Source organism: Pseudoduganella sp. GW821-FHT12E03 (assembly GCF_058807115.1).
Genome location: NZ_JBXAQJ010000005.1, coordinates 1 through 56717 on the forward strand (window position 1 = coordinate 1; position 56717 = coordinate 56717).

The 56717-nt window shown below is 62.3% G+C and carries 53 protein-coding genes and 1 pseudogene (1 of these 54 running past the window's edge); 19 read left to right on the plus strand and 35 right to left on the minus strand.

The genetic code is table 11. The annotated features are described in order from the left end of the window. Positions 1-554 (minus strand): dTDP-glucose 4,6-dehydratase (locus tag AC1RRC_RS13530; RefSeq protein ID WP_493056004.1); only part of this gene is annotated, 554 nt, incomplete at its 3' end. Between the two features lie 98 nt (positions 555-652). Here AC1RRC_RS13530 and AC1RRC_RS13535 point away from each other — a divergent pair. Then, positions 653-1510, plus strand: coding sequence for a symmetrical bis(5'-nucleosyl)-tetraphosphatase (locus tag AC1RRC_RS13535; protein WP_493056005.1), 858 nt, complete (start codon positions 653-655; stop codon positions 1508-1510). Positions 1511-1514: 4 nt separating this feature from the next. On the opposite strand, the gene AC1RRC_RS13540 is transcribed toward AC1RRC_RS13535, so the two are convergent. From AC1RRC_RS13540 to AC1RRC_RS13565, 6 genes are read right to left on the minus strand one after another with little or no spacing between them, the layout of a single operon-like run. Next, positions 1515-2258 carry a lysophospholipid acyltransferase family protein gene (locus tag AC1RRC_RS13540; RefSeq protein ID WP_493056006.1) on the minus strand — a complete coding sequence of 248 codons (744 nt, stop codon included), beginning with the start codon at positions 2256-2258 and terminating at the stop codon, positions 1515-1517. 8 nt (positions 2259-2266) lie between these two features. Next, a complete protein-coding gene (locus AC1RRC_RS13545; RefSeq protein WP_493056007.1) occupies positions 2267-3589 on the minus strand; it encodes a dihydroorotase in 1323 nt (440 codons plus the stop codon). Between the two features lie 3 nt (positions 3590-3592). Then, on the minus strand, positions 3593-4558 hold the full coding sequence (locus AC1RRC_RS13550) for an aspartate carbamoyltransferase catalytic subunit (RefSeq protein ID WP_493056008.1): 966 nt from the start codon (positions 4556-4558) through the stop codon (positions 3593-3595). Beyond that, positions 4551-5075, minus strand: a complete 525-nt coding sequence (gene pyrR, locus AC1RRC_RS13555; RefSeq protein ID WP_493056009.1) for a bifunctional pyr operon transcriptional regulator/uracil phosphoribosyltransferase PyrR — start codon at positions 5073-5075, stop codon at positions 4551-4553. The genes AC1RRC_RS13550 and pyrR overlap by 8 nt, the downstream gene beginning before the upstream one ends. 19 nt (positions 5076-5094) lie before the next feature. After that, entirely contained in the window at positions 5095-5475 is a 381-nt protein-coding gene (ruvX, locus tag AC1RRC_RS13560) for a Holliday junction resolvase RuvX (RefSeq protein WP_493056504.1), read from the minus strand. A 17-nt stretch (positions 5476-5492) separates the two neighbouring features. Then, on the minus strand, positions 5493-6149 hold the full coding sequence (locus tag AC1RRC_RS13565; protein WP_493056010.1) for a YqgE/AlgH family protein: 657 nt from the start codon (positions 6147-6149) through the stop codon (positions 5493-5495). A gap of 149 nt (positions 6150-6298) precedes the next feature. Here AC1RRC_RS13565 and AC1RRC_RS13570 point away from each other — a divergent pair, with 149 nt between their 5' ends. Further along, positions 6299-7804, plus strand: a complete 1506-nt coding sequence (locus AC1RRC_RS13570) for a cryptochrome/photolyase family protein (protein ID WP_493056011.1) — start codon at positions 6299-6301, stop codon at positions 7802-7804. 52 nt (positions 7805-7856) lie between these two features. Here the strand turns inward: AC1RRC_RS13570 and AC1RRC_RS13575 are convergent, their stop codons facing one another. From AC1RRC_RS13575 to AC1RRC_RS13600, 6 genes are all read right to left on the minus strand, one after another. Continuing rightward, on the minus strand, positions 7857-14174 hold the full coding sequence (locus tag AC1RRC_RS13575) for a hybrid sensor histidine kinase/response regulator (protein ID WP_493056012.1): 6318 nt from the start codon (positions 14172-14174) through the stop codon (positions 7857-7859). Between the two features lie 16 nt (positions 14175-14190). Beyond that, the gene (locus AC1RRC_RS13580; protein WP_493056013.1) at positions 14191-16506 is read right to left on the minus strand and encodes a methyl-accepting chemotaxis protein; all 2316 of its coding nucleotides are present in this window, start codon (positions 16504-16506) and stop codon (positions 14191-14193) included. 60 nt (positions 16507-16566) lie between these two features. Next, the gene (locus AC1RRC_RS13585; RefSeq protein WP_493056014.1) at positions 16567-17139 is read right to left on the minus strand and encodes a chemotaxis protein CheW; all 573 of its coding nucleotides are present in this window, start codon (positions 17137-17139) and stop codon (positions 16567-16569) included. A gap of 3 nt (positions 17140-17142) precedes the next feature. Further along, entirely contained in the window at positions 17143-17511 is a 369-nt protein-coding gene (locus AC1RRC_RS13590; protein WP_493056015.1) for a response regulator, read from the minus strand. A 20-nt stretch (positions 17512-17531) separates the two neighbouring features. Beyond that, positions 17532-17933, minus strand: coding sequence for a response regulator (locus AC1RRC_RS13595; protein ID WP_493056016.1), 402 nt, complete (start codon positions 17931-17933; stop codon positions 17532-17534). A gap of 109 nt (positions 17934-18042) precedes the next feature. Continuing rightward, positions 18043-18195, minus strand: coding sequence for a rubredoxin (locus tag AC1RRC_RS13600; RefSeq protein WP_154378443.1), 153 nt, complete (start codon positions 18193-18195; stop codon positions 18043-18045). A 95-nt stretch (positions 18196-18290) separates the two neighbouring features. Here AC1RRC_RS13600 and thiD point away from each other — a divergent pair, with 95 nt between their 5' ends. From thiD to AC1RRC_RS13620, 4 genes are all read left to right on the plus strand, one after another. Next, a complete protein-coding gene (gene thiD / locus AC1RRC_RS13605; protein WP_493056017.1) occupies positions 18291-19274 on the plus strand; it encodes a bifunctional hydroxymethylpyrimidine kinase/phosphomethylpyrimidine kinase in 984 nt (327 codons plus the stop codon). Positions 19275-19307: 33 nt separating this feature from the next. Continuing rightward, complete coding sequence (gene hemL / locus AC1RRC_RS13610) at positions 19308-20594, plus strand: glutamate-1-semialdehyde 2,1-aminomutase (protein ID WP_493056018.1); 1287 nt, start codon at positions 19308-19310, stop codon at positions 20592-20594. Positions 20595-20840: 246 nt separating this feature from the next. Next, positions 20841-21845, plus strand: a complete 1005-nt coding sequence (locus tag AC1RRC_RS13615; protein ID WP_493056019.1) for a hypothetical protein — start codon at positions 20841-20843, stop codon at positions 21843-21845. A gap of 28 nt (positions 21846-21873) precedes the next feature. Beyond that, positions 21874-22377 carry a hypothetical protein gene (locus AC1RRC_RS13620; protein WP_493056020.1) on the plus strand — a complete coding sequence of 168 codons (504 nt, stop codon included), beginning with the start codon at positions 21874-21876 and terminating at the stop codon, positions 22375-22377. Here the strand turns inward: AC1RRC_RS13620 and AC1RRC_RS13625 are convergent. Next, a complete protein-coding gene (locus AC1RRC_RS13625) occupies positions 22374-22937 on the minus strand; it encodes a cysteine hydrolase family protein (RefSeq protein WP_493056021.1) in 564 nt (187 codons plus the stop codon). The two genes, AC1RRC_RS13620 and AC1RRC_RS13625, sit on opposite strands and share 4 nt — an antisense overlap. A 93-nt stretch (positions 22938-23030) precedes the next feature. Between AC1RRC_RS13625 and AC1RRC_RS13630 the strand changes: the two genes are divergently transcribed. Then, positions 23031-23945 (plus strand): LysR family transcriptional regulator, encoded by a 915-nt coding sequence (locus tag AC1RRC_RS13630; protein ID WP_493056022.1) that lies wholly within the window; start codon positions 23031-23033, stop codon positions 23943-23945. 93 nt (positions 23946-24038) lie between these two features. Here the strand turns inward: AC1RRC_RS13630 and corA are convergent, their stop codons facing one another. The 9 genes from corA to mpl all read right to left on the minus strand — a co-directional run bounded on the left by corA (position 24039) and on the right by mpl (position 32700). Beyond that, entirely contained in the window at positions 24039-25004 is a 966-nt protein-coding gene (gene corA / locus AC1RRC_RS13635; RefSeq protein ID WP_493056023.1) for a magnesium/cobalt transporter CorA, read from the minus strand. A 116-nt stretch (positions 25005-25120) separates the two neighbouring features. Further along, the gene (locus tag AC1RRC_RS13640) at positions 25121-25516 is read right to left on the minus strand and encodes a DUF4124 domain-containing protein (RefSeq protein ID WP_493056024.1); all 396 of its coding nucleotides are present in this window, start codon (positions 25514-25516) and stop codon (positions 25121-25123) included. Between the two features lie 25 nt (positions 25517-25541). After that, on the minus strand, positions 25542-26261 hold the full coding sequence (gene mtgA / locus AC1RRC_RS13645; protein ID WP_493056025.1) for a monofunctional biosynthetic peptidoglycan transglycosylase: 720 nt from the start codon (positions 26259-26261) through the stop codon (positions 25542-25544). A gap of 2 nt (positions 26262-26263) precedes the next feature. After that, positions 26264-27082 (minus strand): shikimate dehydrogenase, encoded by an 819-nt coding sequence (aroE, locus tag AC1RRC_RS13650; protein ID WP_493056026.1) that lies wholly within the window; start codon positions 27080-27082, stop codon positions 26264-26266. After that, on the minus strand, positions 27082-27966 hold the full coding sequence (locus AC1RRC_RS13655) for a TonB family protein (protein WP_493056027.1): 885 nt from the start codon (positions 27964-27966) through the stop codon (positions 27082-27084). Before AC1RRC_RS13655 ends, aroE begins: the two co-directional genes overlap by 1 nt. A 116-nt stretch (positions 27967-28082) precedes the next feature. Next, positions 28083-30143, minus strand: a complete 2061-nt coding sequence (locus AC1RRC_RS13660; RefSeq protein WP_493056028.1) for a ribonuclease catalytic domain-containing protein — start codon at positions 30141-30143, stop codon at positions 28083-28085. 6 nt (positions 30144-30149) lie between these two features. Then, positions 30150-30749, minus strand: coding sequence for a chorismate--pyruvate lyase family protein (locus tag AC1RRC_RS13665; protein WP_493056029.1), 600 nt, complete (start codon positions 30747-30749; stop codon positions 30150-30152). Next, a complete protein-coding gene (locus AC1RRC_RS13670; RefSeq protein WP_493056030.1) occupies positions 30746-31324 on the minus strand; it encodes a YqiA/YcfP family alpha/beta fold hydrolase in 579 nt (192 codons plus the stop codon). The genes AC1RRC_RS13665 and AC1RRC_RS13670 overlap by 4 nt, the downstream gene beginning before the upstream one ends. Then, the gene (gene mpl, locus AC1RRC_RS13675) at positions 31321-32700 is read right to left on the minus strand and encodes a UDP-N-acetylmuramate:L-alanyl-gamma-D-glutamyl-meso-diaminopimelate ligase (protein WP_493056031.1); all 1380 of its coding nucleotides are present in this window, start codon (positions 32698-32700) and stop codon (positions 31321-31323) included. Before mpl ends, AC1RRC_RS13670 begins: the two co-directional genes overlap by 4 nt. Before the next feature lie 87 nt (positions 32701-32787). On the opposite strand from mpl, the gene AC1RRC_RS13680 reads away from it, so the two are divergent. From AC1RRC_RS13680 to AC1RRC_RS13710, 7 genes and pseudogenes are all read left to right on the plus strand, one after another. Beyond that, positions 32788-33414 (plus strand): hypothetical protein, encoded by a 627-nt coding sequence (locus AC1RRC_RS13680; protein ID WP_493056032.1) that lies wholly within the window; start codon positions 32788-32790, stop codon positions 33412-33414. Next, positions 33414-33962 (plus strand): TlpA family protein disulfide reductase, encoded by a 549-nt coding sequence (locus tag AC1RRC_RS13685; protein WP_493056033.1) that lies wholly within the window; start codon positions 33414-33416, stop codon positions 33960-33962. Before AC1RRC_RS13680 ends, AC1RRC_RS13685 begins: the two co-directional genes overlap by 1 nt. 84 nt (positions 33963-34046) lie before the next feature. Next, positions 34047-34484 (plus strand): type II 3-dehydroquinate dehydratase, encoded by a 438-nt coding sequence (gene aroQ / locus AC1RRC_RS13690; RefSeq protein ID WP_493056505.1) that lies wholly within the window; start codon positions 34047-34049, stop codon positions 34482-34484. A gap of 101 nt (positions 34485-34585) precedes the next feature. Then, on the plus strand, positions 34586-35053 hold the full coding sequence (accB, locus tag AC1RRC_RS13695; protein WP_493056034.1) for an acetyl-CoA carboxylase biotin carboxyl carrier protein: 468 nt from the start codon (positions 34586-34588) through the stop codon (positions 35051-35053). A gap of 109 nt (positions 35054-35162) precedes the next feature. Further along, entirely contained in the window at positions 35163-36521 is a 1359-nt protein-coding gene (gene accC / locus AC1RRC_RS13700) for an acetyl-CoA carboxylase biotin carboxylase subunit (RefSeq protein ID WP_493056035.1), read from the plus strand. Between the two features lie 19 nt (positions 36522-36540). Further along, positions 36541-37479, plus strand: coding sequence for a 50S ribosomal protein L11 methyltransferase (gene prmA, locus AC1RRC_RS13705; protein ID WP_493056036.1), 939 nt, complete (start codon positions 36541-36543; stop codon positions 37477-37479). 16 nt (positions 37480-37495) lie between these two features. After that, a pseudogene (locus AC1RRC_RS13710) lies at positions 37496-37564 on the plus strand (zinc-ribbon domain-containing protein); the annotation flags it as partial. On the opposite strand, the gene AC1RRC_RS13715 reads toward AC1RRC_RS13710, so the two are convergent. Then, a complete protein-coding gene (locus AC1RRC_RS13715; RefSeq protein ID WP_493056519.1) occupies positions 37556-37783 on the minus strand; it encodes a hypothetical protein in 228 nt (75 codons plus the stop codon). The pseudogene AC1RRC_RS13710 and the gene AC1RRC_RS13715 overlap by 9 nt on opposite strands. On the opposite strand from AC1RRC_RS13715, the gene AC1RRC_RS13720 reads away from it, so the two are divergent. The 3 genes from AC1RRC_RS13720 (at position 37772) to AC1RRC_RS13730 (ending at position 41370) form a co-directional block, all read left to right on the plus strand. Then, on the plus strand, positions 37772-39313 hold the full coding sequence (locus AC1RRC_RS13720; RefSeq protein WP_493056506.1) for a DUF3426 domain-containing protein: 1542 nt from the start codon (positions 37772-37774) through the stop codon (positions 39311-39313). The two genes, AC1RRC_RS13715 and AC1RRC_RS13720, sit on opposite strands and share 12 nt — an antisense overlap. Before the next feature lie 6 nt (positions 39314-39319). After that, a complete protein-coding gene (locus AC1RRC_RS13725) occupies positions 39320-40261 on the plus strand; it encodes a carbohydrate kinase family protein (protein WP_493056037.1) in 942 nt (313 codons plus the stop codon). Positions 40262-40401: 140 nt separating this feature from the next. Further along, entirely contained in the window at positions 40402-41370 is a 969-nt protein-coding gene (locus tag AC1RRC_RS13730) for an IS1595 family transposase (protein WP_493056038.1), read from the plus strand. 9 nt (positions 41371-41379) lie between these two features. Here the strand turns inward: AC1RRC_RS13730 and AC1RRC_RS13735 are convergent, their stop codons facing one another. Continuing rightward, positions 41380-41898 carry a YggT family protein gene (locus AC1RRC_RS13735; protein WP_493056039.1) on the minus strand — a complete coding sequence of 173 codons (519 nt, stop codon included), beginning with the start codon at positions 41896-41898 and terminating at the stop codon, positions 41380-41382. Between the two features lie 69 nt (positions 41899-41967). On the opposite strand from AC1RRC_RS13735, the gene AC1RRC_RS13740 reads away from it, so the two are divergent. Next, complete coding sequence (locus AC1RRC_RS13740) at positions 41968-43257, plus strand: hypothetical protein (protein ID WP_493056040.1); 1290 nt, start codon at positions 41968-41970, stop codon at positions 43255-43257. Positions 43258-43928: 671 nt separating this feature from the next. Here AC1RRC_RS13740 and AC1RRC_RS13745 read toward each other — a convergent pair. From AC1RRC_RS13745 to AC1RRC_RS13790, 10 genes are all read right to left on the minus strand, one after another. Next, positions 43929-45035 (minus strand): ribonucleotide-diphosphate reductase subunit beta, encoded by a 1107-nt coding sequence (locus tag AC1RRC_RS13745; RefSeq protein WP_493056042.1) that lies wholly within the window; start codon positions 45033-45035, stop codon positions 43929-43931. 141 nt (positions 45036-45176) lie between these two features. Beyond that, entirely contained in the window at positions 45177-48050 is a 2874-nt protein-coding gene (locus AC1RRC_RS13750; RefSeq protein WP_493056043.1) for a ribonucleoside-diphosphate reductase subunit alpha, read from the minus strand. 271 nt (positions 48051-48321) lie between these two features. After that, positions 48322-48921 carry a 1,6-anhydro-N-acetylmuramyl-L-alanine amidase AmpD gene (gene ampD, locus AC1RRC_RS13755; RefSeq protein ID WP_493056045.1) on the minus strand — a complete coding sequence of 200 codons (600 nt, stop codon included), beginning with the start codon at positions 48919-48921 and terminating at the stop codon, positions 48322-48324. Continuing rightward, positions 48918-50510, minus strand: coding sequence for a sigma-54-dependent transcriptional regulator (locus tag AC1RRC_RS13760; RefSeq protein WP_493056047.1), 1593 nt, complete (start codon positions 50508-50510; stop codon positions 48918-48920). Before AC1RRC_RS13760 ends, ampD begins: the two co-directional genes overlap by 4 nt. Before the next feature lie 9 nt (positions 50511-50519). Further along, the gene (locus AC1RRC_RS13765; protein ID WP_493056050.1) at positions 50520-52202 is read right to left on the minus strand and encodes a sensor histidine kinase; all 1683 of its coding nucleotides are present in this window, start codon (positions 52200-52202) and stop codon (positions 50520-50522) included. Positions 52203-52223: 21 nt separating this feature from the next. Next, entirely contained in the window at positions 52224-52520 is a 297-nt protein-coding gene (locus AC1RRC_RS13770) for a PP0621 family protein (protein WP_493056051.1), read from the minus strand. Further along, positions 52520-53317 (minus strand): cytochrome C assembly family protein, encoded by a 798-nt coding sequence (locus tag AC1RRC_RS13775; protein ID WP_493056052.1) that lies wholly within the window; start codon positions 53315-53317, stop codon positions 52520-52522. Before AC1RRC_RS13775 ends, AC1RRC_RS13770 begins: the two co-directional genes overlap by 1 nt. A gap of 41 nt (positions 53318-53358) precedes the next feature. Next, positions 53359-54165 (minus strand): ABC transporter ATP-binding protein, encoded by an 807-nt coding sequence (locus tag AC1RRC_RS13780; protein WP_493056053.1) that lies wholly within the window; start codon positions 54163-54165, stop codon positions 53359-53361. Further along, positions 54165-55004 carry an ABC transporter permease gene (locus AC1RRC_RS13785; RefSeq protein ID WP_493056054.1) on the minus strand — a complete coding sequence of 280 codons (840 nt, stop codon included), beginning with the start codon at positions 55002-55004 and terminating at the stop codon, positions 54165-54167. The genes AC1RRC_RS13780 and AC1RRC_RS13785 overlap by 1 nt, the downstream gene beginning before the upstream one ends. 9 nt (positions 55005-55013) lie before the next feature. Continuing rightward, positions 55014-55988, minus strand: a complete 975-nt coding sequence (locus AC1RRC_RS13790) for an ABC transporter substrate-binding protein (protein ID WP_493056055.1) — start codon at positions 55986-55988, stop codon at positions 55014-55016. Positions 55989-56173: 185 nt separating this feature from the next. Between AC1RRC_RS13790 and ffh the strand changes: the two genes are divergently transcribed. Beyond that, on the plus strand, positions 56174-56717 hold the beginning of the coding sequence (ffh, locus tag AC1RRC_RS13795) for a signal recognition particle protein (protein WP_493056056.1). It continues 824 nt past the right edge of the window; only the first 544 of its 1368 coding nucleotides appear in the window; its start codon is at positions 56174-56176; its stop codon lies beyond the right edge, outside the window.

Below are 56717 nucleotides of genomic sequence, written 5' to 3' on the forward strand. Positions count from 1 at the left end.
CAATTCGTCGTCAGGGTCGGCAAGCCATAGGTGTGGTGATACGAGCGCACCAGGTGGTCCGAGGCGGCTTTCGAGGCCGAATACGGGCTGTTCGGCGCATACGGCGTGGTTTCGGAAAACGGTGCATCTTCCGGCCCCAGCGTGCCATACACTTCATCGGTGGACACGTGCAGGAAGCGAAAGGCGGCTTTTTCCGCCTCGGGCAGCGCGCTCCAGTAGGCGCGCGCCGCTTCCAGCAGGCTGAACGTGCCGTTGATATTGGTCTGGATGAATTCGCCGGGGCCGAGAATGGAACGGTCCACATGGCTTTCCGCGGCAAAGTGCACGATGGCGCGCGGCTTGTGTTGCTGCAACAGCGCCAGCACACCGGCCTGATCGCAGATATCGCCGCGCACGAAGATGTGACGGGCGTCGCCCTGCAGTGATTTCAGATTGTTCAGATTACCCGCATACGTCAGTTTGTCGTAATTTAAAACTGATTCGTCCGATTGCGCCAGCCAGTCGAGCACGAAATTCGAGCCGATAAAGCCGGCCCCGCCAGTCACAAATATCATTTAGCACCCTGTGTAGCATGTTGTCATGCTTATTATTCTATGTGATGGCCACGGCAAATCGGGGAAAATAGCGCGAGAAAAACCTTTAAATACTCACTATGACGCAGAAAACGTATGTCATTGGCGACCTGCAAGGCTGCCACGACCAGACCGTGGCGCTGGTCGAACGCATTTTGGCGCAGGAATCGACTGCGCCGTCGATCTTGTTTACCGGTGATTTGATCAACCGCGGTCCCGATTCGCTGGCCACCTTGCGCTATGTACATGCGCTGTCCCGTGACAGCGGCGGCCGTATCGACACGGTACTGGGCAACCACGATTTGCATTTGCTGGCCGTGGCCAACGGCATCCGCCCGGCCCACCCGTCCGATACGCTCAGCCATATCCTGGATGCGCCGGATGGCGCCGCGCTGCTGGACTGGCTGCGCACGCGCCCGATGGCAATCTTGCGCAACGGCCATTTACTGATACATGGCGGCGTGCTGCCGCAATGGGACGCGGCGCAAGTCATGGCACTGGCGGCCGAAGTCGAAACCGTGCTGCGCGGCCCCGGCTGGGTCGGTTTCCTGGCGCAAATGTATGGCAACCAGCCGGACCGCTGGGATGCCGGACTGGCCGACATGGCGCGCTTGCGCTGCGTGGTCAATGCCCTGACGCGGCTGCGCTTTTGCACGCAAGACGGCATCATGGATTTCAAGATGAAGGAGTCCGCCCAGGCGGATCCGGATTCCGGGCTAATGCCGTGGTTTGACGTGCCGGGACGCGGCACGGAAGACGTGACCGTGGTGTTCGGCCACTGGTCGGCGCTGGGCCTGCTGCTGCGGCCCAACCTGATTGCGCTCGATACGGGATGCGTGTGGGGCGGCTACCTGTCCGCCGTGTGCCTGGACGACCGCTCGCTGATCCAGCAGCAATGTCCCGAATACCGCGAGCATTCGGGCAAGAAAGCTTCGTAACGTCTCAGGCCGCGGCCGCGTTGCGCACGCCCAGCGCGCCGGCCACCGCATCATGCGCGGCCTGTGCCAGTTCCCGGCGGTGCGCCCCTGCGGCGGGCATCGCGGGCAGGCAGTGCAGGCGCGCCCGCACCGGTTTGCCGCCCAGGATCGCCACCACGCTTTGCGCAAACGTCATGTCGCCGATGAATTCGACCGACGGATGCAACTGCCCGGCATCGTTCACATAGCTGAGCGCAAATGGCTGCACCATCACTGCCGCATCGATGGCCGCTTCAAACAGGTTGGCGTGGAATGGCAGCAAGGTCCCTTGCGGCGCCGTGGTCCCTTCCGGGAAGAAGGCCACGCGCTCACCGGCCTGCAGGCTGTGCACCAGGCCCTTGAAGATATGACGCAGGTCGCGGCGGTTGCCACGCGCAATGAACACGGTGCCGGCCTTGTCGACCAGCCAGCCGGCCAGCGGCCAGGAACGGATCTCCGCCTTGGCCACGAAGCGGCAAGGGTACAGCGCATCGATGACAAAGATATCCAGCCACGACACATGGTTGGCGACGATCATCGCATGGACCAGCGGCTCGCTGCTGCCCGGCGCCATGTCAACGGTCACATTGCAGATCCTCAGCAACTGGCGCGACCAGCGCCGGATATGGCCATTGCGCGCCTCCGCGCCGATCCACGGAAAGATGACGGCGCACACCAGCATGCCATACAACATATGCACGACCAGGCGCGCCAGACGCAGATACAACATGGTGCCTCTTAACTCAGGTTGCCCGCATTGCGTGGGTTGCGCTCAAACGCCACATGGCCAGCCACGATGGTGGCCTGGACCTGGCCAGCCAGTTCGTAGCCGAGGAATGGCGTATGCTTGCCCTGCGAGGCCAGCGCCGCGCCTTCCACGGTCCAGCGCGCGCTGGGGTCGAAGATGCAGATGTCGGCCGGGCTGCCGATCGTCAGCCGGCCCGCATCCAGGCCGGCCACACGCGCCGCGTCATGGCTGATGCGCGACAGCGCCAGCGCCAGCGCATCGCCCTTGCCAGGCTGGGTGGCCGCGTAATCCTCGGCCCATTTCAAGGTCAGCGACAGCAGCAACTCCAGGCCGGTGGCGCCGGGCGACGCTTCCGCGAACGGCAACAGTTTTTCATCGTCGTCGACCGGCGTGTGGTCCGAGCACACGGCATCGACCGTGCCATCGAGCACGGCGGCGCGGATCGCGTCGCGGTCGCGCTGGCTGCGGAATGGCGGCGTCACGCGCGCATTCGGGTCAAAGAAACCGATGTCGGCGTCGGTCAGGTGGACGTGGTGCACGCCGACGTCGCACGTGACCGGCAAACCTTCCGCCTTGGCGGCACGGATCAGGTCCAGGGCGGCGGCCGACGAAATCCGGCACAGGTGCACGCGGGCGCCGGTCGAGCGGATCAGTTCAAAGATCGTATGCAGCGCAATGGTTTCCGCCATCACCGGCACGCCGGACAAACCCAGGCGCGATGCCAGCGGACCGCTGTGCGCGACACCGCCACGGCCGATGTAAAAGTCTTGCGGGCGCAGCCACACGGTGTAGCCGAAGGTTTTGGCGTATTGCAGCGCGCGCAGCAGCACATTGGTGTCTTCAATCGGCATTTCCGCCTGCGAAAAACCGACGCAACCCGACTCGGTGAGCTCCGCCATTTCCGTCAGCGCCTTGCCCTTCAGGCCCATGGTCAGCGCGCCGAGCGGGTGCACGTGCGCCTGGTTCAGGCGTTTGGCGCGGTGCTTCAGCATTTCCACCAGGCCCGGTTCATCGAGCACCGGATCGGTATCGGGCGGACAAACCAGCGACGTCACGCCGCCCTGCATTGCCGCCTGCATTTCCGAATCCAGGGTCGCCTTGTATTCATAGCCTGGCTCGCGCAAACGGGCGGACAAGTCCACCAGGCCGGGCGCCACCACCAGGCCGGCCGCGTCGATGGTGCGCGCCGCCGCAAAGCCGGCCGGCGCCGCGCCGAGGGCGGCGACTTTACCGTCCACGATAAACAAGTCCTGTACGGCGTCGATGCCGTTGGCCGGGTCGATCACGCGGCCGTTTTTAATGTGTAAGCTCATGCCTTAACCTTGATTCCCAGCCAGAATACTCATCACCGCCATGCGGACCGCGATACCGAACGTCACCTGCGGCAAGATCACCGCCTGCGGACCGTCGGCCACTGCCGAATCAATTTCCACGCCGCGGTTCATCGGCCCCGGGTGCATGACGATCGCATCCGGCTTGGCCAGCGCCAGGCGTTCCGGCGTCAGGCCATAGCTCTTGAAGTATTCCTGCACGGACGGCAGCAGCGCGCCGTTCATGCGTTCATTTTGCAAGCGCAGCATGATGATCACGTCCACGCCCTTCAAGCCTTCATTCATGTTGGTGAAGGTGCGCACGCCCATTTGCTCCAGGCCGCCCGGCAGCAGGGTGTGCGGGCCGATCGCGCGCACTTCCGGTACGCCCAGGGTGGTCAGCGCGTGGATGTCGGAACGGGCCACGCGGCTGTGCAAGATGTCGCCGACAATCGCCACCGTCAGGTTGGTGAAATCCTTCTTGTAGTGGCGGATGGTGTACATGTCCAGCAAGCCCTGGGTCGGGTGTGCGTGGCGGCCATCGCCCGCGTTCACCACGTGCACATGGTTTTGCTTCGTGTCGATCAAGTGCTTGGCGATCATGTACGGTGCGCCCGATTGCGCATGGCGCACCACGAACATGTCGGCATGCATGGCCGACAGGTTGTCGATGGTGTCGAGCAGCGATTCGCCCTTGCTGGTCGACGAAGCCTGCATGTTCAGGTTGATGACGTCGGCCGACAGGCGCTTCGAGGCAATCTCGAAGGTCGTGCGGGTGCGGGTCGAGTTCTCGAAGAACAGGTTGAACACGCTCTTGCCGCGCATCAGCGGCACTTTTTTGACTTCGCGGTCCGACACGCCGACAAAGGACGACGCGGTGTCCAGGATATGGTTGACGATCGATTTCGGCAGCCCTTCGATGGACAGCAAGTGCTGCAGTTCGCCGTTTTTGTTCAGTTGCGGATTAAGCATGGTTTTCTTCAATGGTGAGCGTGAATTGTCCGGCGTCGCCGCGCTGCAGGCGCAGCGCTTCGCATTGGTCCACCTGCACGGTGGCCGCCACGAAATCCGCCGCGACCGGCAACTGGCGCCCGCCCCGGTCCACCAGCGCGGCCAGCATGATGCGCGCCGGGCGGCCGTAGTCGAACAGCTCGTTGATGGCCGCGCGCGTGGTGCGGCCGGTATACAGCACATCGTCGACCAGCAGCACGGTGGCGCCGGCCACATCAAACGTGATGTGGGTCGGTTTGACTTCGGCGGGCAAGCCCTTCTTCGCGTAATCGTCGCGGTAGAACGACACGTCGAGCACGCCGCAGCGGTCCGTCATGCCAAGGTCATGGGCCAGGCGCTCGGCCAGCCAGGCGCCGCCGGAGTGGATGCCGACGATGCACGCATCGTGCGCGCCGGTGAGGCCGGTCCGGACTTGCTGCAGCAAATTCGCGTACAGCGCTTCCGCATCCAGGCCGGATGGTTTCATTGGATTGGACATGGTCGAATCTCGGTGGATATCAGATGGTTTCAAAATACTGTTGCAGGATGATGGCGGCCGCCTTGTCATCGATGATCTCGCCCCGTTTGGCGTGAATCACGGCCGACGAATAGCGCTCGTCCACCAGTTCCACCGGCAAATTGAAGCGGCCATGCAGCTGGTTGGCGAACTTGCGGCAGCGCGCCGTCATCTCATGCGGTGTGCCGTCAGGATGGCTGGGCAAGCCCACCACGAAGCGGGTCGGGCCCCATTTTTCAATCAGTGCGGCAATTTCAGCGAAACGCACATCATTGGCTTGCGCGGAAATGACCGCCAGCGGCGCCGCCTGGCGGATCAGCGTGTTGCCCATGGCAACGCCAATCCGCTTGAGGCCAAAGTCAAAGCCCAGGATGGTGTCGATCGTCACAGCCGGACCACTCACGCGTGCCCGGCTTCGGAGGCCAGCATCAGCGGGTCGAAGCCCAGCAGCTTCATGGCGGCCATATACCGTTCTTCCACCGGCACGTCGAACAGGATGCGGGTATCGGCGCCGACCGTCAGCCAGCCATTGCGACTGATTTCATCTTCCAGCTGGCCCGGGCTCCAGCCCGCGTAACCAATCGACACCAGCATGCGCGATGGCCCGGTGCCACGGGCAACCGCTTCCAGCACGTCGATCGAGGTGGTGAACGCCACTTCTTCGGTCACCGTCAGCGACGAGGAATAGCGCGCGCCCGGCGTGTGCAGCACGAAGCCACGGTCGTCCTGCACCGGGCCGCCAAACATGATGGGTTCATCGACCACGCTGCGCGGCACATCCGACGACAGTTCCAGGTCGACCCGTTCAAACAGCGTTTCCATCGTCATGTCGGTGGGCTTGTTGATGACCACGCCCAGCACACCGTTGTCATTGTGTTCGCACACATAGACGACGGTGCCGCCGAAGACCTGATCTTGCATCGATGGCATGGCAATCAGGAAATGGTTGGCCAGGTTTAGCGCAGGTCCCGGCGCGGCGGCAGGCGCCAGCGGATCAGCGGGGTCTTGCAGCAAGCCTGGCGTGGGCAGAGGATGGCCGGCTTTAGTTTTCTTCATACGCGTGCTCTCTCTGCAGTTCAGGGGAATTTGAATTGATGGACTTTAAGGTAATATCTCACGGCTTGTCGGAGCAGCCACACGTTCAGCGTGGCATGATTAGCTGACAGTTTACTATGAATTGCCGGAATTGCCGCTATAGCCACGTAATGCCTGCCACGCCGCCCCCTGATAATCCCCGCTTTCATGCCCCGTCCAGCAGTGCGCTGGTCTGGTTCCGCCGCGATTTGCGCAGCTTTGACCACGCCGCCCTGCACCATGCGCTGCGCCAGTGCGAAACCGTGTTTTGCGTTTTCATTTATGACAAGGAAATCCTCGACACCTTGCCGCGCGCGGACCGCCGCGTGGAATTCATTCATGCCTGCATAGCGGAACTGGCGGCGGAATTACAACACATGGGCGGCGGACTGATCGTGCGCCACGGGGCCGCCCGCGAGGCGATTCCCCGGCTGGCGGCCGAACTGCGGGTGGACGCGGTGTTCGCCAACCATGATTACGAACCGCAAGCCATGGCTCGTGATGACGCCGTGGCAACCGCGCTGGCGGCCGCTGGCCGCTCCCTGTCCACCTTCAAGGACCAGGTGGTCTTTGAAAAAAGCGAGGTGCTGTCACAGTCCGGCACGCCGTTTTCCGTGTTCACGCCCTACAAGAATGCGTGGCTGAAACGCCTGCAGGCGGATCCGGCCAGCGTGGCGCCATGGCCGGTCGAGCCGTACGCGCACAAGCTGGCGCCGCTGCCCGGCGGTTCACCGTCATCGCCGCCGACACTGGAACAGCTGGGGTTTGAGCCCACCAACCTGGCGCAACTGGCGATCCCGGCCGGCATGCGGGGCGGCGCGCAACTGTTCGAGGACTTCCTGGAGCGCATTGCCGAATATGGCGTGGCGCGCGATTATCCGGCCATCAAGGGGCCGTCGTATTTGTCGCTGCACCTGCGCTTCGGCACCGTATCGGTGCGCCACCTGGTGCGCACGGTTGCGGAACTGTCGGCGCGCGGCCAGGCTGGCGAAGGCGGCGCCGTGTGGCTGTCGGAGCTGATCTGGCGCGAGTTTTACATGATGATCCTGTTCCACCATCCACACGTGGTGCACGCCGCGTTCAAGCCCGCTTATGACGCGATCGCATGGGAGAGCGGGCCGCTGGCCGATGACCTGTTTGCGGCCTGGTGCGAAGGCCGCACCGGCTATCCGCTGGTGGACGCGGCGATGGCGCAACTGAACCGCACCGGCTATATGCACAACCGCCTGCGCATGGTGACGGCGTGCTTTCTCATCAAGGACCTGGGGATCGACTGGCGGCGCGGTGAAGCGTATTTTGCCCGGCACCTGAATGACTTCGACCTCGCGGCCAACAATGGTGGCTGGCAGTGGGCTTCATCGTCCGGCTGCGATGCGCAGCCCTACTTCCGCATTTTCAACCCTGTGACCCAGTCGGAGAAATTCGACCCGGAAGGCAAATTCATCAAGCGCTACCTGCCGCAACTGGCGGCGCTCGATCCCCGCGAAATCCATGCGCCGTGGCAGACGCCGCGCATGGTGCTCGAAGCCAAAGGAGTCACCTTGGGCCACAATTATCCGCAGCCGCTGGTGATGCATGACGAGGCGCGCAAGCGCACGCTGCAGCGCTATGCCGTCGTGAAGACTCAACATCCGTAGGGCGGTTTTCGCCGGAGGCGAAAGCCGCCATGCATGCACCGCCAACGGTGCTTCATGCGGCCTGCTGGGCCAATAAACTTTCTATCGCCCCCAGCAACACCGGTTCCTGGAACGGCTTGCCGAAATACGCATTCACGCCCAGCTGCATCGCATAGTTGCGGTGCTTGTCGGCACTGCGCGACGTGATCATGATGATCGGGATTTCCCGTGTACGTTCATCGGCGCGGACGTTGCGGGTCAAATCAAAGCCATCCATGCGGGGCATTTCAATATCGACCAGCATCATGTCCGGCAATCCGTCGCGCAACTGTTCCAGCGCATCGATACCATCCTTGGCCAGCACCACCTGATAGCCTTCCCGTTCCAGCAAGCGCTGCGTGACTTTACGCACGGTCAGCGAGTCGTCCACCACCATGATGATGCGCCCCGTGGCAGCGGCCACCTGCAAGCCGCCCGCTGCCGCTTCAACGCGCAATTCGGGGTGCTCAGCCAGGTGGCGCGCCAGCGCCAGCGGATTGAGGATCAGCACGATTTCACCGGAACCCAGCACCGTGGCGCCCGCAATGCCAGCCATGCGCGCCAGTTGCGGTCCAATATTTTTAATCACCACTTCACGGTTACCCAGCACTTCATCCACTTGCAGCGCCAGGCGTTCATCACCCGCTTTCAGCAACAGCACCGGCGAAGACCGCTGCGCGGCCGGCTGCGCCTGCGCATCGCCCAGCATGGTGGGCAGGTAGTGCAGCGGCGCACGCACATCCTGCAATGCCACGTGTCCGTTGCCACGCGCATCCGCCAGCGCGCTGTCCTTCATCTGCAACACCTGCTCCACCAGCGTCGACGGTATGGCAAATGGCCGGCCGCCGGCACGCACCAGCACCACCTGGGTGACAGCCAGGGTCAGTGGCAAACGGATCGTGAAACACGCGCCCTTGCCCCGCTCACTGGCGGTATCGACACGCCCGCCCAGCAATTGCGCCTCCGAACGCACCACGTCCATGCCGACGCCGCGCCCGGCCTGTTCCGTCAGCGTTTCCGCTGTGGAGAAACCCGGTTCGAAAATCAGGCCGGCCGCTTCCGTATCGGTGATGGCTTCCCCGTCGTTCAGCAAGCCCACGCTGCGCGCCTTGGCCCGGATCCGCTCCAGGTCCAGCCCGGCGCCATCATCGGAAAACGCCAGCACCACTTCATTGCCCTGCTGGCTCACCTGGATCAGCAATTCCCCGGTTTCATCCTTGCCGGCCGCCTGGCGCTCCGCGCGCGGCTCCACCCCGTGCACAATGGCGTTGCGCAGCAAATGTTCAAACGGCGCCGCCATCCGCTCCAGCACACCACGGTCGATTTCCACCGCACCGCCCCGGATATCGAGATTGACGCGCTTGTCGGTTTCCTTGGCCGCCAGGCGCGCCACCCGGAACAGGCGCTCGGAAATACTGGCAAACGGCACCATCCGCACGCGCATCAAATCCCGCTGCAGTTCACGCGTCATGCGCGCCTGCTGCGTCAGATCGGTGCTGGCGGTATCGACACTGCGTAACAGGCTTTCATGGAAAGACGCCACGTCGTTGACGCTTTCCGCCATCATGCGCGTCAATTCCTGCAAGCGCGTAAAACGGTCGAATTCCAGCGGGTCAAATTCGCGGTCGCTGGAAATCGACATGCGCGACGCGATCTGCGACTCCGCCTGCATTTCCACTTCGCGCAACTGGCGGCGCAGGCGCGCCAGGTTATCGGAGAAATCATTCAGCGACGTCCGCAGCGAATCCACTTCATTTTCCAGCCGCGAGCGCAGGATCGACACTTCACCGGCCTGGTTGACGAGGCGGTCCAGGATATCGGCCCGCACGCGCACCAGTTGCGTGCGCGATGCGCCGTCGTCGTCCTGGGTGGCGGCAGCCGGCGCGTTGGCCGGTGCGGCCGCAGGCCCATGCGCCGGCGCCGCGGCTTCGGCCGTCACCGGTTGCGCCACTGCGGCGGCGGGCGCCGGTTGCGGATGTTGCAGCTGCTCGAACAGCACCAGCGCATGGTCGTAATGCGTCAGCAGCTCTTCAAACGCATGGGGCGTCGCGCTGTTGGCGTGCACCATGTTTTCAATATGCGTTTCAATTTCATGCGCATGCTGGCCCAGGCGCATGGCGCCGGCCATGCGCGCGCTGCCCTTGACCGTATGCAGCACGCGCTGCAGCATGTGGGCGTGGCTGAAATCGGCGGGATTGCGCTGCCAGGCGCGCAAGGACTGCCCAATTTGCGGCAACAGGTCGGCGCCTTCTTCCAGGAATACTGGCAGCAAATCCGGATCGATTTCGTCGGTATAGCTGCCAGGCGGCGCCACCGCCAGTTCGGCCGGGGCGTCCGGCAGCGACAGCACTTGCACATCAGGCGAGACGTCGTGCGGCAAGGCCGCCAGCACCTCCGGCAGGGGCGCGAATTCCGGCGTGAATTCCGACGCTGATTCCGGCGCCGGCACATGCCCGGCGCTCAGCACCGCCAGTTCCGGCACCTCCGGTTCCAGCTCCGCCAATGCCTGCAATTGTTCGTCCAGCGCGGGCAGGGATGCAACAGGTTCGGCCTCCGCAGACGCCGGTTCATCCTCGGGTGCCTCGGCCGGCACATCCGTCAGATCGCCCAGTCCATCCATCGGCTCGATCACTGGCGCGATTGCCGGCTCGATTAGTGGCTCGATTAGCGGTTCGATTAGCGGCTCAATGGCCGGCTCAATGACCGGCTCATCGGCCAACGCGAATTCCGCAGCCAGTTGCGGCGCCGGTGGCGTACCATCCCGCACTACCTCTTCATGCAATACCTCGCCCGGCAGTACCGGCTCCGGATCACCGTCACCGGCCATTGGCGCCGGCAACTCCGGCGCGGACGCGAGCCATTCCTCCTGCGCTTCCGGCGCGGGAGCAGGCGCGGCAACATGCGACAGCGGCGCGGCAAAGGCATCGTCGAACGCGGAGTCAAACAAGTCGTCGATATCATCATTGACGGGCGACGCCGCCTTCGGTTCCGGCGCCCGCGTCAGCACGGGTTCGCGGTTGATGAAGTCCGACTCGGGCGGCGGATTGCCGGACAAATCGTTGTAGGCCGCCACAAACAGGGCGTCGAGCTGCTTGGCCAGGGCGGCATCGCCGCCGCCAGCCATGCCGGCATCCGTGGCTTCCCCGGTGGTGGCGCCGGCAGCGGCTGTAGCATCAGCAGCAGCGTCCGCCGTCGCATCGGCAAACACCGCCGCCATATGCGCATCGAACGCGCCGTCCGGTGCTTGCAGCCGTGCCAGCTCATCGCGCATGCGCAGCAGGGCCTGGATCAGTTCCGGCTGATCCGGCGCCACGTCCCCCTGGGCAAAGCCCAGCAGCATCTGGTGGATGCGTTCCACCGTAAAATCAAGCAAATCGTGCTGGGTCGGGTCGAGTTGCGGCGCCGGCGCATGCAAGCCTTCCAGCGTGGTTTCCAGGGCATGGGCCAGGTCGCGCAGCGCCGTGAAACCCACGGTCGCCGAGGTGCCGGCCAGGGTATGGGCCGCCTGCAGCGCTTCAGCGCTGACCGGGCGGCGTGCTTCATGGCGCCATTCACCGAAGTCGCGCGCCAGCACACGCGCCAGTTCATCGGTCTCGGCCAGGTAAATGTTATACAGCGGCAGCGGGATCGTCAGTGCTCCCACATGCTTGACGTCGTCGTCTTCCGGCGGCAGCAGCGGCGCCACATTGGGATGAAACTCAATCACGTCCGCACTAGGCGCAAGCGGCGCCGCCAGCGGGAAGGCAATCACCTGTCCCAGCTCATGTCCGTGTTCATGTTCGTGTTCGTGTTCGCCGCCGCCATCGCGCTCCACGGCAGGCGGCGTGAAGTCCACGATCTGCGCGCCGGCTTCCACCTGTTGCTCCTCCGGCGGCGCATCCATGGCGTCTTCGGCGAGGCCGGCCGCCACGTCCACCGTGTCGGCCAGGCTCTCCACCGTACCACCGGCGACATCGCCTCCCGCCTGCGGCGCGGCATCGCCCGCTTCGCCCGCATCTTGCGCTGGCTGCGCTGCTTGCACTTCTTGCGCTTCCGGCGCTTCATGCGCTTCATGCGTTACCGGCGCGCCAGGCGCCGCCGGCGCATCCTGCGCGGCCACGGCGTCCACCGCGTCCGCCATCGCAAACGGCCCGCCCTCCTGCACGCGCGCAGCCGCCGCCGCCAGCGCATCGGCATTGCGCGGCGAGACGCCATCGGCGACCAGCTCATCGACCCACGCCGTCAAATCCCGCGCGGCGCGCTCCAGCAAGCCAAACAGGGCTTCCGTAGCGGAACGCTCTTCGGCCAGCCACGTATTCATGGCGCGTTCGATGGCCGCCGCCGCGTCGGCGAACTGGTTCAGCCCCACCATGCGGCCACTGCCCTTGAGCGTGTGGAACGAGCGGCGCAGCATCGTCAAATGGTCCAGCGATCCGGCCTCCGAACGCGGCTTGGCCAGGGTGACGTTGACGAACACCAACACTTCCTGCGCTTCCGCGATGAAGATATCGAGCAATTCCTCTTCGATGGCGGCATCGCTCGGCACCGCGGCCGCCACTTGCGGCGCGGGGGTCGGGGGCGACGTGGGCGACGCGACTTCCTCATCGAGCACCGGCACCGGTGCGCTGGCGGCAATTTTCTTGAACGGTACGGCGCGGAAGGCGCCCTGCGCCGTATCAAACGCATAGCGCTCCTTGGCGCCGGAGGGATTTTGCGCCAGCATGTCGACAAAGAAGCCCAGCGCGCCGACATTTTGCGCGATCTCATCCAACTGGCGTGGTTCCTGCGCCGGATCGCCCTGTGCGACAGCCAGCCGGGCGATTTCCTTGCGCACATGCTCGGTGGCGAATACCGCGTCTTCCTGGTCCAGGATGGCCAGCGCGCCATGCAGCTGGTGCAGCACGCTGTCCAAGCCGCGCAAGGCCGGCCGCAGCGACGGGTCGCCGTAATAATCGTCCAGCACCTTTTCCACCTGGCGCAGGCCGGTCTTCATTTCCGCCGCCAGCGCCGCCACCGTGTCGTCCTGCTGCAATTGATGGGCAAGGCCGATCTGCCATTGCGCGGGCAACGGGGCGCCATTGCCATCGCCGGCCAGCAGCGCCTGCAGGCGCGCGCCGATGGTATCGGCGTGCGCCGGGAACGTGTCGGGCAGGTGGCGGATATGTTCCAGTCCATGCTCGGCAAACAGCAGCGCCGTCGTCATTTCCAGCGACAGCGCTTCGCTGCGCCCGACCGCCACCGCCGCATTGGCCACTTGCGCCAGCTGGCGCATCAGGGTGGCCAGCGCGGCCGCGCCCAGCTTGTCGCAAGCCACCGCCACCACGGCCAGCGCCTGGCCGAAAGCCGCATCGAGCTGCGGGTCGATCACGGCGTCCTGCAAGCGCTGCCACGCGGTCTTGGCTGCCGCCATGGCTTCCTTCGCACGCGCCAGCGCTTCGGCATCGATGCGGCCATAGCGCTTTGCTTCCACATCGGCCGGCACCGTGCCTTCAACCCCGAACACGCTGCACAAATGGTGCGCCAGCGGCGACACCTGATCGTGATCCGCCCCAGCAATGAAGAACAGCGCTTCGCGCAGCATGGTGTCCGGCAGCGCCGCCTCCCCCTGCGCCATCCGGCGCATTTGCAGGTTGATCAGGCCAAACAGCTGTTTGACGTAACGGCCATGATCAAGCTGGCCGGCGGCAGCCAGTTCAGCAAACGCTTGCTGCGCCAGCCAGAAGGTGCGCGCCTTCGGTTCGCCTTGCGCCTCGGCCACTTGCGCCACCGCGTCGCGCAGCGCGCCCGCCTGCGCGGTTTGCCCATCGCGTTCGGTCGCTTTCATGTACGGCAGCAGCGCGCGCTCGAAGCGCTGGCGGTACGCCGTGTAATCGGGCGCGGCCGCCGGCGCGGCGGCCGGCATGCGCGCCAGCGCGGACAGGTCGGGGAAGAACAGGTCGGCCGGGTGGATCCGTTCGGCCCCCAGCATTTCCTGCACCGCGCGGTAATACGGGAACAGGCGCACCGGCTGGAATGGCGCACCAGCCAGCAACTCTTCCAGGAACTCGATCACCGCCTGGTACAGGTTGGCGACCGTGCGCGCATTGTCCGCGTTGCACTTGAGCGCGCCGGACTTGAAGCGATCCAGCGCTTCCTCTGCCACCTGCGTCATCAGGGTCACGCCATCGACATCGACAATTTGCAGCGCGCCGTGCGCCTGGTGCAGGTGCGAGCGCGCATGCTGCAGCGCGGTCGACTGGTCATCGTGTTCCCGTCCGCCCGCCTCGAACAGGGCGGTACGGGAGCGCCCCAGCGCTTCGCGGATTTCCGCCATCACCCACGACAGGGGGCCGGTATCGAACTGCGGCGCGCTGGAAGTTTCGAGCTTGGTCATTGCTTGTTCCATGTGTTCAGGATGCCGTGATGCGGAAGCGCGACACCGAGTTTTTCAGTTCCTGCGCCAGCACCGACAGCTTGTGAATCGACTGCGCGGTCTGCTGGGTGCCGTTTTGCGTTTGCTGCGTGACGGACAAAATGTGGCGGATGTTTTGTGCCACACCGGTGGCCGACGTGGCCTGGGTGCCGGTGGCGTACGAGATGCCCTGGATCAGTTCCGCCAACCGGTTCGACACATTCGAAATATCGGACAGCGCGGCGCCGGCCGCGTCGGACAGGCGCGCCCCTTCGACCACACCCTGGGTGGATTTTTCCATCGCCGCCACCGCGTCATGGGTATCGGCCTGAATCGTGCGCACCAGTGCGCCGATCTGCTTGGCCGCTTCGGCGGAGCGTTCCGCCAGTCGCTGCACCTCTTCCGCCACCACCGAGAAACCACGCCCCGCTTCGCCCGCCGCCGCGGCCTGGATGGCCGCATTCAGCGCCAGCACATTGGTCTGTTCGGTAATGTCGGAAATCAGTTCCGTGATTTCGCCAATCTCTTGTGACGATTCACCCAGGCGCTTGATGCGCTTGGACGTTTCCTGGATTTGTTCGCGGATTTCATGCATGCCCTTGATGGAATTTTCCACCGCAGTGGCGCCCTGCTCCGCCGCCGCCACCGACTGGCGCGCCACGTCGGCCGACTCGGAGGCCGAGCGCGACACATCGGTAATTTCATTGGCCATTTTCACCACGGTGGCGCTGGCGTCCTGGATTTCACGCGATTGCTGCTGCGACGCCAGCAGCAGGTCGCTGGAAATGCCGTGCGCCTGCGCCGACGCCAGCCGCACCTGTTCGGCCGTGGTGGTCACGCGTCCCACCAGGCCGCGCAACTCTTCCACCGTATAGTTGACCGAATCGGCAATCGCGCCCGTGATGTCTTCCGAGACGGTGGCCTGCACCGTCAGGTCGCCGTCCGCCACTTCCTGCAATTCATTCATCAGGCGCAAAATCGCGGCCTGGTTCTGGTCGTTCATGGCCTTCGCTTCTTCTTCCTTGCGCTGCGCCTGGATCTGCATGGCTTCCGCTTCCTGGCGCCGGCGTTCCGCGCTGCGGGTACGGTTTTGCGAATCCTGCAGCAGCACGCGGCCAATCGCCGCGGCAGTCATCAGGGTCAGCATGCCGCCCGCCACCATCAGCCAGAACGTCACGTTCAGCGCATCCTGCTGCGAGCGGTATGTCGCCAGCAAACCACCCAGCAGGCCGCGCAATTCTTCATTACCGGCAAAGATGGTGCGTTCGGCGGTCTTGGCCGTGCTGAACTTGTCGAGGCGGTCGAGGATCGACGCCACCAGTTTCTGGTATTCCTCGAACTGGCTTTTCAATGTCGTGACGCGCTCGCGCAATTCGCTGTCGCGGATGGCCGGCACCTGCTCGCTGCCATTGAGGAACGCATCTAGCGTGGTGCGGAAGACGGTGGTGTCGCGCCCCAGCTGGAACGCGGTTTCCGAGGAAATGCCACCGGCCGTGATGTATTCGCTGGCGCTGCGGCTCATGCGCTGCGTCAGCATGGCCAGCTTGCCCAGCGCCGCCACTTCGCGCGGCGCCGCGCCACGCTGCAAGCGCTGCGCCTGCAAATCCTCCACCATCGCCAACAGTTGCGGCGACAGGCGGTCCAGCTGCTTCAGGGTTTTATCCATGCCGCGCAATTCGGCGGCCAGCGACAGGATCGCGCCGGCCGCCTGGTCCGATGCCTGCCATTTGCGGCGAGCGGCCGCCACGGCCTTGCCCTGCTCCGCATAGGGCGGCGGAATGCTGGCGCCCTGGAACTCGCCGCCCTCCATCATCAGGCTGAAATCGCGGTTCAATTCCCTGCGGCTTTCCTCCAGCTGGCGGAACGCTTCTTCATTGCCCTGCACCGCGTTGGGCGCGGCCTTGCCGATCCGCTGCGAATGCATCAGCGCATCACTGGCGATTTGCGTTTGCGCGGAACGGATATTGTTGCTGCGGATATTAAAACCCACGGCGGCGACACTGAGCAGCATGGCCAGCGCCAGCACGGTGGACAGGATGCTGAGCTGGCGCTGCGCCGGCAAATCGCCGATCAGCGGCAGGCGGATGCCGGGTCCGGCGTCCGCGCCCGGTCCCTTGCCCTGGCGGCGCAGCGCATCGCGCAAGCGCAGCGGCGCGGCGCCCTCGTCCGGTCCAGCGGCATCGGTGGTGGCTGGCGCTGGCGCCGCCGGGGCGGCGGAGGGAGCGTAGCTGGCAAACTCGGAATCCGGCGCAGCGGACGGCGCCGGCGCTTCTGCCTGCGGTGAACGCGACAACAGCTTGGTGAACAATCCCATTACGTCCTCGTCTTATCCTCGATTGCAATGTTTGCCATAGCGCGGCCAGGCGGCGCAAGCCTATCGGCCGACCTGCAAAAAGCGTTCATCGTGCACCAGCAGCGCCAGGTCCAGCCGCGTCCAGCGCTGTCCGTCCTGGTCGGTGTAGCACTGCGCGCACCACGGCGACACGGCAGGATCAACGGCATCCGCCTGCATCGCGTCCACGTTGCGCAAGCCCAGCACGCGCGACGCCAGCAGCGCGCCATTCAAGCGCAGTGCTGGCGCAAACGTGACAATACGGCAGTCGCCGGTCCGCGCCACCGCGGCTTCACCGCAATAGCGCGCCAGGTCCACCACGCCCGTCAGGTTGCCACGGATATTGGCCAGGCCCAGATACCAGTCATGTGCCAGCGGCACCGGCGTGACCGGTTGCAGCGGCACGATTTCCGACACTTGCGTCAAGTCGAGCAGGCAGCGCAGATCGCCCAGCTGTATGCCCAGCTGGCGGCCGGACGCCAGCGCGCCGCTTTGGGCGGCATGCATACGCTCCAGCAGTTGCGCCTGATAACGGCGCAGCCGGTTGCGCCGGTCGGCGCCTTTTGCTTCGGCCGGCGCGGCCACGGAAGTGGAATCGCTGAGCGCGCTGCTCATCGGTCAGCCGCCGAGCGCGGCTATCTTGGCCAGCAACTCGGCCGCATCGACCGGCTTGACCAGGTAATCCTTGGCGCCCTGGCGGATGCCCCAGATGCGGTCGGTTTCCTGGTTCTTGCTGGAGCAGATAATCACCGGCACATCCTGCAAGTCCGGGTCGCGCGCTATCGAGCGGGTGACCTGGAAGCCGTTTGCGCCGGGCATCACGACATCCATCAGGATCAGTTCAGGCTTGTCCGTCTTGATGCGCTCGAGCGCCTGTTCGCCGTTTTCGGCCGTGGTGACGGTAAATCCGTTTTTGACCAGGATATCGGTCAAGTAGTAACGCTCGGTCGGGGAGTCGTCGACTATGAGGATGCGTTGTATGGCCATGTTCCCCTCGCTAGGTTCAATCAGGCGCCAGCCGGGCCCGCGGTATGCTCACGCACGGCGGCCAGCAGGCTGTCCTTGGTAAATGGTTTGGTCAGATAGGCGGCAGAGCCGACCATGGCGCCGCGTGCGCGGTCAAACAGGCCGTCCTTGGAAGACAGCATCAGCACCGGCGTCGTATGGAATTTGGCGCTCTTCTTGATCAGTGCGCAGGTCTGGTAGCCGTCCAGGCGCGGCATCAGGATGTCGCAAAAAATCAGGTCGGGGTGATGGTCGTTGATCTTGGCCAGCGCATCAAAACCATCTTCCGCCAGCACCACCTGGTAGCCGGCCTGGCCCAGGAATATCTCGGCCGACCGCCGAATGGTGCTGCTGTCGTCGATCACCATGATCTTCAAACCTGTCGCTTGCGGCGTCATTGTCATATTCGCTCACCGGTATACGTATCGACACGATAGCATAGGGCGCCACGATTTGGCACGGCAGTGTTGCTGCGCAAACAATGCCGGCGTAGGCAATGACGTCGCAATGACGTCAGATCGCCACCATTTCGAAGTCGTCCTTGCGGGCGCCGCACTCCGGGCAACTCCAGTTGATCGGCACGTCGGCCCAGCGCGTACCGGGCGCGATCCCTTCTTCCGGCAAACCGGCTTCTTCATCGTAGATCCAGCCGCAAATCAGGCACATCCATGTCTGTAATGCCTGCGTCGATTCATTGCTACTCACGTTGTCCCACCTTCTATCAAGTAAAATGCCGAATCAGGTATCTTAATCTACCCGCCGTGCAAAACCAAACTTCTCCCCTGCTCCTGACATTCGGCGCCATCGACCCCGTTGGCGCCACCGGTGTGACAGCCGACCTGGCCGTGTTTTCAGCCCTCGGCTGCAATGGCCTGGCGGTGACCACCGCGTTGCTGATCGGCGACAGCGCCGGCGTGGAGGATATGCAGGAAGTCGATCCGGACTGGGTGGCGGACCAGGCCCGCGTCTTGCTGGAAGATGCCGCCGTGGCGGCGTTCAAGATCGGCGCGCTGCACGACCTGGAACAGGCATCGGCCATCGCGGAAATTGTGTCCGACTATCCGGATGCCGCGCTGGTGCTCGATCCCTTTGGTTCGCGCCTGCCCGATATCGGCGACGATGTGGAGGAAATGCTGACCATTGTGCGCCAGTTGCTGGTGCCGCAGGCGTCCGTGCTGGTGCTGTCGCGCGATGAACTGGCGCGGCTGGCGGAAACCTGGCAGGAAGGCGACCGTGAAGGTGATGACGGCGCCGAGGACGAGGACGACGAGGATGCCGGCGACGAAGACAATGGCGAACCGGACGACGAGGCGGAGGACGGTCGCCCCGCCCCTCGCGCCGCCCCTGCCGGCCGCGTCCCGCAACCGCCCGGCGGCGAGATCGCCGCCGAGGAAGAGGAAGCGGCCGACCCGGTGGAAGCCGATGCCCGCCACCTGATCCGCCTTGGCTGCGAATTCGTGCTGGTCACCGGCACCATCGGCGAAGGCGACGGCGGCCGCGCCAACACTTTATATAGTGCGGAGGGCGTGGTGCGCCATGATTGCTGGCGCCACCTGCCCGGCCCGTTCATCGGCGCCGGCGGCACGCTGTCGGCAGCGATCGCCGCCTTCCTCGCCCAAGGCGCCGACACTCCGCAGGCAGTGCGGCTGGCCCAGGATTACACCGATGGCGCACTGGCGCATGCCCAGCGCTATGGCATGGGCAAGCTGGTGCCGAATCGCACCTATCGCATGCACACCATATAATTTTTTCAAAAGAAACAACACAAGAGACTGACTATGACTGAATCCAGGAACGATACCCTGTTTGCGCGCGCACAGAAAACCACGCCGGGCGGCGTGAATTCGCCGGTGCGCGCTTTCCGTTCGGTGGGCGGCACGCCGCGTTTTATTACGCGCGCCGAAGGTCCATATTTCTGGGATGCCGACGGCAAGCGCTATATTGATTACATTGGTTCGTGGGGCCCGGCCATTGTCGGCCACGCCCATCCGGAAGTCGTGAAAGCCGTACAGGAAGCCGCCACCCGCGGTTTATCGTTTGGTGCGCCAACCGAAGCTGAAATCGATATGGCGGAAGAAATCTGCCGCCTGGTGCCATCGATTGAACAAGTGCGCCTGGTTTCTTCCGGCACCGAAGCGACGATGAGCGCATTGCGCCTGGCGCGTGGCGCCACCGGCCGCGATAAAATCGTGAAATTCGAAGGCTGCTATCACGGCCATGCGGATTCCTTATTAGTCAAAGCCGGCAGCGGCTTATTAACGTTTGGTAATCCAACGTCGGCCGGTGTTCCGGAAGACTTCGTCAAACATACGCTGGTCCTCGATTACAACAATATTGCGCAAATTGAAGAAGCCTTTGCGAATATGGGCAATGAAATTGCCTGCGTGATTGTGGAACCCGTTGCCGGCAATATGAATTTGATTAAAGCCACGCCGGAATTCCTGCAAGCCCTGCGCCGTTTGTGCACGCAATATGGCGCGGTATTGATTTTCGATGAAGTCATGTGTGGTTTCCGTGTCGGCTTGAAAGGCGCGCAGGAATTGTATGGCATCCAAGCCGATTTAACCGCGCTGGGAAAAGTCATTGGCGGCGGTTTGCCGGTGGCGGCCTTTGGCGGCCGCGCCGATTTGATGGCGAAAATGGCGCCACTGGGCGCCGTATATCAAGCCGGCACCTTGTCGGGTAATCCCGTGGCCGTAGCGGCGGGCATGACGACCTTGAAACTGATCCAGCAGCCAGGTTTTTATGAGCAGCTGGCGGCATCGGCGAAACGCCTGGTGGAAGGTTTAACGGCAGCGGCCAGGGAAGCCGGCGTGACATTCTGCGCGGATGCCGAAGGCGGCATGTTCGGCCTGTATTTCAGCGCCACCCCGCCTAATAACTATGCGGAAATGATGGCGGGTGACCGTGCGAAATTCAATACCTTCTTCCATAAGATGCTCGATGAAGGCGTTTATTTTGCACCGGCTGCGTTTGAAGCCGGCTTCGTTTCGATCCAGCACGATGACGCGGTGATTGACGCGACCATCGAAGCGGCTCGCAAGGTATTTGCCACGCTCGATTGATCGTTTAAAGTATGCGGTCCCCGGCGTCAATGCCCGGTATCTGCGACAAGTAAAAGCCGGGTTTTACCCGGCTTTTTTATTACTCGTCCTTCCCAAAAATAATTCCAAAGAGCAATGTCATGCCCTCAAAACGGCGGTTTTTTGCCCTTTTTATGCCAGATATTAGCGTGATCACGCTAGAAACCGGCATTTAATCCGTACCGTGCAACCGGCCGCCACCCATGTTATGATTTCCGCAACTCAACGATGGAGATGGCAATGCAACGGTATTGGAATCGCGACACATGGTTTATCGGCAGCATCCTGTTCTTGGCGGCCAGCTATACCGTGGCATTCCGCCGGGTTGATATGCCGGACTGGACTTTGCTGATCGATTTTTCATTGTCCTTGCCGCTGCTGCACTACTTCCTGTTCCGTCCCACATTCAAACAATGGCTGTTCCGCTGGGCACAATTAACGGGCTTGGGCATCTTGCTTGGCCGCTTTATTATTCCGGAATCGGCACGCGTGATTTGGCCCTGGCTGGAAATGGCGCGCAATGCCACGCTGGGCCTGATAATTCCCCTGGAATTGGGCGCCATTGCCTTGATTGCTTACGGCGTTTGGAAGTTAATGCAACTGGGCGGCGATATCGACACCGCACTGCAGGCCGGTATTGAAAATAAACTGGGCAAAACGATTTCCACCCGAATGGCGTCTTGGGAGGCGCGTATCTGGCTGTACGCTTTATTCAAACCAAAAAACCCGCGCTATACCGGCGACCAACATTTCAGCTATGCGAAACAACATGGCAATGCATCGAACCAGCTGGGCTTTATTCTTGCCATCCTGATTGAAATGCCGCTGGCGCATTTGCTGCTGCATTTCATGTGGTCGCCAAAAGCTGCATGGATCGCCAGCGTCCTGTCGGCATGGGGATTAATTTACCTGGTGGCGGAATATCGCGCAACCTTGATGCGTCCCGTGTCCATCGACCATGAAAAACTCTATATCCGTTGTGGCGTATTGGCGGCCGATGCGATCATTCCATGGCATCAAATCAAAGCCGTTGAAAAAATCACCGCGCCGGTGCGGCGGCAACCGGGTGTGCGGCTTTATAAACAATTGGGCGAATTCAATGTGGCGATCCATTTGCAGCCCAACGTCATGCTGCCGGATTCATTCGGCCGGGAACAACCGGTGGCAACAATCTGCCTGGCCCTGGATGAACCCGATGACTTTATCCATAGGGCAAGTGTGAAAGTTGGATAGAATTTAACAGTGTTGAAACGGATACACTATGCGGATGTTACTGATTGCCGAAAAACGCTCGAGCAGCGATAAATACGATGTCCTCCGTTTCATACGCAATAACGGCAGCACCAGCGGTGCGCAAATGCCGCGCCAGGGTATCTTGCCGCACGACTTAATTCATTTCATCGTGGAGTCCGCGCTGCCACTGCGCCATGGCTTTTTAAGCCAAGTGGCGCGCGGCGCCGACGCGGAATATGTGGTGCAGCAAGTGCACGGCTATGACCAGGCCAGGGTCGATGAAGAAGCGGCGCAAGTGGAAGCCATCGTGGAAGGCTTGCAAACCCAGCTGTGGGCCGGCGGCTTCGACCATGACACGTTTATCGCCGCGGCCGACGCCGCGTGCGCGGCGCGCGGCAAGCGCGCCTACGATTTAACCGGTGTCGATGTCCGCGCCAGCCTGTATGAACGGGCGCTGGCCCTGTTCCACCAGTGGCAGGACACACCATTCCACAAGTCGCTGTCGCTGGACTTCAATCCGCGCCCGGTTTAAGCCAGCCGCGCCAGCACGGCAGCAGTCTCCACCACTTCCGCGAATTCGCGATGCAAGCTGGCCAGCGCCGTGTCATGCATCAGTTCGGCCGGGTAATGGCGGCCATCCGGCCCGGTACGCTCAAACGTGGCGGTCGCGTCGGACACGATCAGCGCGGTAAACCCCAGGTTGCCGGCCATGCGTGTCGTGGTCGAGACGCAATGATCCGTCGTGATGCCACAAATCACCACCGTGGTGGCGCCCTGCACCCGCAGCCGCTGCTCGAGGCCGGTACCGATGAATGCACTGTTAACGTCCTTGTAAACGATCGTCTCGCCGGGCGCCGGCGCCGCTTCCGGCTTGACGCAAAAGCCCGGCGCATCCGGATGGAACAGGCTGTCCGGGCGGCGCGAACGGTGGTGCACATGGATCAGCGGGCGCCGCGATGCCCGCCATGCGGCCAGCAAGTCCGCGATGCGTAGTTCCGCATCGGGATTATTGCGCCGCCCCCAGGCGGGATCATTAAAGGCTTGCTGGACATCGATCAGGATCAAGACGGCATCTTGCGGCAATGTATTCATATCATGCTCCTCAAAACACCATTGTTCCCTGCCGGCCGCCGCCGTCCCAACTGAAATGCCGTATAGTTGGCGCACCATACATGAAGGATTTCGATGACCAAGGCGAAATTAAACCAACTGGAAATGCTGGCGGCCGTTGCTGACCATGGCAGTTTTGGCGCCGCAGCCGCCGCCCTCGATTGCACGCAATCGCGCATCAGCCACGGCATCGGCGAATTGGAAGCGGCGCTGGGATTCCGCGTGCTGGAACGGTCCCGCACGGGTTGCACGCCAACCGAAGCCGGCCAGCGCGTACTGGCCGCCGCCCGCCAGATCCTGCAATTGGCCGCCACCCTGCCCGGCCTGGGCACGAACAGCACACTGTTGACCGGCCGGCTGCGGTTGGCCAGCTTTCGCAGTGTGAGCACTCACTTATTACCACCAGTGCTGGCGGCGCTGGCGCTCGACCATCCTGGCATCCGCATCGATGTCGACGACAGTTTCAAAGAGCGCGACGCGCTGGCACAGGCGCTGCGCGAGGGCCGCGCCGACGTCGCCATCGCGCAATTGCCGGTGGGGAGCGGCCTGGCCACGCGGCCATATGTGGCGGATGACTATGTGCTGGTGGCGCCGTTGTCGCTGGCGCTGCCCGCCCCGTTTGACTGGTCCCGGCTCGACGGCGTGCCCTACCTGCAGCTCGATTGCGCCGGCGCCCGCGACATGGCCGCCCGTTGCCGCGATGCCGGATTTACCGCCCGGCCCGAGCGCACCCTGGCGACCGACAGCGCGATTGCCGCCTTGATTGCCCGCGGCCTCGGCTATTCATTCCTGCCGCGCCTGGCCATCCACCCGCTGCCCGATGGCGTGCAAGTATTGCCACTGCCCGTGGCCGCGCGGCGCCAGTTCGTCATTGCAGCCTTGCCGGAAATGGCACGGCAACCGGCCTGCGCGATGGTGATGCGCTACCTGGCCCAGGTGCGCCTGCAACAAGACAGCACCGCACACCGCGCCGGATTATTGGCCACGTAACGCACGCATACACGCACGCACGCACGCGACATTCTGCTCGACATTATGGGGCCTGGCCCCAAAAGCACTATCGTTCGCCACGGAGGCGATAGCTTATTTCAGCCAGCCGCGGTGGCGGAAGTACAGGAAGGGGGCGATTGCGCTGGTGACCATCAGGCCCCAGGCCCACGGATAACCGGCGGCCCAGTGCAACTCCGGCATAAAGTCGAAGTTCATGCCATACACGCTGGCGATCAAGGTCGGCGGCAGGAAGGCCACGCTGGCCACGGAGAAGATCTTGATGATCTTATTCTGGTTAATGTTAATGAAGCCGACCGTGGCGTCCATCAGGAAGTTGATCTTGTCGAACAGGAACGAGGTGTGGCCATCGAGCGATTCAATGTCGCGCAAAATCTGCCGTGCTTCTTCGAACTGCTCGGAATTGAGCAAGCGGCCCCGCATCAGGAAGCTGACGGCGCGGCGCGTATCCATCATGTTGCGGCGGATCCGGCCATTCAAATCTTCCTCGTGCGCGATCGCGCTCAGCGCATCGGCCGCGTCCTTGTCGGTGAATTCCTTTTGCAGCACGCGGAACGACACTTCTTCCAGGTTTTTATAGATGCCTTCCAGCGAATCGGCCGAATATTCCGCATCGGTGGCGTACAGATCCAGCAGCACGTCCATGTAATCGGCAATCGAGCCGGGACGCGAACGGGCGCGCATGCGCACCAGGCGGAACACCGGTAAATCGTCCGTATGGACGGAGAACAGCATCTTTTTCGCGAGGATAAACGCCACCGTCACCACGCGCGACGGGCCATCGTCTTCTTCCAGCAGGAAGTCGGTGCGCAAGTGCAGGTCGCCGTTTTCCGCTTCGTAATAACGGGCCGAGGCTTCAATATCCTTGACTTCGTCTTCGCCCGGCAAAATCACGCCGTAAATGGCCTTGACCCAGTTGCGCTCATCGTCGTTCGGGTCAGTCAGGTCCACCCAGACCGGTTCGACTTTTTCGAGATCTTCGCGGGTCTCGATCGGAACCTGGTTGAGCCGGCCATTTTGTAAAACGAAGACATTGATCATAGGCACTCTCAGGCAGGGATCAGACGCGGAAGCGCAAAAAATGAAACAGCGCAAGTGTACTCGGAAAGCCCTTTTTCCGGCCACCCTTATGCGTTTATTTTTCAGATGTTTAGCCGCTATTGCGTGGCTTTTTCAATCATCTTTTCCCGCATGGATTCCGGCCCGGAAACCGCCGGATCCGGCTTCGGCGCCTTCGGTGCTTCAATCCCCCGGGTTTCCTGGACGACAACCTTTTTCGTGGTGGGATTGGCCGGCAGGCATTCCGTATCCGAAAATACGGTCTTGCCGTCGATCACGCAGCGACGCAGTGCGGCCACCGCCGGCTGCGCGGCCTTGGTCCCCTGCTGCACCACGGCATCGGCGCCGGTTTTCTTCAGCAATTTGTCCGCGCCCTCGGCGAACAAATTGCGTTCCTTTTTCATGGAAAACAGGGCGGCCATCACGATGGCGGCCAGGCCTGCCATGATCAAGGCCACGGCAATGAGGCTGATACCACGCTGGCGTTTCAACATCGCGCGCCTCCTGAAGTGAGATGCCCTATGGTAACTCAGCCGACCCCATTCGTTTGAGAATCGTCGCGGTACGGCGCGCCAGGTAATTGCTGTCCCGGTGCGAGTCGTAATAGCGGGGATTCGGCAACATCACGGCCAGTTTCGCGGCCTGCGCGGCGCCCAGGCCGGACGCGCTGACACCATAGTAATGGCGCGCGGCGGCTTCCGCGCCAAAGATGCCTTTACCGAACTCCACCACGTTCAAGTAAATCTCGAAAATGCGTTCCTTGTCCATCAGCGCTTCCAGCATATAGGTGATGATCAATTCCTGGCCTTTGCGCAAATAGCTACGCGATCCCGACAGGAACAGGTTTTTTGCCAGCTGTTGCGTGATGGTGGAGCCGCCGGACACGACCTTTTTCTTTTTCGTGTTCTTTTCGTAGGCTTTTTGCAGCGCGTCCCAGTCCACGCCTTCATGGTCGGAAAAGTTCGCATCTTCCGACGCGATCACGGCCCGTTTCAAGTTGCCGGAAATGCGGTTATAGGGCACCCATTGCTGGCGGATGTTGGCTTTCGGGTTCTTTTCCTTCAGCACCGCCTGCTGTTCCCGCATGAACGCCGTCATGGTCGGGTTATGGTCCACCCACCACCAGATCTGCACCAGGAAATACAGTTGCACGCCGAAAAACAGCAAGGTCGGGATAATAAACAGCCATTTCAGCCAGCGTTTCCAGCCACCCGCCGCCCCTTTGCCTGATTTCGCCATGGTTACAGCTTCGCCCGCAACTGCGCCAGCACATCCGCCGTCCGCGGACGCACGCCACGCCACGCGGCAAATGCTTCGGCAGCCTGTTCCACCAGCATCCCGAGGCCATCGCGCACGATCGCACCGTGTTCTTGCGCGAACTGCATGAAGACCGTCGGCTCCTTACCGTACATCATGTCCAGCGCCAGGGTGCCGGAACCGAACACGGCGGGCGGGACGGGCGGCAAGTCCGACGACAGGCTGGCCGAAGTGGCGTTGATGACAATGTCGTAAGCGCCTTCGATTTCCGCGAAACCGCAGGCGGACAACGCCGCGCCGGCCGACAGCGCGGAAAATTGCGCCACCAGCGCCTGCGCCGTCGCCACCGTGCGGTTGGCAATCGTCAGGGCCGCCGGATGGTGTTCCAGCAGCGGCAGCACGACGCCGCGCGCCGCGCCGCCGGCGCCCAGCAACAGCACGCGCTTGCCCGTGACGGGCACGCCGGCATTGACGACGATGTCGTTGACCAAGCCGGCGCCATCGGTGTTATCGCCGACGATGCCCTGTTCCGTAAACAGCAGGGTGTTGACCGCCCCGGCCGCCTGCGCACGCATGGTCAGCGCGCCAGCCAGCTTGTGGGCTTCGAGTTTGAACGGCACCGTCACATTGGCGCCCTTGCCGCCCTCGGCAATGAACGCCTGCACCGCGCCGGCGAAACCGTCCAGCGGCGCCAGCCGCTTGTCGTAGGTCAGTTGCTGGCCGGTCTGCGCGGCATAGGCGGCATGGATTTCCGGCGACTTGCTGTGGGCAATGGGGTTCCCGAATACACAATACTTATCCATTACTGCACGGTCCCGCTGCTCAAGTTGGTTTCCATCTTGTCTTCCCTGGTGAATTTGAAGCGGGTGATGATCACCCACAGGTCATCCCGTTCGCTCGACAGCATATTCGGCGGGAACTTGCCGAACGGCGCCGCGCGGCGCACGATCGCCATGGCCGCCGCATCGAGGGCGTCATTGCCGGAACTTTTTTCAATACGGACGCCGCCGTCTTTTTCATAAATACTGCCATCCTGGAACACCGGGATATACACCACCAGTTCGCCATACAGCTTGCGGCCGTTTTTGGCAGGGAAGTTCAGCGTTCCCATTTCCTCGATGCGTTTTTGCATCGTCTTGTAGTAGCTGGCATACCCCACTTCCCGCGTCGATGGCGTGATGAAGGTTTTTTTGGGGCGCTTGTTCTGGTCTTCGATGACTTGCGTGATTTCCGCCGCGCGCCGCGCAATGGCCTTGCTGCTGTCCAGCAAATCCGCGCCGGTCGGCAGCGGATCGGGACGCTCGCGTTCCGTCATCGGCGCGGCCGAGAACGGCGACTTTTGCACCTGCGTCAGCAGGTTTTTCTGTACTTCTTCCAGCTCGGCGATACGGCGCCGCGTGGCTTTCACGCTGTCGCCCATCTCGTTCTTGCGCATGTCCGGCAGCGGCGATTTGGACCGTCCCGCATCGGCATTGCCGCCGCCATCGAGGTTGGCTTGCGCCAGCGCATCGGCCTTCAACGGCGCCTTGGCGTGCTTGGCGTTGACCAGGATGACTTCCAGTCCCGGATCGGCCGGCTCCACCTTGAAGTTTTTCGGCGACACGAAATGCACCGCCAACAGCAAGCCGTGCACCACCAGCGAAATGCCGGTGGCGAGGTACAGCAAGCGGTTTTGTTGAAAAGACATCACGCGGGAACCGTTACGAACTGATTCAAAGATTGCTGATTCTACGATAAAAGCCCATGCCCTCCGATGTCACACCCTGGGGTCTGACCCCGGGGTGTGACATCGCGGACTAAGCCTTATGGGGCCGGTGCTTCGCCCTGCTCCGCCACTTCTTCCTGCACGCCGGCAGCGGCGGCCGGATCGGCCGGTTCCACCGCGACGGCATCGTCGCCGGTTGCCGCCGCATCGGTGCCGGTTTCCTCTTCTTCCTCAAAGTCCAGTTCGCCTTCGGCGGCCGGCGCCACCACTTCCAGCAAACGCGCTTCCAGGTCGAGGTCGACTTCATCCCAGCGCAGCACATCGAGCCGGGCCTGCGCGCCGCGCGCCGCCGGCGGCATGCCCGGCAAGCGGATCACCAGTGGAATCTCGGTCAGGCGCAGCACTTCATCCTTCAACACCACCGCATCCACCTGTTTCGCATTTTCCTGGCCCAGCCAGCGCAGGCACCAGTAGCGTTCCATCGTGCTCTGGAAATCGTTGTAGGCCGCATAGGCGGCATCGAATGCCGACACGATCGCGAACAGGTTGGCGTCCTTGTGCTTGAACGGCGCAACGAATGGCGCGGCCACGCCTTTTTCCGCCACGGCCAGGATTTGCCACTGGTTCACCAGGTCCGTATAGCGGCGCAGCGGCGAGGTGCTCCACGCGTACTGGTCCACGCCCAGACCCTGGTGCGGCGCCGCCTGCGTCAGCATACGCACCTGCATCTTGGCGGCCCAGCCGCCCACGCCCTGGCCCTGGCTGCGGTAAATGCCCGGCACGCCATGGTCGTGCATGTACTTGCCCCACGTGCTGTTGGCAAAGATCATCAGCTCGGCCACGATCTTGTCGAGCGGCGCGCCACGCTTGCGGCGCGCGATCGTCACGACATCGTTTTCCACGTAGAAGTTGAAGTCCACGCGGTTGTTTTGCTCCGGTTTCAGGCCAAACGCTTCGCGTTTTTTCATGCGGCCCGCTTCCAGGTTCAGCGCCCACTGCCACAGCAAGCCCAGCTCCGCCTTGCGCGGATACTCGCCGGCGCCGCTGGCCAGGGTTTCTTCATTGACCAGGTCATCGAGGTCGTTATGGCGCAAGTTGTTCGCAATAGGAACCATTTCGGCGCGGGTTTCCGTCGCCAGCACCGACCAGTCGGCCGGGTCCAGGGTCGCATACAGCGACAACGCCGGGCACGTCTTGCCTTCGGCCAGGGTGAACGCTTCCACCACGGCATCGGGCAGCATCGTGATCTTGTCGCCCGGCATATACACGGTCGACATGCGGCCCCGCGCGATCTTGTCGATCGCATCGTCGGGACGGATGCCCAGGCCCGGCGCGGCAATGTGGATACCCACGCGCACCTTGCCATCGTCCAGGTGCACCACGGAGAAGGCATCGTCGATCTCGGTGGTGGTCACGTCATCGATCGAGAACGCTTCGACCGAGGCCAGCGGCAAGCCGGCCGGCGCGATTGGCACCGCCACGTCCGGGAAGCCGGCGCCTTTCGGGAAGTTCTCGAACAAGAACTTGTTCATGTGCAGGTCCTTGGGCGACGCCACGCCGCCCACCGCCAGCATCAGGCGCTGCGGGCTCTGGTGCATTTCGCTGCACGCCGCGTCGAGCGCCTTGAATTCAATGGTGTTCTTGTCCGGCTTGTACAGCAATTGCTGCACGATATTCTGCATCGACGCCGGCAAGGCGCCGGCCTTCAGCTCTTCCACGTACTGGGCCTGGATCACGGCTTGCTGTTTCTTTTTCTCGATCCCGGCCAGCGCGGCGCGCAGCGATTGCTCCGGCGCTTTCTTGTAGCGGCCACGGCCTTTCTTGTAGAAATAGATCGGGGCGTTATGCAGCGCCAGGATCAGGCCGGCGGCTTCGGCCGCGTACGGCGCATGGCCAAAGTATTCCGCGCCCAGTTCGGCAAAGCCGAACTCGTCTTCACCAGCCACTTCCCACAGGAATTCCAGGTCCACGTCAAGTGCAATGCCTTTCGCCTGTTCCATCAACTCGGCCGGCGCCGGCTTTTCATACTGCAGCAGGATATCCTTGGCTTTGACCTTGCTGCGCTTGCCGCTGGCCATTTCCACCTGATAGGCCTCGCCGGCGTGCGACAGGACTGTGCCGACTTTGAAGTCGCCGGATTCTTCGAAAAATACGTTCATTATGTTTTATGCAGCTTTCTTCAATTCGATCTTTACGCCGCCAGGCACGACCAAGTCCAGCACTTGCGGCAAAAATACTTCCGTCACCAGCAGCACACCGCGATGGCGCCGGTATAAACAGCGGCGCGCATACAGCATCTCGCCTTCGCCCAACACCACGCCGGCCGCCGCGCAGGCGCGCATGGCCAGCGGGTGCGTGGCGCGCAGGCGCGCATATTCGAGGTCGCCACGATGCACTTGCGGGTCGCCAAACAGGGTCGAGCCCAGCGACTTTTCCCCCAGCGCGCTGAACGCGGGCCAGTCGCTGGCCGTGGCCGTGGTCGGCACCACCGTGTGGCCAAACACCACCGGCACGCCATCGCAGCGCAGCAGCACTTCCCGTTCCACCACGCGGCTGGAACGGTGCAGGCCGACCGCATAAGCCTCATCGGCCAGGCACAGCGCCGGCTGCTGGTGCAGCTTTTGAACGCGGAATGCCGTGCTGTGCGCTTTCAGCTTGGCCGTCAGCGAGCCGCCGCCCGTCAGCCAGTGCCGCAGCGAACCGGGCGCGTTGACGGTATTCACATGGGCGCGCCAGTGCGCCATCCGCAGCGAACGTCCTTTCATTGGACTCCGTCCACGCGGCAAAAGCGCAGAACCTCGTCAACATAGCCGGCAAATTCACTGATCGCATGGTCGCTGCCGGCAATCACCTGCTGCCGCGCCCCCGCATAGTGCGCCACCATGTCGCGGTAATCCAGCACTTCATCGCCGGTGGCGGCGATCAGGTAATAGCGCTCGGGCCGGGTAATGCGCGCCACTTCCAGGGCGCGCAATTCCTCGATATAACCGGGCTTGAATTCGAACGGCTCATCCGAGTGGTATTGCGTGGTCACGCCGACATAGGGCGCCAGGTCCAGGCGCGGCACGATGGCGGGATTGAGTAACACGGCGCGGCAGCCGAGGCGCTCGGCCAGCCAGGTCGCATAATAGCCGCCCAGCGACGAACCGATCACCGTCAATTGACCGGCCGACACACCGTCCACCAGCGACAGCGCCAGCGCCATGGCCAGGCGCGGCGAGGCCGGCAACTGCGGACACAGGTAGTCATCGGCCCGGCCCAGTGCTGCCATGCGTTCCCCCACCAGCCGCGCCTTCATCGACGACGGCGACGAGCGGAAACCATGCAAATACAGGATCATTGCGCGAGCGCCTCCAGCAGCTTGCCGTGCACGCCGCCAAAGCCTCCGTTGCTCATGACGACAATATGGTCGCCCGGTTGCGCTTGCTTGACGATGGCTTGCACCATCGCATCGAGATCATCATACGCGCCAGCCTTGCCGCCCATGACCGCCAGGGTCTGGCCCAGGCTCCAGCCCAGCGCCTTTTCACTGCCGAAGCCGAACACCAGGTCCGCTTCCGCCAGGCTGCCCGGCAGCGCTTCTTTCATCGCGCCCAGTTTCATCGTATTGGAACGGGGTTCCAGCACCGCCAGGATACGCTCAGCCTTGCCCTGCGCACGCAGCTTCTGGCGCAGGCCGCCCACCGTGGTGGCGATCGCGGTCGGATGGTGCGCGAAATCGTCATACACCGTCACGCCATTGACCACGCCGCGCACTTCCATGCGGCGCTTGACGCTGACAAAGCGCGCCAGCGACTCGGCCGCCTGGGCAATCGGCACCCCCACGTGGCGGGCGGCGGCAATCGCCGCCAGCGCGTTCGCGCGGTTATGCCTGCCGGTCAGTTCCCAGCGCACGGTGCCCGCCTGTTCGCCCTTGAACAGCACATCGAAACTGCCATCGTCATGTTCCGTCAGCGCCCAGTCCGCGCCGGCGCTAGCGCCAAACGATTCGCGCTCGCTCCAGCAGCCACGTTGCATGACACGGCCCAGCGCCGCTTCGTCGGCATTGAATACGACCTTGCCGATGCCGGGCACGGTGCGCACCAGATGGTGGAATTGGGTTTCAATCGCGCCCAGATCGGGGAAGATGTCGGCGTGATCGTATTCCAGGTTATTCAGGATCGCGGTTTTCGCGTGGTAGTGCACGAATTTGCTGCGCTTGTCGAAGAACGCCGTGTCATATTCATCCGCTTCAATGACGAAGAAGTCGGAATCGGCGCCGTTGCCGGTCAATCTGGCGGAGATGCCGAAATTCATCGGTACCCCGCCAATCAGGAAGCCGGGCGCATAACCGGCATCTTCCAGGATCCACGCCAGCATGGCCGAAGTGGTGGTCTTGCCATGGGTACCGGCCACCGCCAGCACCCATTTATTGCGCAGGATGTGCTCCCCCATCCACTGCGGACCGGACACATACGGCAAGCCCCGGTTCATGATTTCTTCAATCAGCGGGTTGCCACGTGATACAACGTTGCCAATTACATACAAATCAGGATTCAACGCCACCTGTTCCGGCCCGAATCCCTGGATCAGTTCGATGCCCTGGGCTTCCAGCTGGGTGCTCATGGGGGGATACACGTTGGCGTCGCAACCAGTGACGCGGTGCCCCGCTTCTTTGGCCAGCACGGCCAGGCCGCCCATAAAGGTGCCGCAAATACCTAATATATGAATATGCATGTTGAGGGTGCGCAGAACGAAAAGCAAAACAAGTATGCGATTTTACCCGACCGGTGCCTAGTATCGGTTCAGAGTATCATCACGGTCATGATGCCTACTCCATTAGATGAAGTCCAACAGCTGCGTGCGGAAATCGCCGCCACCGCCGCCCGCATGGTGGCGCAGGATGGCGCCGACTATGGCACGGCACGGCGCAAGGCGGCGCGCCAGGTGCTGGGCGATGGCGATGGCCCCTCCAATGTCATGCCGGACAATCAACAAATTGAAGACGAAGTCCGGCAATACCATGCACTATTCCATGCCGACACCCACGATGCGCTGCAATTCCGCTTGCGCAGCGCGGCGCTGCAAGTGATGGAAATGCTGGCGCGCTTCAACCCGTTCCTGACCGGCTCGGTGCTCAACGGCAGCGCCGGACCGCATGACGACATTCATTTGCAATTGTTTGCCGACAGCGCCAAGGAAGTGGAAATCTTCCTGCTGAACCAGAATTTAAATATCGACATTTCCGAAGCGCCGCATTTCAAGGGCCCCCGTTTTGGCACGGTCGAACGGGTCAGCTTCCTGTGGCAAAAGGAAGGCGTGCACGCGGAACTGTATGAAATCGACGACTTGCGGGGCGCCGTGAAAACCCGGGGCGATGGCCGGCTGATGCGCGCCGACATCGCCGGCGTACGCGCCCTATTAATATCCCATACTCATCCAACCATATAATGTTGAAAAAGAATCACACGATTTACGCGGCCATCGCGCTGGCGTTTGCCGCCGCCGGCGCCTGGGTCAGCGTCCAGAAAACCCCGCCCCCGCCGGTGGCGCCAGCCACCGCCAACAGCGCGCCCGCCCAGCCGGCGGATGAATTGTTCCAGCAACAATTGAAGGATGCCAAAGGTGTCCAGCAAGCGCTGGCGCAATGGAAAGGCAAGGCGCTGATCGTGAATTTCTGGGCCCCGTGGTGTGGTCCCTGCGTCGAGGAAATGCCGGAATTATCAGCGCTGCAGGGGGAAATCCGCAGCAAGAACGTGCAGGTGATCGGCATCGGCATCGACAGTCCGTCGAACATCGCGGAGTTCGCGGAAAAGAACAAGATCGACTATCCGGTATACGTGGCGGGCCTGAGCGGTACGGAACTGTCGCGCAAGTTCGGCAATGCCCAGGGCGGGCTGCCATATACGGTATTGCTGGGAGCCGATGGCAAGGTCGTCAAGACCTATCTGGGCCGCTTGAAGTTCGGCGAGTTGCGTGCAGATCTTGCAAGGATGTGAGAACTTAGACAAGATATTTTTACTTGCCAAGGGTCGCTGTTGACGGCAAAATGCGGAACTTTTGTGGAAAACGGTGTCAAGCGCATGGCAATTAACATCCTGCTGATGAATGGCCCCAACCTGAATTTGCTGGGCACGCGCGAACCAGGCGTCTATGGTGCGAGTACCCTGGCGGATGTGGAACAGGCCGCACAGGCGCAAGCCGCAGCAGCGGGAGCCCAGCTTTCTTGCTTCCAAAGCAACCATGAAGGCGCATTGATCGACCGCATCCACGCTGCCCGATTGGAAGGCGTGGACATGATCGTGATCAATCCGGGTGGCCTGACCCATACCAGTGTGGCACTGCGCGATGCGCTCGCTGGTGTGGCAATACCGTTTATCGAAGTCCACATTTCGAATATTTATCAGCGCGAAGAATTTCGCCATCATTCTTTTCTCAGCGCGATCGCGCAAGGAACGATTTGCGGCCTGGGCGTGGACGGATATCGCCTGGCCATCGACTTTGCACTTAAAAAACGCTAATCTACGCTAATCTACGCGATCCGCGCGCTATTTAATCGCGGTGCACCCACAAGGCGTCGCTGCCCCATAATCACAAATCAGAACATTCCAGGGAGTCTCAGATGGATCTACGCAAGCTCAAGACATTGATCGACTTGGTCGCTGAATCGGATATCGCAGAACTCGAAGTGACCGAAGGCGAGAGCAAGGTACGCATCGTCAAATCCTCCGCCATGCCGCAAAATCAGGTCGTCATGATGCCGTCGCAAGGCATGGCGCCGCAATTTGCTGCTCCTGCCGCCCCCGCCGCCGCAGCGCCAGCCGCCGCGGCCGTCGCCGCAGCCGCGGAACCAACCGGCCACGTGGTGAAATCGCCGATGGTCGGCACCTTCTACCGCTCGTCGTCGCCCGGCGCGGCCGCGTTTGTGGAAGTAGGCCAGTCCGTCAAGGAAGGCGACACCCTGTGCATCATCGAAGCGATGAAACTGCTCAATGAAATCGATGCCGACAAAACCGGCACCATCACCCAGGTCCTGGTCGAGAACGGCCAACCGGTCGAGTACGGCCAACCCCTGTTTGTGATCGGCTAAGACGGCGACGCGAGCCGCGCGCAGCACTGCCTGCGCGGCGGCCCGTCCAGTCCGTTTCGCACGTCCCCTACATCCGGAGCTGCCGCTCCCCACAAACACAGAACCTGCCATGTTTGAAAAAATCCTCATTGCCAATCGCGGTGAAATTGCGCTCCGTATCCAGCGCGCCTGCCGTGAAATGGGCATCAAGACGGTGGTAGTCCACTCCGAAGCGGACAAGGACGCCAAATACGTGAAGCTGGCCGATGAATCGGTTTGCATTGGCCCGGCGCCTTCGCCGCAGAGTTACCTGAACATGCCTGCGATTATCAGCGCGGCGGAAGTGACGGATGCTGAAGCGATCCACCCGGGCTACGGCTTCCTGGCGGAAAACGCGAACTTCGCGGAACGCGTGGAGAAATCCGGCTTCGTGTTCATCGGCCCGCGTGCCGAATCGATCCGCATCATGGGCGACAAAGTGTCGGCCAAGCAAGCGATGATCAAGGCCGGCGTGCCATGCGTGCCAGGTTCCGAAGGCGCGTTGCCGGACGATCCCAAAATCATCGTGCAAAGCGCGCGCAAGATCGGCTATCCGGTCATCATCAAGGCGGCGGGCGGCGGCGGTGGCCGTGGCATGCGCGTGGTGCACACGGAAGCGGCGCTGATCAATGCGGTGCAAATGACCAAGGCGGAAGCTGGCGCGGCGTTTGGCAATCCGGAAGTCTACATGGAGAAATACCTGGAGAATCCGCGCCACATTGAAATCCAGATCCTGGCGGACGAGCATAAAAATGCCGTGTGGCTCGGCGAGCGCGACTGCTCGATGCAGCGACGCCACCAGAAAGTCATTGAAGAAGCGCCGGCGCCAGGCATCCCACGCAAGCTGATCGAGAAGATCGGCGACCGCTGCGCGGAAGCATGCCGCAAGATCGGCTACCGTGGCGCGGGCACGTTTGAATTCCTGTACGAAAACGGCGAGTTCTATTTCATTGAAATGAACACCCGCGTGCAGGTGGAACACCCGGTGACGGAAATGATCACCGGCATCGACATCGTGCAAGAGCAGATCCGCATCGCCGCCGGCGAAAAACTGCGTTTCCGCCAGCGCGACGTGATGCTGGCCGGCCACGCCGTCGAGTGCCGCATCAATGCGGAAGACCCGTTCAAGTTCACCCCGTCGCCAGGCCGCATCACGTCCTGGCATGCGCCGGGCGGTCCGGGCATCCGTGTGGACTCGCACTCGTATGCGGGCTACTATGTACCGCCGCACTACGATTCGATGATCGGCAAGGTGATTGCCTACGGCGCCACCCGCGAACAGGCGATCCGCCGCATGCAGATCGCGCTGTCGGAAATGGTGGTCGAAGGTATCCAGACCAACATTCCGCTGCACCGCGAACTGATGGTCGACGCCCGCTTCATCGAAGGCGGCACCAACATCCACTATCTGGAACAGAAGCTGGCGGCAATGCCAAAAGCTGGCAACTAAGTAATAAGGCAGGCAAGCAATGAACTACGTAGAAATCGTCATCGAGGTCGCACGCGACCACGCCGAAGCGCTGTCCGACGCGCTGATGGAAGCGGGCGCCCTGTCCGTTTCGGTTGAAGATGCCGATGAAGGCACGGCGGATGAAAAGCCGCTGTTCGGCGAACCGGGTATGGAACCGGAAGAAGCCGCGTGGGATCACTCGCGCGTGGTGGCGCTGACGGCGGAAGACGCCGACCAAGCTGCCATCGTCGCGGATGCCGCCGAAGGCATCGGCCTGGCCGACGTACCGAAATACACCTTGCGCGGTGTGGAAGAACAGGACTGGGTGCGCCTGACGCAATCGCAGTTCGACCCGATCCACATCGGCAAGAACATCTGGGTGGTGCCAAGCTGGCACGAAGCCCCGGACCAAAATGCGCTGATCCTGGAACTCGATCCAGGCCTGGCATTCGGCACCGGCAGCCACCCGACCACGCGCCTGTGCATGGAATGGCTGGAAGCCCATCCGGCGCCGGGCAAGGCCGTGCTGGATTACGGCTGCGGTTCCGGCATCCTGGCCATGGTGGCCAAAAAGCTGGGCGCCGGCGCTGTGGCCGGGGTCGATATCGACCCGCAGGCGATTGATTCGGCCCGCGACAATGCCGCACGCAACCAGGTCGCCGAGATTGAATATTTCCTGCCAAATGACTTCGCGCAGTCGGCGCACGCCGACGCGCGCTTCGACATCGTGGTGGCCAACATCCTGTCGAGCCCATTGAAATTGATGGCGCCGATGCTGTCCGGCCGCGTGGCGGACGGTGGCGCGTTGATCCTGTCCGGCGTGCTGGCGCGCCAGGCCGAGGAAGTCGCGGCGGCTTACGCGCCGTTCATCAAGCTCGGCGTCTGGGCCGAGCTTGATGGCTGGGTTGCGCTGCATGGTGTGTTGGGCAGCGACACCATCCCGCCAGCACGGGTTTAAGTCCGCTTCGTCGCCGATGGCGCTCGCCACCAAATGCCCCCATTGCAACACGACGTTCCGGGTCGCGCACGACCAGTTAAAGTTGCGCGGGGGCATAGTCCGCTGCGGCGCCTGTAATGAAGTCTTCGACGGCAATGCCGCGCTGGTTGAACCAGTGCCGCGCACGCCCGTCATTATTGATCTCCCCGAAGCCATTCACGATACGGCCCCGGTAACGGCGGGTGGCGTCGCCGCTGCACACGCCGGCCTGGCGCCGCTGGACGGCGCTGGTGATACCGGTACCGGCGATGACGTGGCACGTCATGTGGCTGCGGAGGCGGAGGCGGATGCCGAGGCGGCGGCGCTGGCCGAGGCCGCGATGGCGGCGCGGGATGCCTGGACTGCGCCGGAGGCGGGGGGCGAGCAGGAAGCCGGGCTGGCGCCGGTGGCTGACACCGCGCGGGAACCTGGCTCGGAAACTGCACGCGAACCTGCTCACGATCTTGCGGATCCCCCGCAGCCCGCACCGTCGCCGGCGCTGGCAGCGAACCTCGCACCTGAGCCTACGCATGACACCGCGCCGGATACCGCATCGGCGCGGGAAGCGGCGCCTTTGCCATCGGCCGCCGCGCCGGAGCCGGACCTCGACTTTGACCTGGACTTGAACGGCGACGAACCGCCCGCCACTGCCGCACCCGTGCCGCCGGCCGCAACACAATCGGGCCACGCTGCCGCCGATGCGGCGCCAATTCCGGATGACGCCTTCGATCTCGACTTCGATATCGACGGGGAACATGCCGCACCGGCGCCGGCTTCGCCTTGGGAGGCCACGGCAGCGCTGCCGCCGGATGCCCTGGCCGATGCTCCGGCCGATCCGCTGCACGATCCTCTAGCCGACCCCGCAACCGATCCGTCGGCCGGCCAGCACCGCTTTGACGGCCGCCGCGAACCCACGCTGGATATTCCGGACGACCACGTGGCGGCCGTCGCCCTGCACGACAGTTTTGAACTCGATGCCTATCCCCATGTGCACGACAGCGAGTTGCACAGCACCGATGAGCACGCCCATGCGGCCGATGCCGGCGTCTGGCGCAACCGGGATGAGGTACACCATCTGGGTGAGGCGCCGGCAGCGGACGACGCCGCCATGCCGCACAGCCTCGCCAACGATGGCCGCCCTGCGGCGGACACCCTGGCAGCAGCACCGGCGCCGCTGCCAGATGACGACGACGCGGACGACGATATCGTCACCTTGTCCTCCTCCGCCGCCGCGGCAACTGCGCTGGCGCCGGAGCCCAGCGCTCCCGCCACCCCGGTCTCTGCGCGCGAGCCGGACGAACCCGGTTTCGTCAAACGGTCGCGCCGCCAGGAACGCTGGGGCAAGGCTTCGCGCATCGCCATGGCGTGCGCGCTGCCGCTGCTGCTGGCCGGTCTTGCCTATCAGGCCGTGGCCACGTTCCGCAATCCGCTGGCGGCCGCCGTGCCGGCCCTGAAACCGGCACTGGTCTCGGCCTGCGCAGTGATGGGCTGCAAAGTGGAACTGCCCTCGCAGCTCGATGCGCTGTCGATCGAACAGGGCGAGTTGCAAACCATGGCGGACAATATCTTCAGTTTCTCAACGTCGCTGCGCAACCAGTCCGCCACGGCACAAAGCTGGCCGCACGTGGAACTGATTCTCAACGATGGCGCCGACAAACCCGTGCTGCGCCGTGTCTTTGCGCCGCGCGACTACCTGCCGGCCGGCGCCGATGCCACAACCGGCTTCCTGCCCCGTTCCGAGCAACCCGTTAAGCTATATTTCGAATTGTCCCGTGTGAAAGCATCGGGTTACCACATCGCGGTTTTTTACCCCTAATCCACTATGAACCAGACTTCCCTGATTTGCGGCTCGCTCGCGATTGACTACATCATGCAGCACGAAGGCCGCTTCGGCGACACCCTGCTGGCCGACCAGCTGCATAAAGTGAACGTGTCTTTCCTGGTGCCGACCATGCGCACCGAATACGGCGGCTGCGCCGGCAACATCGCCTATAACCTGAAAATGCTGGGCGGCGACGGCCGCATCGTCGGCGTGATGGGCCAGGACAGCGGCCCGTACCTGGCGCGCCTGCAAAAGCTGGGCATCTCGACCAACAATATCCTGGTCAAGGGTGACTCGTACACCGCGCAGTGCTTCGTCACGGCCGATATTGAAAACAACCAGATCAACGCGTTCCACCCGGGCGCCATGTCGTTCGCCCATGAAAACCCGGTCGCCAACGCCGGTCCCGCGCGCGTCGCCATCATTTCGCCGGACGGCCACCTGGGCATGCTGAAACACGCGGCCGACCTGGCGGAACTGAATATCCCGTTCCTGTTCGACCCGGGCCAGCAAATGCCGATGTTTAATGGCGAACAGTTGATCGACTTCATCAACAAAGCCACCTACGTCACCTGCAACGATTACGAAATCGAACTGTTGATGACGAAGACCGGGCTGTCGCTGCCGGAAATCGCATCGCGCCTGGAAGCGCTGATCGTCACGCGCGGTGAAAGCGGGTCGGAAATCTATACCGACGGCAAGCGCATCGATATTCCTGCCGTGGCGGCGGAAGCCGTGCTGGACCCAACCGGTTGCGGCGACGCGTACCGCGCCGGCCTGCTGTATGGCATCACGCACGACCTGGGCTGGGAAACCACCGGCCGCCTGGCAAGCCTGCTGGGCGCCATCAAGATCGCCCACAAAGGCGGCCAGAATCATGTGCTGACCAAAGACCAGCTGGCTGCCCGCTTTGAAGCGGCGTTTGGCTACAAGTACGAATAAGCGCTTGCGCAGAGGCGCGCAAACGAGAAGGGCAGCTTGAATAAAGCTGCCCTTTTTTATTGGCGCTGTCTGCAACAATCGTGGAACTTCTCCAACCGCCCCCGGTCCAAGGAATCGGATCCCGGGATTGGAGGCGCATCATGGAAATGCAAAGTTTCGGATTGCTGCTGGCGCAATTGCCGCAACTGACGGCACGCCAGTGTGCGCTGCTGCAGGCGCAACTGGGGCAAGGCGATGCCCGGCAACAGGTTGGGCGCTTGCTGGATGAGGCGGCGCAGCCGCAGCTGTGCTGTCCGCGCTGCCACGCCGGCCACTGGTACCGCCATGGCCGCGAAAGCGGCCTGCAGCGTTACCGCTGCCGCGCCTGCGGCAAGACGTTCAACTCCCTGACCGGCACCCCGCTGGCGCGCCTGCACCATAAGGAGCGCTGGCTGGCCTACCTCGACAGCATGCTGGCCTCGCACACGGTGCGTCAGGCGGCGGCGCGCCTTGGCGTGCACCGCAACACCAGCTTCCGCTGGCGCCACCGCTTCCTGGCGCTGCCCCGGACCGACCGCGCGCCGCTGCTGCATGGCATTGCCGAGGCCGATGAAATGTTCTTGCTGGAATCGCAGAAGGGATCGCGCCACCTGTCCCGGCCGGCGCGCCGCCGGGGCGGCAAGGCGCACTGGTGTGGCATTTCACATGAGCAGGTGTGCATCCTGGTGGCGCGCGACCGCAATGGCCGCACGCGGGACTACGTCACCGGGCGCGGCCCGCTGACCACCACCAGCCTGCACCAGTGCCTGTTGCCCGCGCTGGACCCCGACATCCTGCTGGTCACGGACGCCAACGCCGCGTATCGCGCCTTTGCCCGCGAGGCCGGCATCAGCCATGAAGCGGTCAACCTGCGCGCCGGGGTGCGCACCCGTGGCGCGCTGCATGTGCAAAACGTCAATGCTTACCACAGCCGCTTCCGCAACTGGCTGCATCGCTTTCATGGCGTCGCCACGCGCTACCTGCCGAATTACCTGGGATGGCGTTGCGTGCTTGATGCGCGTCGTATCGACACGCCCGAAGGCATGCTTAAAGCAGCGATCGGGCACTTTCCACGGTTCGTGGTGACATAGCCTTTTTATTTACCAGCGGCCGGTAAACAGCATGCCCAGCACTTGCTGCGCTATTTGCAGCAGGATCAGCGCCACCAGCAACGACAAGTCCAGGTTGCCCACCAGCGGCACCACGCGGCGGATCGGACGCAGCAGCGGCTCGTTCAGGGCCCGGATGAATGGCGCCAGCGGCGCGTGCGGATTGACCCAACTGAAGATCGCTTCAATCACCAGCAGCGCCATGAAGCCATACAGGATCCATTCCAGGAAGCGCTGCAGGGCCATCAGCAGCACCGTCTGCACCGACACCCCCGCGATAAACATGACGGACGTGGCCAGGAAGACGATCAGGAAGGCGCCGATCAGGCTGGCCCAGTCAAAGCCGCCGACACCCGGAACAATCCGGCGCAGCGGCCGTACCAGCCAATCCGATAATTGAAAAGTGAATTGCGCCACGGACGATGGCGGACGGACACGAATAGCTTGCATCCAGAAACGCAGTAACAGCACCGCCCCCAGCAAACCGGCGATGGTGTTAACAATCAGCATGACGATACTCAGCACAAAGTCCCTCCGATAAATAAAAAAGCCGCCGTGCGATTCTCTCACACAGCGGCCTTGGCCCATAGGGGAATCAAGTTCCCCTGGTTAAATCAGGATGGGCGGGTGCTGGTCGGGAATGGCCATGCGGCCGCCGGGGTCAACACGGTTTTTGCGGCAGGCGCCGGAGCGGCGACGGCAGCGGCTTTAGCTTCTTCTTTAGGCGCTTCGGCTTTTGGAGCGGCGGCGGCCTTGGGAGCGGCTTTTTTAGGTGCAGCTTTTTTAGGAGCTGGTTTTGCAGCGACAGGTTTGGCAGCGGCTGGTGCTGGTGCGGCGGCCGGTGCTGCAGCCGGTTTAGCCGCGGCTTTTTTTGCTGCTGGTTTCGCTACTGCTTTCTTGGCAGCTGGTTTAGCGGCTGGTTTCGCTGCTGGTTTAGCGGCAGCTTTGGCGGCGGGTTTCGCAGCAGCTGGTTTCGCGGCGGCTGGTTTAGCGGCAGCTTTCTTGGCAGCTGGCTTGGCGGCTGGTTTCGCAGCGGCTTTTTTGGCAGCTGGTTTAGCGGCCGGCTTTGCAGCGGCTTTCTTCGCGGCTGGTTTGGCAGCTGGTTTGGCAGCGGCTTTTTTCGCTGCTGGTTTAGCGGCGGCTTTCTTCGCTGCAGGTTTAGCGGCTGGTTTGGCGGCGGCTTTCTTGGCAGCTGGTTTGGCTGCCGGTTTGGCAGCAGCTTTTTTGGCGGCTGGTTTGGCTGCTGGTTTAGCGGCGGCTTTCTTGGCAGCTGGTTTCGCTGCTGGTTTAGCGGCGGCTTTCTTGGCTGCCGGCTTGGCTGCTGGCTTGGCTGCCACTTTTGCGGCGGCTTTCTTTACAGCGGGTTTGGCCGCTGGTTTAGCGGCTGCGGCCTTCTTCGCTGCTGGCTTGGCTGCCGGTTTGGCGGCGGCGGCTTTCTTCACTGCTGGCTTGGCTGCTGGTTTGGCGGCGGCCTTCTTCGCTGCCGGCTTCGCTGCTGGTTTAGCAGCGGCTTTGGCGGCTGGTTTCGCTGCCGGTTTAGCGGCGGCGGCTTTCTTTGCTACTGGTTTGGTTGCGGTTGCTGCTTTCTTTGCAGCTGGAGCAGCTTTGTCCGCTGCCGGTTTTTTTGCTTTTGCTGTAGCCATTTTGGTCTCTCCTTCATCTAGAGATGAGAATTACGCACAAGATTTAAACCCGTCCGGCAAAGGGCCGGGCGAATTATTCATCGGCACAAACGATACGTTTGCGCTAATGAATTCGGCATCAGCTGAACTGCTGCAACTCCTCACGTTTGCAGCGCTTCAGCCCTCGAGGCCGCCATGCGCGATCGGCTTGCGGCGGCCTGCTAAATCTTGTTCTTCGATTGCGTGAAATACGGGCGGGTTCTCAGCTCCTGGATTTCACTTCATTCGACTTCACGGTTTACCTGTTTTATTTTTCAAAGAAAAAACCGCCCGGGCCCGATTCTATTCAGGCGAGGCGGCCAGGTAAAAACGTCGTGGTCTTGTGCATACTTGTGCGTGCTCTGTATCCCATTTTGTTGATCGTTTTGCGGGTACATCTGGTTCAAAAAACCTTCAGTGATAATTCACGCAAATTCAAGTTCGTAAAGTACACGAAAACCTTATTAATGCGCAACCTGCACGATACGATTTCGCATGCTTTTTTTAGGTATAAGCGCTGTAGCGCACGATAGCAAGGTAAAACAGCATCTGAATTAGAAAAAAGAAGAAGCGCCTCATCGCGTTAGAAGTACCGCATGCGCCTGCTGATACTGTGTTGAATGGATCGCCACCACATCCACCTGCAACCAGAAACACCTTATGGAATAAGGCGCGCTTCAAAACAAGCAAATGCGCGGCGCGGTCCGCGCCAAAGAAAACCTGCGTGCATTCACATGTGTAATGCGAAGTACGAGTACATTGCGGTCCACGCACCGCGTCTGTTGCGCAAGCGCTGCATGCACGCAAAAGAAAAAGGCCCGATGATCGCTCATCGGGCCTTGCTTGCCGCGCCGGCATACGCCGGCGTGCGTTGGATGATTAGTCCCAGTTCAGCGCGCCGCCAGTCTGGTATTCGGTCACACGGGTCTCGAAGAAGTTACGCTCTTTCTTCAAGTCGATCATCTCGCTCATCCAAGGGAATGGATTTTCCGGCTGGTCGAACAGCGTCTCCAGGCCGATCTGGGTGGCGCGGCGATTGGCAATAAAGCGCAGGTAGCCTTTGAACATGGCGGCATTCAGGCCCAGCACGCCGCGAGGCATGGTGTCTTCCGCGTAGCGGTATTCCAGTTCCACCGCTTCCAGGAACAGCGCCTTGATTTCTTCCTTGAAGGCGGCGGTCCACAGCAGCGGGTTTTCCATCTTGATCGTGTTGATCAGGTCGATGCCGAAGTTGCAGTGCATGGACTCGTCGCGCAGGATGTACTGGTACTGTTCGGCGGCGCCGGTCATCTTGTTCTGGCGGCCCAGCGCCAGGATCTGGGTGAAGCCGACGTAGAAGAACAGGCCTTCCATCAGGCAGGCGAACACGATCAGGGACTTCAGCAGCTTCTGGTCGTTTTCAATGGTGCCGGTGGTGAAGGCCGGATCGGTCAGCGTGTTGATGAACGGGATCAGGAATTCATCCTTGTCGCGGATCGATTTGACTTCGTGGTAGGCGTTAAAGATTTCCTTTTCGTCCAGACCCAGCGACTCCACGATGTACTGGTAGGCGTGGGTGTGGATCGCTTCCTCGAAGGCCTGGCGCAGCAGGTACTGGCGGCATTCCGGCGCCGTGATGTGGCGGTAGGTGCCCAGCACGATGTTGTTGGCGGCCAGCGAGTCAGCCGTCACGAAGAAGCCCAGGTTGCGCTTCACCAGGCGGCGCTCGTCTTCCGACAGGCCGTTCGGGTTCTTCCACAGTTCGATGTCGCGCTGCATGTTCACTTCCTGCGGCATCCAGTGGTTGGCGCAGCCGGCCAGGTATTTGTCCCAGGCCCATTTGTACTTGAACGGCACCAGCTGGTTGACATCGGTCTTGCCGTTGATGATGCGCTTGTCGTCGGCGTTGACGCGCAGCGCGATCTGCTCGGCGTTGGCTTCGGCGGTCGGGCCGGCGGCGGGTTGTGGTTGCGCGGCTGGCGCGGCTTCGTCATCCCAGGACAGCATGATTTCGTTTCCTTGTGCTGATAGGTGGATGCCTGGCCTAAAGGCCCGGCACCCGGCTTATCGATTTAGACAGAAGACCGCGCCCTTGGGCGCGGTCTGATTAATTCAATACTGGCAATAAATTAGCAACTTCGCGCCAGCTTATTGGCAGGCTTCGCATTCCTCGAAGCCGTCGTCGCCAGGGCGCAGGTAGCAGGCGGCGCCGTCGGCCACGTCACCGGTGCTGGCCGGCACGGCCGGGGCGGCAGCGGCGGCCACGCTGGTGTCCACTGCCACGGCGTTCAGCGCGCCGGTCTTGGAAGTGGATTTCTCCATGTGCGAGGCGGCGATGGTACGCAGGTAGTACGTGGTTTTCAGGCCACGCAGCCAGGCCAGCTTGTAGGTCTCGTCCAGTTTCTTGCCTGATGCGCCGGCCATGTAAATGTTCAGCGATTGCGCCTGGTCGATCCACTTCTGGCGGCGCGATGCGGCTTCCACCAGCCAGGTTGGCGACACTTCGAACGCGGTGGCGTAGATGTCGCGCAGGTCTTGCGGCACGCGGTCGATCTTGGTCAGCGAGCCGTCGAAGTATTTCAGGTCGGCGATCATCACTTCGTCCCACAGGTCGCGCGCCTTCAGGTCGCGCACCAGGTAGGAGTTGATCTCGGTAAATTCACCGGACAGGTTCGACTTCACATACAGGTTCTGGAAGGTCGGTTCGATACAGGCCGACACGCCGATAATGTTGGAAATCGTCGCGGTCGGGGCAATCGCCACGCAGTTCGAGTTACGCATGCCGAACTGCTTGATACGGTTGCGCACCACCGACCAGTCCATCGATTCGGACTGATCCTGCTCCAGGTAGCCGCCGCGCTCTTCGGCCAGCAGCTTGATCGAATCCTGCGGCAGGATGCCACGGTCCCACAGCGAACCCTTGTACGATGCGTACTGGCCACGCTCTTCGGCCAGCTCGGTCGACGACAGGTAGGCGTAGTAGCACACCGCTTCCATCGACGTATCGGCGAACTGCACCGCTTCGTTCGACGAGAACGGCACGCGCATCATGTGCAGGCAGTCCTGGAAGCCCATGATGCCCATGCCGACCGGACGGTGGCGCATATTGGCGTTGCGGGCTTTTTCGACAGCGTAATAGTTGATGTCGATCACGTTATCGAGCATGCGCATCGCGGTGCGGATGGTTTTTTGCAGTTTCACGTGGTCCAGCTTGCCCTCTTTCATGTGGGCAGGCAGGTTGACGGAACCCAGGTTGCAGACGGCGATTTCGTCCGGACCGGTGTTCAGCGTGATTTCCGTGCACAGGTTCGAGCTGTGGACCACGCCCACGTGCGACTGTGGCGAACGGATGTTGCATGGGTCTTTGAACGTGATCCATGGGTGGCCGGTTTCAAACAGCATCGACAGCATCTTGCGCCACAGGTCCAGCGCCTCGATTTTCTTGAAGACGCGGATTTCGCCGGCGGCGGCACGCGCCTCGTAGCCGGTATACGCTTCTTCGAAAGCCTTGCCGACCTTGTCGTGCAGGTCCGGCGTTTCGGACGGCGAGAACAGCGTCCATGCGCCTTTCTCCATCACGCGCTTCATGAACAGGTCGGGAATCCAGTTCGCGGTGTTCATGTCATGGGTACGGCGGCGGTCGTCGCCGGTGTTTTTACGCAGGTCCAGGAACTCTTCAATGTCCATGTGCCAGGTTTCCAGGTAGGCGCAGACCGCGCCCTTGCGCTTGCCGCCCTGGTTGACCGCCACGGCGGTGTCGTTGACCACTTTCAGGAACGGCACCACGCCCTGCGATTTGCCGTTGGTGCCCTTGATGTGGGCGCCCAGTGCGCGCACCGGGGTCCAGTCGTTGCCCAGGCCGCCGGCAAACTTGGCCAGCAGTGCGTTTTCCTTGATGGCGTCGTAGATGCCTTCCAGGTCGTCCGACACGGTGGTCAGGTAGCACGACGACAGTTGCGAACGCAGGGTGCCCGAGTTGAACAAGGTCGGGGTCGACGACATGAAGTCGAAGGTCGACAGCAGGTTGTAGAACTCGATGGCGCGCGCTTCGCGGTTGGCTTCATTCAGCGCCAGGCCCATTGCGACACGCATGTAAAACGCTTGCGGCATTTCAATACGGATATCGCGTACGTGCAGGAAGTAGCGGTCGTACAGGGTTTGCAGGCCGATGTAGCCGAACTGCAGGTCGCGGTCGGCCACCAGGGCCTTGGCCAGCTTGGCCAGGTCGAATTCCGCCAGTTTCACATCCAGCAGTTCCGCTTCGATGCCCTTGGCGATGTATTTCGGGAAGTAGTCGATGTACTCGGCAGCGGCTTTGGCTTGCGGGACTTCCTTGCCGAACACTTCCTTGCGGATGGTGTGCAGCAGGATGCGGGCCGTCACTTGCGAGTAGGCCGGGTCTTTTTCCATCAGCGCGCGGGCAGCCAGGATGGCGGACTTGTGCAGTTCTTCGACCGGCACGCCGTCGTACAGGTTTTTGACGGTCTCGCCCAGGATGGCGTCGGCATCGACGTGCTTTTCCAGGCCCGAGCAGGCGGCGTTGATCAGGTCGCGCACTTCCTGCATCACCAGCGGACGGCGCTCGCCGTTTTCCGTCACGTGCAGTTGTGGCTCGTCAATGGCGGTGGCGCCAGCGGCTTCTTTCTTCAGACGGCGTTCTTCCATGTGCTTGGCGCGGTACAGCACGTAGGCGCGGGCCACGTCATGCTGGCCGGAACGCATCAGCGCCAGCTCCACCTGGTCTTGCACGTCTTCGATATGGAACGTGCCGCCCGATGGCTGGCGGCGCACCAGGGCAGTCACCACGTTGCTGGTCAACTCTTCGACGATTTCACGCACGCTGGCCGATGCCGCACTCTGGCCGCCCTGGACCGCCAGGAAAGCCTTAGTCACGGCGACGGCGATTTTCGAGGGCTCGAAGGCCACCACGGCGCCATTGCGCCGAATGATGCGGTAATCGCCCAGGGCGCCTGCCGGCGCTGCCGGCTGAACGGAAATGTCAGAAGAGTGGATTGATTGCATTGAAGCTCCTGAATAAAACTGCATGGCCGCTGATCGCGTGTTTCTAACGGACAAGATGAAGCGGCCAGACTAAAGTTTCAGCTGGCGGAGCGTCATCTTGTGGGTATTTTCTGTCGATGCTCTAAAGCCAGCTTTAAGTAATCGACAATTCTTTGCACTAAATCTAGTGCGATGCACAACTTATGGCACTAATTGTAGTGACGGCGCCCGGGCGCGGCAAGCGCTATATTTCTGCCGATTGCCGATTTTTCTGTTGACATTTGGGGACGCCCTAAACCGCAGGCGTTACCCGGTGAGCAAGCACTAACGCAGCATTTCCCGTTGCCTGTTGTTTCAGCAAGGCATCGATCCGGGACCAATCAAAGCACGGTCCGGGGTCCGTCTTGCGGTCCGGCGCCACGTGCTCATGGCCGGTAATCCAACGCAACGGGTAGCGATTCTGCAATGCCTGGGCCAGTTGCGCCAGCACTTCATACTGGACTGACGTAAACGCAACATTGTCAGTTCCCTCCATCTCGACACCGATGGAAAAGTCATTGCAATTGGCGCGTCCCTGGAATTGCGAGAGTCCCGCATGCCAGGCACGGTCGTTGCAAGAAACATATTGCACCAGCCGCCCGTCGCGCCGCACAAAGAAGTGCGCCGACACTGCCACGCCGCGCAAGTCCGCCAGCGACGGGTCAGCATTATAGTCTACCCGGCCGGTAAACAGGTCCGACACGTGGGGGCCGCCAAACCGGCCGGCGGGCAGGCTGATGTTATGCACCACCAGTAAATCAATCGCGGCGTCCGCCGGGCGCGCATTGTAATGGGGCGAGTCGTAGCGGAACGCGCCGCCGCACCAGCCATCCGCATCAACGAAGTACGTCACGAATCCGGTTCCTGGATATTCAATTTCTGCATCTGGTAACGCAATTGGCGGAAACTGATGCCCAGCAGGCTGGCCGCCTGCGTGCGGTTATATTGGGTCTGCGCCAGCGCGCGCTGGATGATTTCCCGCTCCACCATCGCCAGATATTCCGGCAAGTTGCTGGGCAATATGTCGAGCACCGGCAATGGCGGCATATTCGGCGCCATGGCTGGAATCGCGGTGGTGCCATTAATGGCATTATTGACATCAATAGCATTGGCACTATTAATAAGATGCGGCTTATTATTAGCACTATTAATGGCATGGCCCGCCTCATAAGCCGAGCTAATAGCGGCGGCCGCCGCTTCCGGCGCTTTGGCCCATGCCGGCGATGCCGTGTCTTCCAATTCCACCGGCGGTGGCACATAACCGGGTGGAGCATCGGCCAGGCGCGCGCCTTTTAATGCCAGGTCACGCACTTCAATCACGCCATCGTTGGCAAAGGCCAGCGCCCGCTCCAGGATATTTTCCAATTCCCGCACATTGCCGGGGAAGGAATAAGCCCGCAAGGATTCCAGCACGCCGGTCCCCAGCCGCACTTTTTGCTCAAACGTGCCGAGCCGTTCCAATATCGCGTCGGTCAACACCGGTAAATCATCGAGCCGGTCGCGCAGCGGCGGCAGCGCCAGTTCAATCACATTCAGGCGATAAAACAAGTCTTGCCGGAAATGCCCCTCGTCCACCAGCTTTTCCAGGTTTTTATGGGTGGCGCTGATAATGCGCACATCGACCGGTTCTTCCACCGTGGCGCCAATCTTGCGCACGCGCCGCTCCTGGATCGCGCGCAACAGCTTGACTTGCATCGCCAATGGCAAATCCGCCACTTCGTCCAGCATCAGGGTGCCGCCATTGGCCGCCTGGAAAAAGCCGTCCCGCTCATCGCTGGCGCCGGTGAAGGCGCCTTTGCGGTAACCAAAAAATTCCGCTTCCATCAACGCTTCGGGGATCGCGCCGCAATTCACGGCAATGAACGGCTTGCCGGAACGCGCGCCCAGCGCATGCACTTCGCGCGCCGCCAATTCCTTGCCGCTGCCGGATTCCCCCGTGATGGCAATCGGCGCCATCGAGCGGGCCAGCCGCGCAATCTGCGCGCGCAGCGCCTGGATCACGGCCGACTCGCCGCGCAAGCGGCTCGGCGCGGCCGGCGCCGCCTGTGTTTCCGACGGCGGCGCATTCAGGCGCAGCGCCGACTGCACCATCAGCCGCAACTGGTCCAGCGCCACCGGCTTGCTGATGTAGTCAAACGCGCCCGCCTTCAGCGCCACCACGGCATTGTCGGTGCTGCCATAGGCCGTCACCACGGCAATCGGCGTATTGCGGAATGCCGCCGACACCTCGCGCACCAGTTCCAGGCCCAGCCCGTCCGGCAGCCGCATGTCGGTCAGCACCAGCGCGAATTCATGCTGCGCCAGCAGCGCCCTGGCCTGCGCCAGGTTTTCCGCGCTGTCCACGTCCAGGCCCATTTTCAGCAGTGTAATTTCCAGCAGCTCACGCAGGTCGGCCTCGTCATCGACGACCAGGACGCGGGGAGAACTGCGGGAAGTATTCATGGCGGGCCTTTAAGGTTTGGGCGTGGCGCCGGCAAACGTGATGACGAAGCGGCCGCTGGACTTGCGGCTGCCGTCGGCATGGTGCTCGGAACCGAAGCGGTATTCATAGTCCAGCATGGCTTCGTTATTCAAGCACAATTCGCGCGCCAGATACAGGCCCAGCCCCGTGCCCTTGCTGGACGTGGTGTAAAACGGTTCGAACAGGTGGGCCCGCACTTCCGGCGAAATGCCGGGACCATCATCCTGTACATGCAATTCCATGCGCCGCATGCTGTTCGTCACGACGAACAGCCGGATGCTGGCCGGTCCCGCGCTGGCATAGCGCACCGCATTGTTCAGCAAATTCAGCACCACTTCGCGCAAGTGCAGCGGATCGAAGCGCACCACGGCTTTCGGTGCATGCTGCAAATCGACGATGTCCGGCGCCAGGCCATGGGTTTCTTCGAATTCCGCCACCAGCTCGGCCAGGAAGTTGTCCAGCGCCAGCGGTTCGCAGTGCGGCTGGACCTTGCGCGACAGTTGCAGGATGTCTTCGACCATGCGGTTCACGCGCGCCACGTTGTCGCCCACGATCTTCAGCAGGCGCACATGCACCGGCGCCGTCAAATCCTCCGACAGCAGCGACGTCGCATGGCCGATGGCCGACAGCGGGTTGCGCACTTCATGGGCAATACTGGCGGTCAGCCGGCCCATCGACGCCAGTTTCAATTCCTGCGCCTGGTTTTCAATGCCCGTCACGTCTTGCAGGAAAATCACGCTGCGCTCCACGCCCAGCCCTTCCGTATCGACCGCCGCAAAGCGCACTTTCAAATGCGACACCATGTCGCGCCGCGCGCTCCAGGCCGCGGTGACTTCCTGCAGCGCGGGATCGGTATAGGGCTTGATGGTGACAAACGCGGTGGCCATGCTGCGGTCGGCATGCCATTCATCATACGCCTGGGCAATCGGCTGCAGCGACGGCGTATCGGCCAGCCGCGCGGCCAGTCCCAGCCCGGCCAGTCCCAGCATTTGCTGGGCGGCGGGATTGCCCGCATAGACTTCGCCCCGCCCTCCCACCACCACGATGCCGTCGCTCATGTGCGACATGACCAGCCGGTTGACGGCCTGCTGCACACCGATTTCCACGCCGCGCTGCACCGCCAGCTCTTCCTGGCCGATCAGTTTGGCCGCCATCCGGTTGACCACCACCACCATCGACAGGAACGCCGCACCAAACAGGCCCGATTGCAGCAGCGTCGGTTCCCCCTCCGTCCACACTTGCCACAGGCTGGCGCCCAGCATGAACAACGCCACCAGCGATGCGGAAAACAGCGCCAGCATCAGGGGCGCCAGGATCGCCATGCCGGCCAGCGGGAACAGGTACAAGATCGCCAGTCCGCTGCGCAAGCCGCCCGCGCCTATATATAAGAGGGAAATAATCGACAGGTCGCAGGCGATCTGCGTCAGCAACTGCAGCAGGAAGCGCTTGCGCACATAGGTGGTAATCAGGACGAACGCCACCGCCAGCAGCAAATACGACAGGCACGCCTGCAGGTAGACCGAATGCCCGACCAGCAGCGGCATGCTGCGCGCGTCGAGGCTCTGGTAAATCAACAGGACGATGGCAATCACCACCCGCGTGCCATTGAGCGCATCGAGCGAGCGCCAGAAGGTGGCGCGCGAGGCGCTGGCGTGGCTGATCAGGAAGTGCAAGCGCGCCACCACGTGGGGGATTTACAGGGGCGCCAACTGGGCATGCGCGGCGCTGCAGTAATCACGGCCGGCCGCCGGCACATTGTCGGAAGCGGGGAAATACACGCCACAGTGGGCGCAGCACAGCATGGTCTCGGCATTGGCCACCGCTTCGGCGCGGGCCCGCGCCGCCTGGGTGGCCGCCCCTTGCGCGCGGCCAGGCGGCGGCTGGACCGGCTCCGGCGGTTGCTGGTGGCGCTTGGCCGCCTGCCGCAGCTTGCTGCGGATAGCCGCCACCACCAGCACAGCCAATGCAATCCAGAACAACAAACGCGACATCAGACGACTCCTCTATGCAACACGACTTCCAGCACAAAACGGCTGCCAACATACGCCAGCAGCAAGGTGGCGAACCCCGCCAGCGTAAAACTCAGCGCGGTCTTGCCGCGCCAGCCACGGAAATGGCGGCCCGCCAGCAAGGCGGCAAACAAGATCCACGACAGCAGGGTGAACACGGATTTATGATCCCACTTGAGCGCCTTGCCAAACAATTCTTCCGAAAACACGATGCCCGACAGCACCGTCAGCGACAGCAGCACGAACCCCAGGGTGATCATGCGGAACAACAGCTTTTCCATCGTCAGCAACGCCGGCAACTGGTCCAGCGCGGACGACAGGAAGCCGCCGCCCTCGTTGCGCGTATGCAGCCGCGATTCCTGCAGCGCCATCAGCACCGCGTGAAACGCGGCAATCGTCAGCGTGCTGTAGGCCAGGGTGGCCACCGCGATATGCCAGCCCAGCATGGCCGTCCCCAGCGGCACCAGCGCGCCGGGGAACAATCCCTGCAGCGCGACCGCCACCGCGGCGGCCGGCATGACCAGGCGGCGCAAGCCATCGAGTGAAAAATTACGGTTTTCCAGCCAGTACGCGCCGACGGAAATCCACAGCGCGGACGACAGCATGGTGGCAAAGCCAATGCGCAGGAAACCCGGCGTCAGCACCGCCAGCCACAGGCTGGCGCCGTGCAGCAGCCAGGCCACGGCGGTCGCGGTGGAGATCGCCGTGGCCTGCCGCGATGGCAGGAAAGCGCAGACAACATACAGCAACGTGGCTGCAATCAGGAAAATGGTTTGCATAAGGGTTTAGTTTACCATCGCCTGCCCGTGCAGGTGCGGGCTCAGTCGACAGCGGCCATGCGCAATTCATCGTTGTGGTGGCGTTGCTGCTCTTCCATCACCAGCATGCCCAGCTCGCGCTTGAGGTCATTGAAGGCCGGATCGGCCGGGTCGCGCGGGCGCGCCAGCTCCACCAGTAAATCGCGTTTGACCGTGCCGGGGCGGTACGTCATCACGACAATGCGGTCGGCCAGGTAAATCGCTTCCTCGATGCTGTGCGTGACAAAAATGATGGTCTTTTTCAATTCCGCCCAGATCCGCAGCAACTCATCCTGCAGGTTGCGCCGTGTCAGCGCATCGAGCGCGCCAAACGGCTCATCCATCAGCATGACCGGGGAATCAAGCGCCAGCACGCGGGCGATCGCCACCCGCTGGCGCATGCCGCCCGATAAATCCTTCGGGTAGCGGTGGCGGAAATCATGCAGCGACAGCATGTGCAGCAGGCGTTCCACGGTGGCGGCGATCTCCGCTTTCGCCATGCCCTTGATTTCCAGGCCGAACGCGACATTGTCTTCCACCGTCATCCACGGGAACAGCGCATATTCCTGGAACACCATGCCACGCTCCGGTCCCGGTTCCAGCACCACGTTGCCGTCGGCGACAATCTCGCCGCTGGTGGGCAGCGCGAAGCCGGCGATGGCGTTCAGCAAGGTGGACTTGCCGCAGCCGGACGGCCCCAGCAAGCACACGAACTGGCCGCGCGGGATGTCCAGGTGGATGTCTTGCAGCGCCACCACGTCGCGCTCCGCGGTCTGGAAGATTTTGCTGACGTGGTCGATACGGATATGAGGGTTGCCGGTAGTGCTCATCAGTGTTCCAGTCCCCGGTGCCAGCGCAGCAGGTAATTGTTCAAGCGGTTCATGGCCACGTCGATGGCCAACCCCAGCAAACCAATCGTGATCATGCCGGCAATGATCTTGTCCGACCAAAAGTATTCGCGCGCTTCCAGGATCCGGAAGCCCAGGCCATTGTTCACGGCAATCATTTCCGACACGATCACCACGATGAAGGCGGTGCCGATGCCGATCCGTACGCCCGACAGGATATACGGCACGGCGGCCGGCAGCATCACGCGCAGGAACAGGGTGGTGCCGGAAGCGCCCAGGTTGCGGGCCGCTCTAATATAGATGCCGTCGACCTGGCGTACCCCCGCGATGGTGTTCATCAGCACTGGGAAAAACGCCCCCAGTGAAATCAGGAACACGGCCGGCGGATTGCCCAGCCCGAACCACAGGATCGACAGCGGGATGTAGGCGATGGGTGGAATCGGCCGCAGCAATTGCACCAGCGGGTTCATCCACGCATACACGCGGGGGCTGGCCCCCATCAGCAAGCCCAGCGGCAGCGCCAGCCCGGCGCCGATCGCAAAGCCGACGCCGACGCGGTACATGCTGCCCAGCGCGTCGTGGATCAACTCGCCCGAGACGGCCCAGGCCAGCCAGCCGCCCTGCCCCGCGTCATAGGGCTGCAGCGGCAACAGGTAGGCAATCCATTTCTCCACCACCGCCAGCGGCGCCGGCAACACTTGCGGGTTGACCCAGCCATTCATCGCCACCACTTGCCAGATGGCGATGGCAACGGCCGGGACCACCATGCCGATGCCCGCTTCCTTCCAGGTACTCCGCGACGGATTACGCGACTTCGCCATCAACGCTCCTTATTTGACACCCAGGCTTTTCTTGGCGGCATCGAGCATGTCAGTCTTGACCCACTCTTTCGCCACCGGCGGACGCGCCATGCGGCCGACGCCGGTTTTCACCATGACGTCCGTGGTGACCTGGATGTGTTCCGGCGTGATGTCATAGGAATAAGGCGAATTGCTGATGGCATCCTGGAAATCGTCGCTGGTGATCTGGCCTTTGAAGACCACGTCGCGCACATACTTTTCCGCTGTCGCCGGCTGGTCGATAAAGGTCTTGGTGGCTTCGACAAAGCAGCGCATGAACTTCTCCGCCACCGGCCGCTTCTCTTTATAGAATTTCTCCGTCATCACCATGGTCCGGATCGGCTCGCCGATCGGCGTGTCATACGGTTTCAGCATTTCCGTGCCAAAGCCCTTGTTGATGGCTTGCGACGATTGCGGCTCCGACTGCATCATGGCGTCGATGTTCTTGCCCAGCAGCGCCTGGTTTAAGTCCGCATAGGCGAGGAACACCAGTTGCACATCCTTGCCTGGCTGGTCGGACGCGGTCAGGCCGGCCTGCTGCAATTCCGCCAGCAACAGCACTTCCTGAATCCCGCCGCGTGTCACGCCGACTTTCTTGCCTTTTAAATCTTTCAACGATTTCATTTTCAAGTCGGCGCGTCCCACCAGCCGCGCACCGCCCTTGGCAAAGCCCGCCACGACAACGATCGGCGCGCCGCCCGCGCGGCCGGAAATCGCCGCTTCCGACGCGGTGGTGCCGACATCGAGTTCGCCGGCAATGATGGCCTGCATCACGTCCAGCCCCTTGGCGAACATGTGCTCTTCGACCTTGATACCGCACTTGGGGGCGATTTCCTTGATGTACGACACCGCGCCATAGTGGGCGAATTTCAGGTTGCCGAGGCGGACCACATCCTGTGCCTGGGCAGAACCGGCCAGCACCAGGGCCGCCGCCAGCAGGGTTTTTACAAATACTGTCTTCGTCATTGCTTTATGTCTCCAAGGAATAGTCAACCAGCCGAATCAGATTGTGAACAGATCATACCAAGCACTAATAGATATAAAGCAAGAAAATCAAAAAAACATCGGCTACCGCCGTCACAAACATGGGAAAGGCGGCACAGAGGGATTCAGGTAAAATGACGGGATTTTGCACCCTCTATATATAGACAATGCTAGACAATCTGACTCAACGGCTTGCCAAGGTCGTCAAGACCATGCGCGGCGAGGCGCGCCTGACCGAAGCCAACACGGCGGAAATGTTGCGCGAAGTGCGCATGGCGCTGCTGGAGGCGGACGTCGCCTTGCCGGCCGTGCGGGAATTCATTGCCAAGGTCAAGGAAAAGGCCATGGGCGAAGAAGTGCTGTCCTCGCTGACGCCGGGCCAGGCCCTGGTCGGTGTGGTGCAGCGCGAAATGGCGGCGCTGATGGGCGCCGACCTGGGCCCGGAAGCGACCCAACTGAGCTTTGCCCAGCAACCGCCGGCCATCATCCTGATGGCGGGTTTGCAAGGTGTGGGTAAAACCACCACCGTCGGCAAGCTGGCCAAGTACCTCAAGGAAGAAAAGAAAAAGAAAGTGCTGACGGTATCGGCCGACGTTTACCGTCCCGCCGCGATCGCCCAGCTGAAAACCGTGTCCGGCCAGGTCGGCGCGGACTTTTTCCCGTCCACACCGCAAGACAAGCCGGTCGATATCGCCCTGGCCGCGCTGGACT

Excerpts from the sequence above, each read along its gene's own strand:
- AC1RRC_RS13535 (WP_493056005.1), top strand. The coding sequence starts at position 653 with ATGACGCAGAAAACGTATGTCATTGGCGACCTGCAAGGCTGCCACGAC.
- AC1RRC_RS13540 (WP_493056006.1), bottom strand. The coding sequence starts at position 2,258 with ATGTTGTATCTGCGTCTGGCGCGCCTGGTCGTGCATATGTTGTATGGC.
- AC1RRC_RS13545 (WP_493056007.1), bottom strand. The coding sequence starts at position 3,589 with ATGAGCTTACACATTAAAAACGGCCGCGTGATCGACCCGGCCAACGGC.
- AC1RRC_RS13550 (WP_493056008.1), bottom strand. The coding sequence starts at position 4,558 with ATGCTTAATCCGCAACTGAACAAAAACGGCGAACTGCAGCACTTGCTG.
- pyrR (WP_493056009.1), bottom strand. The coding sequence starts at position 5,075 with ATGTCCAATCCAATGAAACCATCCGGCCTGGATGCGGAAGCGCTGTAC.
- AC1RRC_RS13565 (WP_493056010.1), bottom strand. The coding sequence starts at position 6,149 with ATGAAGAAAACTAAAGCCGGCCATCCTCTGCCCACGCCAGGCTTGCTG.
- AC1RRC_RS13570 (WP_493056011.1), top strand. The coding sequence starts at position 6,299 with ATGCCTGCCACGCCGCCCCCTGATAATCCCCGCTTTCATGCCCCGTCC.
- AC1RRC_RS13575 (WP_493056012.1), bottom strand. The coding sequence starts at position 14,174 with ATGACCAAGCTCGAAACTTCCAGCGCGCCGCAGTTCGATACCGGCCCC.
- AC1RRC_RS13580 (WP_493056013.1), bottom strand. The coding sequence starts at position 16,506 with ATGGGATTGTTCACCAAGCTGTTGTCGCGTTCACCGCAGGCAGAAGCG.
- AC1RRC_RS13585 (WP_493056014.1), bottom strand. The coding sequence starts at position 17,139 with ATGAGCAGCGCGCTCAGCGATTCCACTTCCGTGGCCGCGCCGGCCGAA.
- AC1RRC_RS13590 (WP_493056015.1), bottom strand. The coding sequence starts at position 17,511 with ATGGCCATACAACGCATCCTCATAGTCGACGACTCCCCGACCGAGCGT.
- AC1RRC_RS13595 (WP_493056016.1), bottom strand. The coding sequence starts at position 17,933 with ATGACAATGACGCCGCAAGCGACAGGTTTGAAGATCATGGTGATCGAC.
- AC1RRC_RS13600 (WP_154378443.1), bottom strand. The coding sequence starts at position 18,195 with ATGTGCCTGATTTGCGGCTGGATCTACGATGAAGAAGCCGGTTTGCCG.
- hemL (WP_493056018.1), top strand. The coding sequence starts at position 19,308 with ATGACTGAATCCAGGAACGATACCCTGTTTGCGCGCGCACAGAAAACC.
- AC1RRC_RS13615 (WP_493056019.1), top strand. The coding sequence starts at position 20,841 with ATGGAGATGGCAATGCAACGGTATTGGAATCGCGACACATGGTTTATC.
- AC1RRC_RS13620 (WP_493056020.1), top strand. The coding sequence starts at position 21,874 with ATGCGGATGTTACTGATTGCCGAAAAACGCTCGAGCAGCGATAAATAC.
- AC1RRC_RS13625 (WP_493056021.1), bottom strand. The coding sequence starts at position 22,937 with ATGAATACATTGCCGCAAGATGCCGTCTTGATCCTGATCGATGTCCAG.
- AC1RRC_RS13630 (WP_493056022.1), top strand. The coding sequence starts at position 23,031 with ATGACCAAGGCGAAATTAAACCAACTGGAAATGCTGGCGGCCGTTGCT.
- corA (WP_493056023.1), bottom strand. The coding sequence starts at position 25,004 with ATGATCAATGTCTTCGTTTTACAAAATGGCCGGCTCAACCAGGTTCCG.
- AC1RRC_RS13640 (WP_493056024.1), bottom strand. The coding sequence starts at position 25,516 with ATGTTGAAACGCCAGCGTGGTATCAGCCTCATTGCCGTGGCCTTGATC.
- mtgA (WP_493056025.1), bottom strand. The coding sequence starts at position 26,261 with ATGGCGAAATCAGGCAAAGGGGCGGCGGGTGGCTGGAAACGCTGGCTG.
- aroE (WP_493056026.1), bottom strand. The coding sequence starts at position 27,082 with ATGGATAAGTATTGTGTATTCGGGAACCCCATTGCCCACAGCAAGTCG.
- AC1RRC_RS13655 (WP_493056027.1), bottom strand. The coding sequence starts at position 27,966 with ATGTCTTTTCAACAAAACCGCTTGCTGTACCTCGCCACCGGCATTTCG.
- AC1RRC_RS13660 (WP_493056028.1), bottom strand. The coding sequence starts at position 30,143 with ATGAACGTATTTTTCGAAGAATCCGGCGACTTCAAAGTCGGCACAGTC.
- AC1RRC_RS13665 (WP_493056029.1), bottom strand. The coding sequence starts at position 30,749 with ATGAAAGGACGTTCGCTGCGGATGGCGCACTGGCGCGCCCATGTGAAT.
- AC1RRC_RS13670 (WP_493056030.1), bottom strand. The coding sequence starts at position 31,324 with ATGATCCTGTATTTGCATGGTTTCCGCTCGTCGCCGTCGTCGATGAAG.
- mpl (WP_493056031.1), bottom strand. The coding sequence starts at position 32,700 with ATGCATATTCATATATTAGGTATTTGCGGCACCTTTATGGGCGGCCTG.
- AC1RRC_RS13680 (WP_493056032.1), top strand. The coding sequence starts at position 32,788 with ATGATGCCTACTCCATTAGATGAAGTCCAACAGCTGCGTGCGGAAATC.
- AC1RRC_RS13685 (WP_493056033.1), top strand. The coding sequence starts at position 33,414 with ATGTTGAAAAAGAATCACACGATTTACGCGGCCATCGCGCTGGCGTTT.
- aroQ (WP_493056505.1), top strand. The coding sequence starts at position 34,047 with ATGGCAATTAACATCCTGCTGATGAATGGCCCCAACCTGAATTTGCTG.
- accB (WP_493056034.1), top strand. The coding sequence starts at position 34,586 with ATGGATCTACGCAAGCTCAAGACATTGATCGACTTGGTCGCTGAATCG.
- accC (WP_493056035.1), top strand. The coding sequence starts at position 35,163 with ATGTTTGAAAAAATCCTCATTGCCAATCGCGGTGAAATTGCGCTCCGT.
- prmA (WP_493056036.1), top strand. The coding sequence starts at position 36,541 with ATGAACTACGTAGAAATCGTCATCGAGGTCGCACGCGACCACGCCGAA.
- AC1RRC_RS13715 (WP_493056519.1), bottom strand. The coding sequence starts at position 37,783 with ATGACGTGCCACGTCATCGCCGGTACCGGTATCACCAGCGCCGTCCAG.
- AC1RRC_RS13725 (WP_493056037.1), top strand. The coding sequence starts at position 39,320 with ATGAACCAGACTTCCCTGATTTGCGGCTCGCTCGCGATTGACTACATC.
- AC1RRC_RS13730 (WP_493056038.1), top strand. The coding sequence starts at position 40,402 with ATGGAAATGCAAAGTTTCGGATTGCTGCTGGCGCAATTGCCGCAACTG.
- AC1RRC_RS13735 (WP_493056039.1), bottom strand. The coding sequence starts at position 41,898 with ATGCTGATTGTTAACACCATCGCCGGTTTGCTGGGGGCGGTGCTGTTA.
- AC1RRC_RS13745 (WP_493056042.1), bottom strand. The coding sequence starts at position 45,035 with ATGCTGTCCTGGGATGACGAAGCCGCGCCAGCCGCGCAACCACAACCC.
- AC1RRC_RS13750 (WP_493056043.1), bottom strand. The coding sequence starts at position 48,050 with ATGCAATCAATCCACTCTTCTGACATTTCCGTTCAGCCGGCAGCGCCG.
- AC1RRC_RS13760 (WP_493056047.1), bottom strand. The coding sequence starts at position 50,510 with ATGAATACTTCCCGCAGTTCTCCCCGCGTCCTGGTCGTCGATGACGAG.
- AC1RRC_RS13770 (WP_493056051.1), bottom strand. The coding sequence starts at position 52,520 with ATGTCGCGTTTGTTGTTCTGGATTGCATTGGCTGTGCTGGTGGTGGCG.
- AC1RRC_RS13775 (WP_493056052.1), bottom strand. The coding sequence starts at position 53,317 with ATGCAAACCATTTTCCTGATTGCAGCCACGTTGCTGTATGTTGTCTGC.
- AC1RRC_RS13780 (WP_493056053.1), bottom strand. The coding sequence starts at position 54,165 with ATGAGCACTACCGGCAACCCTCATATCCGTATCGACCACGTCAGCAAA.
- AC1RRC_RS13785 (WP_493056054.1), bottom strand. The coding sequence starts at position 55,004 with ATGGCGAAGTCGCGTAATCCGTCGCGGAGTACCTGGAAGGAAGCGGGC.
- AC1RRC_RS13790 (WP_493056055.1), bottom strand. The coding sequence starts at position 55,988 with ATGACGAAGACAGTATTTGTAAAAACCCTGCTGGCGGCGGCCCTGGTG.